The 41,178-nt window shown below is 38.2% G+C and carries 28 protein-coding genes; 20 read left to right on the top strand and 8 right to left on the bottom strand.

Going from position 1 to position 41,178, the window contains the following annotated elements; all coding sequences use genetic code 11:
* Positions 1-428 precede the first annotated feature (428 nt).
* From dpdE to dpdD, 8 genes are all read left to right on the top strand, one after another.
* Positions 429-3,728: a protein DpdE gene (dpdE, locus tag CK510_RS01365; RefSeq protein WP_095719975.1), complete on the top strand. Its 3,300-nt coding sequence runs from the start codon at positions 429-431 to the stop codon at positions 3,726-3,728.
* Between the two features lie 3 nt (positions 3,729-3,731).
* A complete protein-coding gene (gene dpdF, locus CK510_RS01360; RefSeq protein WP_095719974.1) occupies positions 3,732-6,254 on the top strand; it encodes a protein DpdF in 2,523 nt (840 codons plus the stop codon).
* Entirely contained in the window at positions 6,251-7,153 is a 903-nt protein-coding gene (dpdG, locus tag CK510_RS01355) for a protein DpdG (protein WP_095719973.1), read from the top strand. Before dpdF ends, dpdG begins: the two co-directional genes overlap by 4 nt.
* Positions 7,150-10,257: a protein DpdH gene (gene dpdH, locus CK510_RS01350; RefSeq protein ID WP_095719972.1), complete on the top strand. Its 3,108-nt coding sequence runs from the start codon at positions 7,150-7,152 to the stop codon at positions 10,255-10,257. The genes dpdG and dpdH overlap by 4 nt, the downstream gene beginning before the upstream one ends.
* On the top strand, positions 10,251-10,967 hold the full coding sequence (locus CK510_RS01345; protein ID WP_095719971.1) for a hypothetical protein: 717 nt from the start codon (positions 10,251-10,253) through the stop codon (positions 10,965-10,967). The genes dpdH and CK510_RS01345 overlap by 7 nt, the downstream gene beginning before the upstream one ends.
* Positions 10,968-11,118: 151 nt before the next feature.
* Complete coding sequence (gene dpdJ / locus CK510_RS01340; protein ID WP_095719970.1) at positions 11,119-15,606, top strand: protein DpdJ; 4,488 nt, start codon at positions 11,119-11,121, stop codon at positions 15,604-15,606.
* 110 nt (positions 15,607-15,716) lie between these two features.
* Positions 15,717-16,229, top strand: coding sequence for a phospholipase D-like domain-containing protein DpdK (gene dpdK / locus CK510_RS01335; protein ID WP_095719969.1), 513 nt, complete (start codon positions 15,717-15,719; stop codon positions 16,227-16,229).
* A complete protein-coding gene (gene dpdD, locus CK510_RS01330) occupies positions 16,226-18,496 on the top strand; it encodes a protein DpdD (protein WP_143289182.1) in 2,271 nt (756 codons plus the stop codon). The genes dpdK and dpdD overlap by 4 nt, the downstream gene beginning before the upstream one ends.
* Positions 18,497-18,504: 8 nt before the next feature.
* Here the strand turns inward: dpdD and CK510_RS01325 are convergent, their stop codons facing one another.
* A complete protein-coding gene (locus CK510_RS01325; RefSeq protein WP_095719967.1) occupies positions 18,505-18,798 on the bottom strand; it encodes a hypothetical protein in 294 nt (97 codons plus the stop codon).
* Between CK510_RS01325 and CK510_RS01320 the strand changes: the two genes are divergently transcribed.
* Positions 18,797-19,981, top strand: coding sequence for a SprT-like family protein (locus tag CK510_RS01320; protein ID WP_095719966.1), 1,185 nt, complete (start codon positions 18,797-18,799; stop codon positions 19,979-19,981). The genes CK510_RS01325 and CK510_RS01320 overlap by 2 nt on opposite strands.
* Before the next feature lie 141 nt (positions 19,982-20,122).
* Here CK510_RS01320 and CK510_RS01315 read toward each other — a convergent pair whose 3' ends face one another.
* The gene (locus tag CK510_RS01315) at positions 20,123-20,587 is read right to left on the bottom strand and encodes a hypothetical protein (RefSeq protein ID WP_095719977.1); all 465 of its coding nucleotides are present in this window, start codon (positions 20,585-20,587) and stop codon (positions 20,123-20,125) included.
* A 319-nt stretch (positions 20,588-20,906) separates the two neighbouring features.
* The gene (locus CK510_RS01310; RefSeq protein ID WP_095719965.1) at positions 20,907-21,983 is read right to left on the bottom strand and encodes a PIN/TRAM domain-containing protein; all 1,077 of its coding nucleotides are present in this window, start codon (positions 21,981-21,983) and stop codon (positions 20,907-20,909) included.
* 342 nt (positions 21,984-22,325) lie between these two features.
* Here CK510_RS01310 and hemW point away from each other — a divergent pair, with 342 nt between their 5' ends.
* From hemW to CK510_RS01280, 6 genes are all read left to right on the top strand, one after another.
* Positions 22,326-23,525 (top strand): radical SAM family heme chaperone HemW, encoded by a 1,200-nt coding sequence (gene hemW, locus CK510_RS01305; protein ID WP_095719964.1) that lies wholly within the window; start codon positions 22,326-22,328, stop codon positions 23,523-23,525.
* Between the two features lie 318 nt (positions 23,526-23,843).
* Positions 23,844-24,641: a ParA family protein gene (locus CK510_RS01300; protein WP_095719963.1), complete on the top strand. Its 798-nt coding sequence runs from the start codon at positions 23,844-23,846 to the stop codon at positions 24,639-24,641.
* Positions 24,642-25,808: a ParB/RepB/Spo0J family partition protein gene (locus CK510_RS01295; RefSeq protein ID WP_095719962.1), complete on the top strand. Its 1,167-nt coding sequence runs from the start codon at positions 24,642-24,644 to the stop codon at positions 25,806-25,808.
* A 163-nt stretch (positions 25,809-25,971) separates the two neighbouring features.
* Positions 25,972-27,108: a DNA-processing protein DprA gene (dprA, locus tag CK510_RS01290; protein ID WP_095719961.1), complete on the top strand. Its 1,137-nt coding sequence runs from the start codon at positions 25,972-25,974 to the stop codon at positions 27,106-27,108.
* Between the two features lie 822 nt (positions 27,109-27,930).
* Positions 27,931-29,394 carry a RecQ family ATP-dependent DNA helicase gene (locus CK510_RS01285; RefSeq protein ID WP_095719960.1) on the top strand — a complete coding sequence of 488 codons (1,464 nt, stop codon included), beginning with the start codon at positions 27,931-27,933 and terminating at the stop codon, positions 29,392-29,394.
* 64 nt (positions 29,395-29,458) lie between these two features.
* Positions 29,459-29,806: a Dethiobiotin synthetase gene (locus CK510_RS01280; RefSeq protein WP_095719959.1), complete on the top strand. Its 348-nt coding sequence runs from the start codon at positions 29,459-29,461 to the stop codon at positions 29,804-29,806.
* A 70-nt stretch (positions 29,807-29,876) separates the two neighbouring features.
* Here the strand turns inward: CK510_RS01280 and CK510_RS01275 are convergent, their stop codons facing one another.
* A complete protein-coding gene (locus CK510_RS01275) occupies positions 29,877-30,461 on the bottom strand; it encodes a hypothetical protein (RefSeq protein WP_095719958.1) in 585 nt (194 codons plus the stop codon).
* Positions 30,462-30,840: 379 nt separating this feature from the next.
* On the opposite strand from CK510_RS01275, the gene CK510_RS01270 reads away from it, so the two are divergent.
* The 4 genes from CK510_RS01270 to CK510_RS01255 all read left to right on the top strand — a co-directional run bounded on the left by CK510_RS01270 (position 30,841) and on the right by CK510_RS01255 (position 34,952).
* Entirely contained in the window at positions 30,841-31,263 is a 423-nt protein-coding gene (locus tag CK510_RS01270) for a hypothetical protein (RefSeq protein WP_095719957.1), read from the top strand.
* Positions 31,264-31,456: 193 nt separating this feature from the next.
* Positions 31,457-33,160 carry a hypothetical protein gene (locus tag CK510_RS01265; protein WP_095719956.1) on the top strand — a complete coding sequence of 568 codons (1,704 nt, stop codon included), beginning with the start codon at positions 31,457-31,459 and terminating at the stop codon, positions 33,158-33,160.
* A 15-nt stretch (positions 33,161-33,175) separates the two neighbouring features.
* On the top strand, positions 33,176-34,159 hold the full coding sequence (locus tag CK510_RS01260) for a hypothetical protein (RefSeq protein WP_095719955.1): 984 nt from the start codon (positions 33,176-33,178) through the stop codon (positions 34,157-34,159).
* 10 nt (positions 34,160-34,169) lie between these two features.
* Positions 34,170-34,952: a hypothetical protein gene (locus CK510_RS01255; RefSeq protein WP_211293058.1), complete on the top strand. Its 783-nt coding sequence runs from the start codon at positions 34,170-34,172 to the stop codon at positions 34,950-34,952.
* Positions 34,953-35,292: 340 nt separating this feature from the next.
* On the opposite strand, the gene CK510_RS01250 is transcribed toward CK510_RS01255, so the two are convergent.
* From CK510_RS01250 to CK510_RS01235, 4 genes are all read right to left on the bottom strand, one after another.
* A complete protein-coding gene (locus tag CK510_RS01250; RefSeq protein ID WP_095719954.1) occupies positions 35,293-36,360 on the bottom strand; it encodes a J domain-containing protein in 1,068 nt (355 codons plus the stop codon).
* Between the two features lie 385 nt (positions 36,361-36,745).
* Complete coding sequence (locus CK510_RS01245; protein ID WP_095719953.1) at positions 36,746-37,774, bottom strand: zinc-dependent alcohol dehydrogenase; 1,029 nt, start codon at positions 37,772-37,774, stop codon at positions 36,746-36,748.
* A 505-nt stretch (positions 37,775-38,279) separates the two neighbouring features.
* A complete protein-coding gene (locus CK510_RS01240) occupies positions 38,280-38,468 on the bottom strand; it encodes a hypothetical protein (RefSeq protein ID WP_095719952.1) in 189 nt (62 codons plus the stop codon).
* 132 nt (positions 38,469-38,600) lie between these two features.
* On the bottom strand, positions 38,601-39,668 hold the full coding sequence (locus tag CK510_RS01235; RefSeq protein WP_095719951.1) for a glycosyltransferase family 4 protein: 1,068 nt from the start codon (positions 39,666-39,668) through the stop codon (positions 38,601-38,603).
* A gap of 536 nt (positions 39,669-40,204) precedes the next feature.
* Between CK510_RS01235 and xth the strand changes: the two genes are divergently transcribed.
* Positions 40,205-40,990 (top strand): exodeoxyribonuclease III, encoded by a 786-nt coding sequence (gene xth / locus CK510_RS01230; RefSeq protein WP_095719950.1) that lies wholly within the window; start codon positions 40,205-40,207, stop codon positions 40,988-40,990.
* Positions 40,991-41,178: the final 188 nt, after the last annotated feature.

The following is a 41,178-nucleotide window of genomic DNA, read 5'->3' as shown; positions in this document are numbered from 1 at the left end:
GGTTATTTTATGCCTCTTCATATTAAAATGGTATAACTTTGCCAAAAAGGGCGCAAATTTTCAAGTAAATTTAGTAATTCAGTCGAATATCCTTACGTGTGCTTTGAAATACTTGTTATTTCATTTACTTACAAAAAAATCTATTTACTGATAATTAACATTAAATATAGTATGTAAAAAAAATCACAGATGTTGGCTTTTCTTTTAGAAGGAACCATAATATATGTATACCTATCTACCTCCGGGTGTACTATCGGTAAATTAATTGTGATACAAATTACGTTCTTACACACCAAGCTAAAAAAATTAGTAAATTGGCAAATATATGCTGATAAGTTAGTCTATGAGCCATTTTTGACCAAAGTGGTAGGACAATTAGACTTATGTTATGGCAAAGTAAATGCTAACGTACTGAGTAGGCTTAAATCATGATATTACTCGGTTCATTGGTACGTTCTAAAGATAATAGTTTGGGTATAGGAAAGGTAATTGATATATCAGATACTCAGGTAACTATTGAATATTTTTGCTCAGTAGGTCAACGTATAGAAAAAAGCTTACCGTTAGACTGCTTGTCTCAGTTTAGACTAGAGCGTCAAACTCGATGCTATATTTACCAAGAAAGTTGCGAAACTTGGATTATAGGTAGAATCTATGAGTGGGATGCGGAATTTAGTAAGTATCGGATAGATTTACCCAGTAAGAAAACCATTCTAGTCAGCGAGAAAGAAATTTACGTTCGTTGCAATTTACTCCAAGCAGAACCGATTGAAACTTTGGCAATGAAGGGACAAGAAACGCCCTATTTTTACGATCGCAGATTTGCTCTTATTAAGTCCTTGGTATCGCAACGTGCTGTCAGTCGCGGGATGACGGGCTTAATATCTGCCAACATTAAACTTTTCCCTCATCAAGTCGAAGTTGTCCGACGGGTACTTGAAGACCCAATTCAACGTTATTTATTAGCAGATGAAGTTGGCTTAGGAAAAACTATAGAAGCTGGTGCAATCCTGCGTCAATATCTTTTGGATGAACCTTCTGGATATGCGGTGGTTATAGTACCGCAGTATTTATTATCACAGTGGAAAACTGAATTAGAAAATAAATTTTATATTTCCCATTTTCCCAAACGGGTTGGAATACTTGCAGTTGAGGATATCAAAAAAATTAACCCAAAAGCAAAAATTGGCTTACTAATTTTGGATGAAGCACACCATATTGCCGCAATGGGAAGCTCCAAAGATGCCGCAAAACTCCAGCTTTTCGAGGCTTACAGAAATCTGACACATAAATGCGATCGCTTACTACTACTTTCGGCAACTCCAGTTCTCAACCATGAGGAAGATTTTCTGACAATGCTGCATTTTCTCGATCCGAGTACCTACCAACTTAATGATTTAGCAAGCTTTCGGGATAAGGTAGCAAGACGGCAGGATATTGGTAGGATACTGCTGTCGTTTAAGGAAAATGCAGATTCCTTTGTTCTGAAAAATAGTCTCAAAAGACTTCGTAACCTGTTTCCCGAAGATGGTTATTTATTAGAGTTGATAGATAGCTTAGAGAGTATTCTCGCAGCTAAGGTTGGCGATACGGTGACGATTGTGCGAGCGATTCGTACCCATATTAGCGATACCTACAGACTTCACCGTCGAATGCTTCGCAACCGTCGTGCATCTGTAGAAGATGTTATTTTTGACCGCAAAATTACCCCAAAAGCTGAGTATGACTTGGATGAACGAAGTTATGACATCCATGAAATACTTGAGGGATGGCGTAATGCAGCACCGGATAAACAAGAATATCATCAGATTTTTCTATTGTTATTTCGTGCTGCTGGGACTTGGTTAGGTATTTTAGAGCAGTTAATTAAAGTACGTTTGGGTATATCCTCTGCGGCATTAATCCAGGAATTTGGTGCAGAATCCGACAAAATTCTGACTCAAACCCCAAAATTTAATAACGAAGAAGAAATTTTAGAAAGTTTACTACAAATCATCCAACAACCTTCGGAAGATGGGGACAGGCTCGAATTACTCAAAATAGTTATACTTCACCATCTCTGCGAACCGTTGAAGCTGCAATCGTTGAAAGCCAACATACCTAAATTATTGACAGAGGTACAAAGACGGTTAAAAAGACCTGTACCGGGTGACAGTTTGCCAAAAATTGTTGTATTTACTAGTTTTGTGCAATCTTGTACCGAAATTGTCCGCGTATTGACAGATTGCTTTGGTAAAGATGCTGTTGCTGCTAATCAATGCGGGCAAACTCGTTCTCAAAGTGAAGAAAACTTAAATCGGTTTAAAAAAGACCCGAATTGCTTTATTTTAGTTTGTGATTTTTCCGGCGAAGAAGGTCTTAATTTACAATTTGTTAATTATACAATTCATTTTGATCTACCTTGGACACCAAATCGTCTCGAACAAAGAATTGGCAGAGTAGATAGAATTGGTCGTTCATTGAAAGTAGAATTTACGGTATTTGCTGGTGTCGATTTACCTGATAGCCTCCACGATGCATGGTTTAGTGTTTTTAAAGAAGGGTTTAATATTTTTCAGCAATCAATTGCTAGTCTTCAGTTTTATGTTGATGAAAAATTGCCCATATTGGCAGAAGTTTTATTTAGAAGAGGAGCAGAAGGACTATTAGAAAATATTCAAGTAGTTAAGGAAGAAATTAGCCAAGAGCAGGTCAAAATTAGCGAACAAAATGCCCTTGATGAAATTGATGCTCTTGATGATAGTTCTAGCGAATATTTCCAAAAATTAGATGATTATGACGCTTGCCATCAAGATATGGAGCGATTCACCGAAGATTGGGTTTGCGATGCATTACAATTTAAGGATATTAATGACCCCAATATATCAAAGGCAAAGCGATATCGAGCTACCGAACGTACATTAATTCCAGCCGATGATTTAAGAAACAATTTTGCAAATACCTTAGATGGGTTTGGTACATTTAATCGTAGCGTAGCAAATCAGCAACTAGGATTAAAACTTTACCGCATTGGTGAAAAGTTTGTAGAATCACTGTCATCTTATCTAAATTGGGATGATAGGGGTAAAACATATGCAATGTGGCGATTTGAGGAAAATTGGGATTCGAGTGAGGGTGAGGAATGGTATGGTTTTAGATTTAATTATGTTGTGGAAACAGACATAGTTAATTATCAAAAAAATATCGCCAATCCTAAAGTTTTACAAAGACGTGTAGATGGCTTATTTGCTCCATTTGTAAAAAGTATATTCATTGATGCCAGATATGAACCAATGACTATTGTTGAAGATGAAAATATTTTAAAGATTCTAGAATGTCCTTATCAATATAAAGGAAGTAAATTACGGGATTACAACTTAGCAAAAAATCGTTTGTATATTCTTGATAATTTTATTGAGTCTAGTAAGTGGCAGAAAATATGCGATCGCGCTCGGCAAACATCTTTAGATTTGCTGGTTCAACAGCCAGATTTTAGTAAGTTGTGTGATAAAAGTAGCACCTATGCCGAACAAAATTTAGGTAGGAGATTGGAACAATTACGTTTGCGTCTTAATCGGCTTAATGAACAGGGACAAGTTTCTAATGTGAAACTCCAACAAGAACTTGATAATGAAAGAGAATTAAGCCAAGTCATTATCGAAGGAATTCGCAAACCTTTAATTCGTCTCGATTCTGTTGGTTTTATTATCATTTCTGGACGACATCTACCTCCAGTTGAAGGAGAATAATCGATGAGTGACTCATTTTCAGCACTGCGAGAAATTCTTAAAACTGGTAACATCGCCGAAGATATTAGCTATATTTCGGAACCTTGCCACCAGCGTTTATTAGATGCATTACGTAACTCACCGGGTTCTGGAGATGTTGTTAGTCTGGTGCGGCATATTTTGCGACGGGAAGATGAAAAGCAGGGTCGAAGTTCTCCAAGTTACCTGCAAATACCTCGAAAAGCACCTTTTCTGAAAATTAATTGGGAACAAGCCAGTATACAAACATTTAACGAGCGTAAAGATTATTATCTAATTAGTGCTTCTGCTTGGCAACCCCAATGGCTTGATGATTCTCAGGAATATCCCCCAGATAAACCACTATTTGATGAGAAAAAGTGCCGTAATTATGAACCCGTTACTGGCGACCTTTTTTTACAACTAGTGAATCGTGAAACCTACCTCAGTATCGGACAACGAGATGCAATTCGTGGCATATTAACAGCACCAGAAAATAGCACTTTAGTAATTAATTTACCTACAGGTGCGGGAAAAAGTCTTTGCGCTCAATTACCAGCTTTATTAAATTCTCGAAACAATAACGGGGTGAGTGTGGTAGTTGTCCCCACTACAGCATTAGCGATTGACCAAGAACGGGCATTAAAACCTTTAATAGAGCATCCTACAGCTTATTATAGTGATGATTCGGTTGAAGGAAAAGAGAAGAACAAGGGAATACGCGATCGCATTCGCAACGGAACCCAAAGAATTGTTTTTACCTCTCCGGAAAGTTTAATGAATTCTCTCGCTTCTTCGCTCTATGAAGCCTCAAAATCGGGCATGTTGAAGTATTTTATCATTGATGAAGCCCATATGGTTGAGCAATGGGGCGATGATTTTCGTCCTGCGTTTCAAGAAATTCCGGGTTTGCGAAAAGATTTATTACGTCTTAATTCTTTCACGACATTATTACTAACAGCAACCTTAACAGAATCTTGTTTAGATACTTTAGAATCATTATTTGGTCAGGATTTAAAAGTCATATCCGCCGTCCAGTTGCGTCCAGAACCTGCTTATTGGTTTAAATGGTGTCAAAGTTCTGAAATTAGGAAACAGAGGTTAATAGAAGCCATATCTCACCTGCCTCGTCCATTAATTATCTATACTACAAAAGTTGAAGATGTAGAATACTGGAAAAAAGAATTAAACCGGGCTGGATTTAAAAGACATGACACTATGACAGGAAAATCAACTACTAGGCAGAGGGAAAAACTAATTAAAAAATGGCAAGAGAAAAAGATTGATATAGTGATTGCAACTTCTGCTTTTGGATTGGGTATAGATCAAGCTGACGTGAGGGCAGTAATTCACGTTTGTATACCCGAAACCATCGATCGTTTCTATCAAGAAGTTGGACGAGGAGGAAGAGATGGTAAAGCATGTATGTCGCTGACATTATATACAGACGAAGACTTTAATATTGCTCTTGGTTTACAGAAAGATGCGGCAATTACTGTCGAGAGGGGATTGGAGCGCTGGCAAAGTATGTTTATAAAAAAAGAGAATTTACAAGATGGACGATATCGGATACCTATTAATAATCCTCCCTCTTTATCTGAAAAAGATATTGATATGCAAAATGAACAAAATAGAGCTTGGAATATCCGCACTTTAACGCTGATGAACCGAGCAAATCTAATTGAAATAGACTCGGAGGAACCTCCGTTGAAGAAAAACTTTGAGTCAGAATCTGATGAAGTTTATCAAAAAGCCTGGGATTTGTACCGAAATTGTCGCATTATTCGCATTCGCAATGAATCTCACGATAAAAAACTAACTTGGGAAGATGACATTGAACCAGTTCGCAAGCAAAGGCAAAATTGGAGTGATAAAAATCTTCGACTTATGAAAGAAGCTTTAAAAACTAAACGTTGTATTTCAGAAATATTTGCAGAAGCTTATAACATTTCTGCACGTTCAATGGGAAATAGGAGTTCGGTAATAGTTTCTAAAGCTTGTGGAGGTTGTCCAGTTTGTCGAAAAAATGGAGTTACAGCTTTTGCCGGAATAATGCCAGCATCAAGAGCAGTATGGCAAAATCCAAATTTTTATCTCGGTGGAGAATTACAAAGGCTAATTGCAGGTGAAAAAATATTGCTTATTTTCTATGATTCTGTGGAAGAATTAAAAAAATTTCAAAGAGGAAGAAAAATATTTAAGTGGTTAATTGAGCAGGGTATGAGAAATATCATAATTTCTCCAGAATATAGAGAATTTATCAAAGAAAATTCTAAAATAAATAATTCATTTACTTTTCTATTTGATAACTACGAACCTTACTTAATACCACGCATTCCTACTTTAATTTTCCATCCTCCGGGGAACCCGTTATCTCCAAACTATTTATCGAATACATCAGATATAATGCGAGTTATCCTACTTTCTAAAAATACACCCGATCCAGATAGAGAAGACAGGCTATTAATTAATATTTTTCCCGGCAAATATTTTAAATTCGATATATTTTGTACTGAGGTTAGTATATGAGTGTTTTAAAAACAGGTTTAGCAAATCCTAGTAGAATGCGGGGAATATTTAGATACTTACTTCATGTTCAAGGACAAAGTGAGAAGAGAGACGTATTAGAAAGAATATTGTCTCCTGATAAATTAGTGGAACATTTAGCGAGCGAAGAAAAATCAAAAGATAAAAAAAGCTCCCATCCCATGTTCAATGACGCAATTAGAGAAAGCATAAAATGCAATCTTTTAATCGAAGAAGACGAAGAAGTTAGAATTAACCAAAATTTACCAAAAGACGCAATAAATCCTCAAACTGGTGACAAGCTATTACCCGATACTTTCAATCACTTGTTTTTTACATCTGAGAATGAAGATGAAGAAGATTTTGGTCGGGTTTGTGCTTGGTATTTAGCGCAAGATATCTACGATGCTCCTGGAACTTGGGAAGAAGTGGAAAAGCTGATTAGCGAACAAAAAGTTGGTGATTTAAAAATGACGAGTAACCGCTTCTTTAGTCAAATGGATGATTGGATGCGTTACATGGGTTTTGCATGGGGTCATACTTTAGCAGGAAAAACAGTCACAGTTCCCGACCCAACAGCTTATATTAAACGTAATCTTCAGTGTTTATTTAATGGGGAAGAAGAAATTAAGATAAAGGATTTTATTAATAGATTGACAACACAATGTCCTTTGTTTGAAACCGGTAAATTTCGGGAAGAAATCGAAGCGCAAATTGGTCAACGTCAAACTAATTATCTTTCCACAACTACAGCTTTTGCTTTATTTCGACTTCAAGATGAGGGTGATATTGAATTAAAAAGACAATCTGATACAGATTTAATGATTTTACCAAAAGCAAATAATCAAGTTGATGACGATGGACGAATTTCTCACATTATTTGCAAAGGGGACAAATCATGACCTTTAAAAATTATGTTTGCTGGAACCTAGATATGATTCGTCAAGTGATGAATGTGGAAGCAACCCAAACCTCCAATCATTTATTTTTGGCTACACATCATCCTATTTCCATGTATCGTCAGGATTCAATTAAAGCATCATCACAGAATGAATATAACGAAGCGCAGTTTCTTCAGGATTTTCTAGCTGAAAAAGATTTTGCCTTTGTACCTGTTTTGGGTGAGACAGGTACAGGGAAATCCCATTTGATTCGTTGGTTGTCGGCTAATATAGAATCAACTGATAAACGTAAGGTTCTACTGATTCCCAGAATTGGCACAAATTTAAAAGATATTCTGGAAAAAATTCTCAATATTGCAGGATTTGAAGAAGATAAATTAAATCAGTATCGCAAACGGTTAAATCAAACAACTCGGACTTTAACAGATAAAGGTGCAAGAGAACAGCTATTAAACAATTTAGCTTTTCAAATTGGGATAAACGGACAACATTTAAAGGCTAAACTTGCTGATGAAGAAACTCAAGAACATCTGATTAAAAATTTACCAGCTTTGCTATATGATGATTTTTTTAGAGAAAATTTATTACAAGATGAAAAAATTATTCATCGCTTAGTAGTTCATACACTTGGATACAAAGATAAAATTGAAGATATCAACGAGCGTCGTGAGTTTTCTGCTGAAGATTTACCACTGAATATTTTAGATATTCAAAAAGCTGGACAAAAAGCAAGGGACTTTTATTCTTTCTTAATCAATGATGAGAATATCCAACAACAAACTGTAACTTGGTTAAACTCTCACTTAGATGATGCAATTAGCCAAGTTTTGAATTTGGGTCGGGAAGATTTACAAAAATTGATGCGTGAAGTCCGCGAAACTTTGGCAGAAAAGAATATTGAATTGGTACTGTTAATTGAAGATTTTGCTAAGTTACAAGGTATTGATCGGGAAGTATTAGAAGCTGTTTTAGCACGACCTCAACAAGGTGAAAATAAGCCATTGTGTGCGATTCGGACAGCATTAGCTTGTACCACAGGCTATTTTAAAAATTTAGTTGATACAGTTCAACAGCGTATTACTTTTAGTGTCAATCTGAATATTGACAAAATTGGTGACAAATCTTTAATTACCCAAAATGATGTTCAGATATTTGTTGCCAGATATCTCAATGCTGTTCGCTTAAAAGAAACAGAAATTATTGATTGGGCAAGTTCTCAAAATCGGGATAAGATAGCAAGTGCTTGTGAAGATTGCGAATACTCTCAAGCTTGCCATGCAGGGTTTGGAGATATTGAAGGAATGGGACTTTATCCTTTCAACTCCAAAGCTTTACAGCAGATGTTTAGTAGAGTTAATCCAGATGAATTTAACCCCAGAATTTTGATTAGAGATGTCCTGAAATACACTTTAGAAAATTCTGTTGATGATATTAAGAATGCGAATTTTCCCTCAGTTAGCTTAGGAAAACACTTTGGGAAAATGCGATTGAGTGCTGAAATTAAATTAGATATTCAGAAGAAAGATTCGCAAAATTCCAAGCGTCGTGAGATATTTTTAGACTTGTGGGATAATAGTAATGAGCTTTGTAATTTATCTCCAGAGGTTCATACAGCCTTTAATTTACCTCTTCTTGATGTCAAAACTAAACCAACGGAAATAAAGCAGCTTATACCGCAATCTAAACTTAATTCCAAGACAACAATTTTTGTAGAATCTCCGCAAGAAGATAAAATTGATACTTTAGTCGAAGAGATTCCAGAAACGTTGAAAAGCAAGCTAGAAATCCTCGACAGTTGGAATAATGAGGCAATTTTACCAGATGCGATCGCAAAAGATATTCGGGAGTTACTTTTTCCTGCAATTATGGAAAAAATCGAATGGGATACTGAAATGCTTCTTAAGGGTAGCTTTGTCGGTAGTGGTGGTAAATTACTTCAACAGCGAAATTTAATTTTCCATAACCCTAAAGTCAAAAGAGGGACTTATTCAGGGGTTGTTTTCTCACTTCCCCTTAACCCAGATAACAAGAATGAATTTACGGAAACAGCATACGTTTTTCAAGGTATTTTAAAATACAATCACTATAAACACTGGAAATTTCCGAATGGCGATCGCTATTTTCGCATGTATGCAAAGTATTTGTCATGTTGGAGTCAGCATGTCGTCGAAAAAATTCGTCTTTATCCCCGTGAATCTGGGGAACCTTGGAATCCTGTACCTGCTGCGGTGGAATTACTGGCAATTAGTGCCACAATGGCAGGACATCCAACGAATACGCTGACAGATTTGATTAATTCGTTGTTTGTAGATATAGATAGCAATGATGATACAACTCGTGCGTCAAGTTGGAAAACGTTATTTGATACTTTTAAGAAAACTAAAAATCGAGAAGCATTATTAGATATTGTCAAAAGTCGAATTGCTTGTACCAAAGGTAGCACTTCACCGTTTCAAATTATTGATGCAGTTCAAATTATTGAACCTTTAGAAAAAGTGCGTAAATCTTGGCAACCTCAATGTGAAATTCCCGAAGATGTTCGAGATGGGTTTCCAGAATTACAAAAAGTACGCCAACAGGTAGATGAATTGTTAGAAAAAGCGATTCAAGAAGAGTATGAACGGCAATTTAATATTTATCAATCTTTAGTATCTGAGTTGGGAGAGGATATTAATAAAAACAAAGTTATTGATGCTCTAGAAATGGCAATGAGTTCAGCCAGAGATGAGGGTATATTTCGTGGTAGAAAAGATTTTGATGGCATGAAAGATATGTTAAATAAATTTCGACGCACTGCAATTACCAAGTATCAAGATTTAATGAAACGCATCCAAGATGAGAAGGAAAATTCAGAAAATAATACTGGTAAGTTACTAGCATATTTAAGCGAAGATTATCAAAAAGTAATTACTGATTCTAAGGATTTTCTCAATGATGCTGATAGTTTTCTAAGTCTCTCGCTTTTGGAAGTGAAGAATGGCATTGCAGTGTTAGAACAATCAGGTGAAATATCACTAGAATCTAGCCGTAAAGAAATTAACGATGGATTGGCTAATTTACGAAATATGATGAATGAAATTAAAGGAGATACAACAACATGCTAGTAGAAAAATCACAGGAACTAATTGAGCTATCAAAACAAAAAAAAGACCTACAAAAGTTTGCGAATAATCTAAAAACTTTCCAAACTAGACAAAAGCAAATTAATGATGCAGTTGCAGTTATTCAACTCCCTGTGGAAGCATTAGTAACGTTTCGTCAAAGGAATATCATAGATATAGTTTTAACCCAAAATTTAACCAAAAAAGCAGATGCACTGCTGAATTTTATTATTACTGCTGAAGAAAATTTCAAAAATGACCCTGATTGGATTCTCGATAATACAAAGTTTGATGGTAATGTTTTCAAACAAAATGTAGATGGCTTAAAAGCATCAATAGATAAGCTACTAACTGAAGCTTGGAGAAGCTACTTGGGACAACAAATGCCTAGTACGAATAGTGAAATACTAAGTGTATTATCTAAAGTTGAAAACTTTAAATATCCAGTGCAACAAATTCGCAATCTCGATGCAGAAATAAAAAAGATTGCTTACCCTATAAATAATTCTCAGTTCGCAATATATGAGCAAAAAATCGCACAATTAAGACAGTCTTGGGATACTCTTAAGTCTGATGATTTTCCAGATGCTGTATTAGATTTTATCCGAGTTACAGCAAATCAAGGAACTTCTTTAAAGCTTTTAACTCCAGAGGTACAAAGTTGGATTAATCAACATGAGATTGCTGATAATTTTAAAATTAGTCTGATTTAGGGGATTTCCAGAAAATAAAATATCCCAATTTATAGATTTACCTATCACTCATAAATAAGGGATAATTTATTTCTTGGTGTTCCCTAGTCGCAATTCTATTTAACTTCTGTGGTTTATTCTCTTAAATAATTTGTTCTTTAAAAATATTAATATGACTCTCAACTTAAATGAATTAATTAGAGATTTTTTAGATATCTTAGAACGTCAAGAAGTTCAACTTCTTACTTGGGGTATCGTTGATGGTGGATTTTCTGAAGATGAAATTATTGAATTTGTCGAAGTTTTTTTAAATATTTCCGATGCTGATATAGATATTTGGGATTTTATCAACGAAGTAATTGAGCGAAAATTACTCTTTGAATTTAACATTAAATGTACTCGTATTTTCCGTACCAGAATGGCAGAATCGGTCAGATTATTTGCCCGTCTTCGTCAACTTTTTCATAACAATACCTGGCAAATTTCCCCCACTTTGGTGGCTGATTATCGCTTGCAAATTCGTCCAAGAATTTATCCAAAAAGAGATATCACTTTAAATATAGTAATTGAAACGCTAGAAGCGGATAAACTACTAACTCCCCTGAAAAAAAAAGCAATTATCTCGATATTAAACTCTCATAACCGTGGTGAAGTTCTACTTGCCGATTTTCAGCTACGTGCGACAAGTCGAATGCTGCGGGATTTAAATAATACCAAAAGTCGCGGAATGATTGTTTGTGCTGGTACTGGTACAGGAAAAACTTTAGCATTTTATTTACCAGCATTAGCACATATTGCAGGTTTGGTAAAAAACAATGAATATTGGAGTAAGGGATTAGCAATTTATCCCCGTAATGAACTTCTCAAAGACCAATTTTCTGAAACCTATCAAGAAGCACGTCGTCTTGATGCTGTTTTGAAAGCTGAAGGAAAGCGTCAAATTATGATCGGGGCATTTTTTGGCTTGACTCCCAAAAGTGCAACCATCGAAAGTATCCAACAGAAATGGGAACCTGAAGATGGTGGGTTTACTTGTCCTTACTTACGTTGTCCTGAATGTGAGGGAATATTATCCTGGAAACGCGCAGATATCGAAGCTGGTAGAGAAAAACTTACTTGTATAAAACCATCATGCGGTACTATTATCCTAGATTCGGAGATAATTCTCACGCGCGATCGCATGATGAAATCTCCCCCTGATTTGGTTTTTACCAGTACGGAAATGCTAAATCGATCGATGGGTGATTCTTATTACGGTCATATATTCGGGATTGGAGCTACGAAAAAACCTCAGTTAGTTTTACTGGATGAGGTACATACTTATACAGGTATCCACGGGGCACAGGTGGCTTACTTGTTGCGACGTTGGCAGAAAATAATTGCCAAAAAAGTTCAATTTACAGGACTTTCGGCAACTCTCGAAAATGCAGCAGAGTTTTTTAGCCAACTTACAGGCTTAAATCCCGGTTCTATTGAGGAAGTTTCCCCCAGCGAGAACCAAGTTGCGGAAGGTACGGAATATCAATTAGTTCTCAGGGGCGACCCCGTATCGGGAACGAGTTTACTGTCTACAACAATACAAGTTGCAATGCTGCTGAGACGAGTCCTTGACCCCTCACAAGACCCTCCCAGTCAAGGGTTTTATGGTTCCCGTGTTTTTGCTTTTACTGACGATTTAGATGTTACCAATCGCTTATTTCATAACCTTTTAGATGCCGAAGGATGTGACAGTTGGGGTCGTCCTTTGCGGGGAAGACTGCCATTTGCAACATTACGATCGCACAATGCATCCGAGAGTAGCGATCGCTTGGTAGCTGGGCAATCGTGGCTTTTATGTGAAGAAATTGGTCATGGGTTGGAATTACCTTTGAGTATCGGTCGTACTAGTTCCCAAGATACCGGAGTTACCCCGAATACGGATGTAACTGTTGCTACTGCATCCTTGGAAGTCGGATTCAATGACCCAGAGGTTGGCGGTGTAATTCAGCACAAGTCACCACGGGATATGGCTTCATTTCTGCAAAGAAAAGGACGTGCGGGACGAAGACGAATTATGCGACCTTGGACAGTGGTGGTACTATCCGACTACGGACGCGATCGCATTGCCTATCAAGGTTATGATTTGCTTTTTAACCCAGTATTACAATCGCGATCGCTCCCCATCCAAAACCGCTATGTTATCCGCATTCAGGCTGTTTTCGCTTTTATGGATTGGGTGGGACAGCAGTTAGCAATCAAGGGAAGTGTGTGGTATGATTTTGCCAGAGCTTCTGAATACGACAGAACACGTCAGCAATTAGAAATAGAATTAATTGAAAAGATTCTCGAAACCGAACCAGGACAACTCGAATTAGCTGTATATCTCCAATCAGCCTTGAATTTAAGTAAAGATGAAGTCGAAGCGATTTTCTGGGAACCCCCAAGGTCATTGATGATGGTGGTACTTCCCACTTTGCTGCGACGTTTAAAGTCAAATTGGTCTCGCATCCCCTTACATCCCAACGAATCAAACCAAGATTATCAAACCAACTACCCCTTACCCGATTTCGTTCCCCCCAGTTTATTTAGCGACTTACTATTACCAGAAGTAATAATTACGACTCCTCCCCAATTACGTAGTAGCCAGTCCGATATTAACCTCATGCCCATTGTTCAAGCCCTGGAAACCTTTACTCCGGGCAGAGCTAGTCGTAGATTTGGAATACAACACATCCATGCAACTCACTGGATTGCTCCCCCCAATTGGCAAGAAAGAGAACAAAATTTACCAATAGAAGACTACTGTACTGAATTTGAATCAGCCGGAATTTTTCAACATTGGCAAAATGGGAAAATTGCAGATATTCGTTGCATTCGTCCTTGGGCAATCAATCCTACCCAAGTACCTGCCAGCGTTTCCATTCGTTCCAATGCCCAATTAGAATGGTGCAGTCAAATAATTCCACCCGACTTTGGTATTAAACTCGAATTACCCCAAGGTTCCCCCTGGTGTAAAATTATTACAGAAATTTGCTGCTTTACCCACACCCAACAGTCACCAGTGGAAGCACGACGGTTTGCGATCGCATCCCATGCCAATATCCGCTTCAAAAAAGGTTACGAACTCGATACTACTATTCACTTTACCCAGCAGGATGGAACCCCTTTCGCAGTTGGATTTGCTCAATCTGTTGATGGTTTGGTGTTTCGCTTTCAACTTCCCCCAAGCATTGAAGTCAAGTCACGGGATACTACCTATTTTCAACATCGGGTATTGACAGATGAAATATTATGTGAATTAACAAATTCTCTACAACGGGAGTGGCTGTATCAAATATATCTATCAATGCTTACAGCCCGCGCCCTAGCAAATAATATATCATTGTCAGAAGCCTTGAATCTGCTTTTGGGTGAAAATATCGGCGAGGAAATGGCAAGAGTTCTCGATAATATCTTCCAAACCTTGAATGTTGAAGAAACCCTATTGGAAGAAGGGGAAGAAGCATCATCACAAAATGTAGTTAGGCAAAAGGTACATGACAAATTACGGCTACTTTGCAACGCAGATATCATTCAAACTAGATTAAACGAATTAGCAAAGGTGCTTTGGTCAGAACCCGATGAACAATGGCACAGTTGGACAGCCTTACGCTTCAAAGCTACCGTGGGAGGGGCACTATTAGAAGCTTGCAGCCAGTTGTGTCCCCATTTTGACCTGGGAGAACTAATTTTAGATATCGAACCTGGTCCCCGTCCAGCCGATGTACCTAGCATACCAGAAGGGTACGAAGAAATTTGGATAACCGAATCTAGTATCGGTGGAGGTGGGGTAATTGAGGAAATCTTGCGACGCTACGCAACCGATCCGGCGAATTTTTTCCGCTTGGCTGAAAGTGCTTTGGAACCTTCAGATTTTGAGATTGTGGACTCGGAATTAACGCGGTTACTGGAATTAACGGAAACCAGTGCAGATATCATTGACGCGATGGCAGATGTGCGATTAGCTCAAGGATATGGGGAATTAAAACAGGCTTCTACCCAACTGCGAAAAGTCCTATCTTCCCAGGGAATTTTAGTAACCCATCCCGTGATGACGGCGATAAATACAAGAATTTTGCGTCCTGGAAGTACCCCAGACACCGATAAACTATTATTAGATTTGATTCGTCTATGGCACCAACAAGAAGAAAGATTGGGTATTGAAATTGATGCGCGGGTTTTTGCCTATGTAGCCAGCAACTCGGATAAGCTAGATAAAGCATTATTACATCTGGGTTTAGTCCAACCTAATCCCTACTGGCGGTTTCAAGTAATTTATGGGTTGTTGTGGGCAAGGGGAAATATAATTCGTTCCCGTGCTTTATCGATTTATAACCCCTTTGCCAGCTTTGTCGATGCCGATCGAGAAACATTACTTGGTTTATTGCAGGCAAGCAACACCATAGTATATTTAGACCAACCTGATTGGCGCAAACAGGTAGAGGAAGCATTTACACAAGGTACATCAGTTTTGCTGATAGCTAATTGCGATCGTAAGGAAGATTTGAAATCAGCAATTTTGGATTTAGTTGTCAAACCGATGGAATTAGGATTTTTGCAGGTTTATCCATTGGTTGAAGGAGTGCAACGGCATTCGCATGGGTTTGGGGTGAGATTGCGAGTCAGGGAAGCAGTGCAATAGCTTTAGTTTATTTTCCCTAAGCTCAGTGACCAAGCGCTTGCCTGTGAGAATAAATTTATAAATGGAATTGAAAATAAATGGAATTGAAAAATTGCTGTAAATCAAACTAAATGCCCTCTCGCTATATCCACTCTCGCCTAAGTTCTCGCCAAGTTCCCGACTTGTTGCAAACAATTTTTATCTCCGAACTCATCAACCCCAGTCAATGCTTGTGGCTGATTTCCCCCTGGATATCCGATATATCTATTATCGATAACACCGCAAATACTTTCTTATGTTTAGAACCCTTGTGGTGCCGTTCCCGTATTCGCCTTTCCCAAGTCCTCACCACCCTAGCATCCAGGGGAACCACTATCCATATTGCCACCCGTCCCGATACCCACAACCGCAGTTTTATTGAAGCACTTCAGGTAAAAAATGATGCTATGAATTACCACATTCACATTACCGAAGAACTTCATATCAAAGGCATTCTCGGAGACGGTTATTATTTTGCGGGTTCGATGAACTTCACTTATAACGGTATTACAATCAACGAAGAAGGAGTAACATATGAAACATCTACAGAAGCGATCGCAGAACAAAAGTTGATTTTTACTAACCGATGGGGAGGGGCGAGATGATGAAAAATCCCAACAACGCACATGTTCGCCAATTCCTAGAACGATTTTTTGGTGCAAGTAATAAATTTAACTTGAGGGAAATTGAAGGCGATGAAGCAAAACATGCAAAAATCCTTCCTTGGCTAGAATTATTGACCCAAGTCGAACCCCAATCAACTGTTTTACCCTACTGGCACGGTGGCATTGTCGATTGGTACGCCATCCCGACTCAAGACCAGAATGCATCTTCAGAACGCCAATTATGCCGCTTGAGTGAGGAATTAATGGGGTTTGTTGGTTGCACATATTCGACATTTCGCGGAGAAAGGGCGCAATTAAATCTGGTAGACCCCGTGGAGTTGGCAGTTTACGAATTTACCGAGGGTGCTACCATTAAAATATCTGGAAAAGCTACAGATATTTGGGAAGCTTTAGAACAAATGCGGCGAGTCGGTGAAAGACGAGTTAAGCGGATTGCAGATATCCCCCAGCCTACAGGTAGGGTATTGCGCGACTTTTATATGGCATTACAAGCAAGCGATCGCATTGCTGCCGAAAGTTCTCTCCAATACCTCGTAGACCAGCATCGTTTAGATACATTGAATCTTCTGTTTCTACGGGTACAACTTTTAGCGGAATTGGGGCAGTGGAACGAGTTGCTTGCTCTAAAAGAATTTGCGAATCTATTGCAGGTTCGCCGTCCTTTTGCTGTCACCCAGGCTTTACAATTGGCTGTATATCGCACCCAATTACAGCATTTTGAAGACAATAACGCCCCTGAAAGTGCGATCGCTTATTTTCAAGAGGTAGTTTTTCCCCAATACAGCAATCTTTTTACTGCTCGTGCTGGGAGTACAATCCCGGAAGTGCTGAAATTATTTATGTTGCTAGCGGTAGCAGAAGAACCAACAAATCCAGCTTTACGTGACGAACTTCTGACAATCCCACAAATTGAGTCAAGCGATCGCATTTACTTAGAAAAATTAGCCGCATTTTTGGCTGACATGACTCCGGAGTTGGGGAATGTTAGGGAACTGCAACAAGCCGAACTATTATGTAAAAGCGGAGATTTCGACCGTGGGTTTTTATTGCTGGGAAATGCTCCATCATCCTTAGAAAAAGTTCGCTTGCTCCTCGAATGCGCGTATGAATTGCAAATTTTGGCGGCTGAAAAAGCAGCATTACAAGCCTTTGATGAGTTGACTGTTGAAGAACAAAGAGTATTTTTAAAGGTTCGGTGGAACCAAAATTTTCTTACCCAACTGCAAGGAATTCAAGCCTTCTCAATTCCAGTAAATTGGTTTGAATGGCTATCTGAGTTAGAAAAACAACCAACTTGGGAAAGAGCGATACAGATAGCCCGTCAGGGAGCTACCGAGTGGGATATTAATAGTCTGCTGATACAAGCAAACGCCAGAAGTATCACCGAATTCAATGATTTATTAAATAAAGTTGCTTCAACATCTGAATTGATTCTTCATGAATCTCTACCATACTTGTTGCAATTTTTCCAAAAAGATGAGCAATTTCCCCGAAGTGAATTTTTCACCCTTTATTATTCGCTGCTAGAACTGCTAGTTATTAGTACACAAGGTAGCGATGTCGATTTAGTTTTATTCAATGATTTAGCTCAAGCGCTTTTGACTACTGATATAGATACAGCCACATATACTGAAATTCTCAACCATGCCTTAGAACTTTGGAGCCGATTTTTCTCACCTAAAAAGGTTGATTGGGCGATCGATTTAATTGATATACTTGTATGGTATCCAAGTCCCATCCCCGAAAAGCGTCAACAATTCCTATTTGCTGTAGCTGAAACTATGCGTCGTTTTCAAGAACGTATTGATGAAGCACAATGGGAACTCTTTCGCAATTTAGTTAAAGATTTACAATTAACAGCGTCGCTTCCAGATTTACTTGGCGAAAAAGCAACTTTAATCGAGTCGAGTATTCAGGTTGAAGCAAATATTTTCCACAAACTCAAAGGCAAATCGATCCTAATTTATACCCTCACAGAAACCGCAGCAATTAGAGTCAAAGGTATTCTGGAAACAGCTTGTCAAGAAGTTACAGTTCACCTCAGCCATGACAAGGGAGGTAATGACAGGTTGCGTCAGTGGGTGAGAAATTCTGATATTGTTGTGATGGTGACGGCTAGTGCCAAACATGCAGCCACAGGTTTTATTGAAGCACATCGTTCATCTCAACTTGCACCTATTTTGTTGGTTAATAGTAAAGGTAGTGCAGGAATGCTGCGGGTAATAAGGGAATATTTAGCTGGTTAATAATTCCTTCAGCAAACTATACGCGATCGCGCTTTATCACCTCGATAAAAACGGTCGAATAAATTCTCGCGATCGCAGTCGAGAATATCCTGAGAAGCGTTACTCACACAAATAAAAGCTGTTTGACTCTGTTGGTAGGCTTGAATTTTGATCCAACCGTTGGGTAAATTATACTTAATGGCATTAACAATCAGATTTTGCAGGTCTAATGAAATACTGACAAAACTAAATTTATAATTGTTGCCTCCTTCCCCTTCCCGCTTGACTTTGGTACAATTCATCCAGCAAATGATAAAAACCATGCTACAAATTCGCGGGTTAGTCAAGGCTGCTCAGAAAGCGCAGGAACAATTAAAGATAGGAGTTGCATCTGCGGAAGTGCCCGCTTTCCAGAAATTTGTTCTCACTTCAGTCGAGACTGTGGAAAGCTTGTGTGCTGATGCTAAGATGACACCTCACCAATTGCCAGTGCGATCGCGTCAGGCATATTATTTTTTGAAGAATATTGATTTACATAACCTACCTTCGTCTGTGAGTCATGTCATACGTACTCAGGTGCAAACACTAGGTATTAAAAACATTAAGACTCGCCAAAAGTCAATATTATGGGAAATTTTGCGGCTAGCATCGTCTTTCAGGTTGGAAGATATTGATACTTACGAATTGAATAAAACACTGAGTGGAGTTGTGGCAGCGATTGAAGAGATATGCCATGAGCAAAATTTAACCCCAGTAAATCTGACAAGTTCTTCTCGACAAGTCTACGCTTGGATGAAGTTTTTGGCTGTGGAAGCTAATTTAAAGCTACATTTAGAGACTACACAGCGTCTGAAGTTAATTGCTCAGAATTTATGCGGTTATTACGGTCATGAAACTGTGAATCATGTGGTTGAATTAACTAATCTTTCTGGCTTATACCGCAGTCGTTGGCTGGGAAATAATATTAATCTCATCGTTAGCGAGGGTTTTATTAATGCTAATGAGGACGTATTAACAGCATTAGTTAAAATTTCTCTACAAGGAAAAAGTCAAGAAGATACAAGAATTATCCGTGAATATGCGAGTTCGGATGAATACAGCGACATTTTATTGGAATTAGATTTGATTACGGAAACAGCGACTGAAGATGGCAAGGGAAAGTATTACAATTTGGATCAATTATTTGACAAAATCAACTGTGAATATTTTGCGGCTAAATTAACCAAACCCCGTTTAATGTGGAGTCAATTTCAGACTTATCGTAAGTTTGGGCATTATGAACCTGCTAGGAATAGAATCGTTATTAGTTTAACTTTGGATGAAATCGCAATTCCTGAGTTCGTTGTCGAGTTTGTTTTATATCATGAATTGCTACATAAGTATCATGGTGAAAAGTGGGTAAATGGTAGAAGAATGGTTCACACACCAGATTTTCGCCACGATGAGAGTAAATTTAAGTTTTATGATGAAGCCGAAGCATGGTTAAGCAAATTAGCTTCACGATAGGAAAATATTAATCGCAAATCGTAGGGGTGGGGTATTTCCCACCCTTACTGACTAATGATACGAGCGATAAATCTATGGTTGGGATATTTGCTTTTATTTCATGAAATGCAAAAACTTCCTTTTCCCACTCCAAAATAAACTTCAATTACTGTCCACAATACTTCTATTCAGTTCTTTGCACTTAGCTTCAGCAGCTTGGTAAGCGTCAAGATATGGTTTATCTCCCAACATGACATCACCATAATACTCATATGGAGCATTGCCATATATAGGCAAAGGATCATCTTCAGGGTAATCTTCCTGTGATTCTTCGATAATTGCTTTTAATTTTTTCCTAGTGAAACTTTGTGCAGAAAAATACATCAATTCTTCAGCATTTTTTTTAATATGTGGTAGATTTGGGTCGATTACCTTATCATCTACTTCAATCCATGCATGTTCTAGAGGTCGAAATGGTTTACCAATGGCAACCAAAAAACCCTGAACATAATTTGCACTTTCCGTTGCTAATGCGGCTTTGTAGGCATTCTCAAACGGCTTTTTCGATTTACTTTTGATTGTTTGTGCGACTTCGAGAGATAGTGCTTTGTCTAATTGTTTACTCATCCAAAACCATAGTTGGAGCACCATATATTATAGTACCATATAACTCTCAACTTTTTAGACATCTCCGAAAATGGATGTATAGACGTAGCAATGGGGAGGCACGACAAGGGTTTCAGGTAACGAATAATTAAATATGGTAGTGCGATCGCAATTCTTCTTTTTCGACTTTCAAGACGGTTTTCAATTTGAACGGGTTTAGACAAATCAATAAATAAACCGACACATTATGAACTGCATCGGTTAGAAAAATTTGATTAATTTAGAACTAGACTGAGAACGGTTAGGGACTTCCAAACAAAAAAATCTCTTGATAGAAAACTTAAGCAAAAGCAGATGCTTGAGGTTTAGCAAAAATCATCCTACCTGCGGAAGTCTGTAAAGCACTGGTGACAACAACTCGAACCTCACCACCAACGTAACTACTACCTTCTTCTACAACAACCATAGTACCATCATCAAGATAACCTATCCCTTGACTTGGTTCTTTACCCTCTTTTAGCACCTTAATATCGATGTTATCACCAGGTAAGTAACTTGGACGAACAGCATTAACCAAGTCATTAATATTCAATACTGGCACTTTTTGAACACTGGCAACTTTGCATAAATTGTAATCATTTGTTAACAATGTGGCATTAATTTCCTGAGTAAATCTCACCAATTTTGCATCAACAGTTGCAATATCGTCATAATCGGATTGATTAATGAGAATCCGTTCAGGGTAATTTTCTCGGATGCGGTTGAGGATTTCCAATCCACGTCTTCCCCGCACTCGTTTTTGATCCTTACTTGCATCTGCAACTTGCTGTAACTCCTGCAAAACAAATTGGGGAACAATAATTTGTCCTTCCAAAAACCCAGTTTCTAGCAGTGTTTCAATCCGTCCATCAATAATGCAACTAGTATCCAAAACTTTCGTACTAGCAGGTTTGAGAGTTCCCTCAACAACCAGCGATTCGACAGTGCTAGGATTAATAAAACGCATCAACCCGCGTCCATGAGTATCAGCTAAGTTCATGCCAGTGTATGCCAGCACAATACAACCAACAACTGCCACCAAGGGCTTAATAAAGGTAAAGTCGGAGGGGATGGGCAGCAAAAATAGAGGTGCAAGCATTAAGTTTGCAAGTAGCAACCCAATGATTAGCCCGATCGCACGAGTTACAATTACTTCAAGTGGCATTTCCCTAACTTGAGCTTCCAGTCGTCGATATCCCGTTTGAATCCGCAATCCTACCGCACCACCAATAATGGCAGCAAATACGGCAAAAACAAAGCGTAAAGCTTCCAGATTTGAAACTCGACTCAGTGTCCCTTCGGGGAGTAAATCGGTACTGAAGAACCCTACTCCCGCAGCTGCCAGGATGAATGAGAAAATAATAATGGCATCTAGCATGGTATCTATTGGTTTCCTGCAACCGTAACTTATCAATAATATTGAGTATCTTTTATATCATTCAGCACATTAGATTCGTAAATGATTCATAAAAATTAGTTTAGTTTAGTTTAGTTTAGTTTTATTGGGGGACAATAGCTGGGAGCAAAAGTGATTGAGACAATGAATCTGGGAATGGTCATATATATAAGCACCTCTATGGGGACTGTATTTACTTACTAGCCGTTTAATATGGTTGTATCTGCAAACATTATAACTAAAGAGCTATGTTCTTTATCTTCTTTAGCTTTTCATTATTTTGAACATAAATAATTGTGAACTTAATCTTTATTTATCATCCTCATGACTAATACTCCGACTAGTGCTTACGTGCATATTCCATTTTGCCGAAGACGGTGCTTTTATTGTGATTTTCCCATTTCGGTTGTAGGCGATCGCAAACGTGGTGAAAATAATAGCGCTATCTCCCATTATGTTGAGGTGGTATGCCAAGAAATTCTCATGACATCTACTATTACATCTACCATTCGTGAACCATTCACGACTATTTTCTTTGGTGGTGGAACTCCTTCGCTTCTATCCACGGAACAGTTACAAAGTATAATTTCAGCCCTAGAAAGGGGGTTCGGTATCTTGCCTAATGCAGAAATTTCGATGGAAATGGACCCTGGTACATTTAATTTAGAACATATCCAAGGCTATCATCATGCTGGTGTCACCAGGGTTAGTTTCGGAGTCCAGGCATTTCAGGAAGAATTATTGCAAATATGTGGTCGTTCTCATAATGTTGCAGATATTTACACAGCAGCAAATTTGATTCGTGAAGTCAATATACCCGAATTTAGCCTCGATTTAATTTCGGGTTTGCCGAAGCAAAGTTTACAAATGTGGCAGGAATCTCTCGAAAAAGCGATCGCATTAGCACCTACCCATATATCTATATATGACTTGACAATCGAACCAGGAACTGCTTTTGGACGCTACTATAAACCGGGAGATAAACCTTTACCTACCGATGAAACTACGGTAGATATGTATCGGATGGCTCAACAAATCTTAACTAGGGCTGGGTACGAACATTACGAAATTTCTAATTATGCGCGATCGCATCATCAATGCCGACATAATCGAGTTTATTGGGAAAATCGACCTTATTACGCTTTTGGGATGGGTGCTGCAAGTTATGTTGATGGTAAGCGTTTTAATCGTCCCCGTAAAACCAAAGATTATTATGCATGGGTTGAAGCTGGTGCGGTGGTGGATTGTGATATAACACCAGAAAACGAGGTATTATTAGATACTTTGATGTTGGGATTGCGGTTAGCGGAGGGGATTAGCTTGGAGATGATAAAACGGGTATTTGGAGAAGAGAAGCAAAGAGAGATATTAAGGATTTTGCAACCATATTTTCTGCAAGGTTGGGTAAAAGTTGTAGATCAAACTTTAGATAATCAAATTTTAGATCGAAGATTGCGACTTACCGACCCAGAAGGGTTCTTATTTTCTAATGTTGTTTTAGCAAAGTTATTTACAGATTTGTAGAGATGGAATTAAAATAATTTGGTTTTTCTCTCTTTTCTTCTTGATGTCTTCTTATTATTAATAGACATGACCGAATTTAATTATGCGTTACCCAGAACCTTTGTAGAGACTGCGAAGTTGCCGCGAAACTTTGCCACGGGGATACTCCCCGTGGCAAGATTTCGAGAATATTCTGTCCCGGCACATTCGCGTAGCAATGCTACGTCTCTACGTCTTTTCCGGAGATGTCTAATGTAACAGATAATAAAAATGTCATATTTTGAAATCCGACATAAAAATCCTATATATTATTACCTGTAGCAGCAATTTGAAGGTCCTATGGCACAGGTAGTTATCGCAATCTTGGCAAATGCCGGAGGGGTGGGTAAAAGCACCTTAGCCACACACATCGCTTATGAGTTAGGTGAACGTAAATATAAAGTAGCAATGCTCGACCTTGACCCGCAGCGTTCTTTGGACGTATTCTGCGGGTTAGAAGCGGGTGATGTAGCTTCGACAATGGCAAACGTATTATCGAAGGATTTTAAAGGTGATTGGATATTTGCCCCAGCTTGGAGTGAATTTAAGGTAGAAGTGTGTCAGGGACATCCGCAACTTGCAGAAGTAGCCAATGATTTAGTGATTAGGAAGCGGGGCGAATACGTACTTGCCGATAGGTTGAAAAAATATCCCCTATCGCATGATGCAGTCATATTAGATTGTCCGGCAACATTGGGGATGCTTAATGTGAATGCACTGGCGGCTGCAAGCCACTTATTAGTACCGATACAATTGGAAATGAAAGCGATCGCAGGTTCGGCGGAATTGGTGGAATGGTCGATTACAACCAGTGATGAGTTGCAGTTAGAACCACGTCCGCTAATACTCGGATTTGTGCCGAGTATGTACGATGATAGAATTGCCATGCACAGGCAGTATCTGAAGCAGTTGCCGGAAATAGCTGAACAATTAGGGATTAAACTGTATCCAGAGATACGTGCCTCAAACGAATTTAAAAATGCCAGTGCCCACGGTTTACCATTACATAAATATCGTCCCCGACATCCGGGATGTAAGCAATTTAAGAAAATAGTTGATGATTTAGTGAAGTTAATTAAGGCGAATAGGGATAAGTAGATGGCAAAAGCATTACCGACAATTTCGACAAAGTTTAAAGGTGCAGTACAAAAAAGCGACCAAGAAAAGAAAATTTCCGAACTTCAGATAGAAATCGAGCAATTACGCTCCGCATCTGCACCCGAACTCGAAGCAGAAATCGAGAAACTGCGATCGCAACTTGAAGCTACATCGGGGGAAGTGGAAATTGATGTTGTATTAATTGATCCTAACCCTAACCAACCACGTCAGACCATCACAAATGCCTCGATTCAAGCCAAAGCCAGAAGTCTCAAAAAATATGGGCAGATTGCACCAGTTATTTTAGTACAGCAAGAGAATGGTCGCTACACCCTACTTGATGGTCAATTACGTTGGGAAGGTGCCAAGGTTTTAGGTTGGGAGAAGCTCCGTGCAGTTGTTGTCCCTGCCCCCCAAGATTTAGACCAGTCATCCCTATTAACTTTCTTGGGGTTTGAAGATTTAAACCCCCTCGATAAAGCTGAAGCTATTATTAAGGAGATTACTAAAATCACCGGATTTGAGGTAGAGGAAATTTCTACAATCTTAGCGACGGTATTAAAACGTATTGAACGCGATGGTAAAATAAAGGAATTAACTAAACTAGTAACTGTGAGTGCTGAAGAACAAAAAAACGGATTAGAAGCATTCTCTGTTACAAATAATGAACAAGATATACTTTTGACTTTGTTGGAATTGGGTTTAAATCCGGCTTCAGTAAAGGCTAACTTGATGCCAATGTTGTTTTTACCCCAGGATTTAAAGGATGCAATTCGCATTGGGTTAGCCTGCCCAGAGGAGTTAAATAGTAATCACTCCTTACGGGAATATCACACTTTAAAAGGAGCGCACGCACTGGCACTATCTGTTTTATCCGCCAAAGTTTTGGGTATAGAAGATAAAGTTGCGGCACAAGAGCGGATTAAAGCAACCGATGAAGTATTGAAGAATAATTTAACCGTACCCGAAACCCGCGCTCTGATCAATCAAATTAAGGCAAAGTATTTAACTGAGACAAAAACAGAATCTAAGGAAATTAAATTCGCGATCGCAAAAATTAGTACTTTAAGTGATGCATCTTTAGCTGAAGCTAGTAATGAACAATTGGCGCAATTAAAGGAATTATTAACTACAAAGTTGGCAGATATTGAGAAATTTATACATTAAAATTATCTGCTTTTCAAGTTTCTGTTGGAGAATACCGTAGGGGCAAACGGTTGTTTGCCCAAATTTATGGGTTATTTGCCCGAATTGATTGGTTGTTTGCTTAAATTCCCAATTTCCCATCCCAATTTGGGAACAATAAAGATAATGAAATGAGGATGGGGAATTGTCAGAGGAACGTGCATACTGGTTAGCATGGTCACAGATATCGGGGATTGGTCCAGTATTGCTGCAACGGTTACATCAACATTTTGGTTCGTTGCAAACTGCGTGGGAAGCCAATTATCAGCAGTTTGGAGCGGTTGAGGGTTTTGGTTTCCAAACTATTCAAAAAGTAGCAACCCAACGAATTAATTTCCAGAAAAATCATATTCATCCAGAACAATTCCTGTCACAGCACCTCATTCAAAACCCAAATTTTTGGACTCCCGCAGATAAGGAATACCCGCGTTTACTATTAGAAACAGCCAGTCCTCCCACGGTTTTGTATTATCGTGGTGAAGTGGATCTGCAAGAAAACTTTGGACAAACACCCCTTGTGGGGATTGTGGGAACCCGTCAACCCAGCGAATACGGAATTAAATGGACGAGACAAATTAGTACGGTGTTGGCGAAAAATGGGTTTACGGTTGTTTCCGGTTTAGCAGAAGGAATCGACACTGAAAGTCACGCAGCAACCCTAAAAGCTGGTGGACGTACCATTGCAGCTTTGGGAACGGGAGTTGATGTGATTTACCCAGCCAAAAATCAAAAGCTGTACCAAGAAATTCTCACGCAAGGGTTAGTAGTTAGCGAATATTCCAGCAAAACACCACCAGATCGCACCCATTTTCCCCGTCGCAATCGGATTATTGCAGGTTTGTGTCGAGCGGTATTAGTCATGGAAGCACCTGCAAAATCCGGTGCATTAATTACAGCAGACTTTGCCAACGAATTTGGACGTGATGTTTATACATTACCTGCGAGAATAGATGATGTGCGATCGCAAGGTTGTTTAAAGCTAATTACCCAAGGTGCAATACCAATTCTCAAAGAACTTGATGAATTATTAAAGATGCTAGGTGCAATTCCTCAGTTGGATTTTGTAGCACCTGAAATAGAACCAACACATCAACAAATCCCCACAGATTTAGCTCCAGAACTGGAAAAAGTTATCAAAATACTTTCATCGGAACTATTGTCTTTGGATGCGATCGTTCTCCAAACAGAAATGCAACCAGGATTAGTTTCCAGTGCATTATTACAACTAGAACTGATGGGATTAGTCTCGCAACAACCAGGAATGCGATATCAGCGTATTTAAAATATCGCAATCAAAAAAACTCAAGAAATTGGGTTTCTCCCTCACGGGAAATCTCTAATCGTTGGAATAAACCCAGAAACCCAATTTCTCCTCCGACGCGAAAACCTGGATAACCTGACTTCATCAAGCATGATTATGATGGCAGAAACCTGGTTTCCAGAGATAATGATTGAATAAACCATATCTCAAGAAGTCGGGTTTTTCCCCCACGAAAAATCTCCATTTAGTATGATTTTCTCAGAAACCCGATTTCTCCCCCAACTCAAAAACCGCAAATGCCGGATTTCTCACCACGTTTCTCAAAGCCTTATAAAACCTAGATTTGTGCGTTTCGCACTATTTCAAAATCTTACCTGACAAAAACGCCCGAAATTTAGGCTGGGTAAAGATTACGGTGAATGCGATCGCTTCATCAAGTATTAGGTAAAGGTAGAAACCTGATTTTTGATTGGTGTTGTAGCAAAGATAGTTGTACTGAGTTCAAGAGAAACCCGGTTTCTTCGGCATATCACAATCACTTTTTTTATCTGGAATTTTTTGTATTTTCTCTGCTTACACATAAATAATTTGAGATTACACTTAGGAATAGATTTAAAAAATTAAAAAAAAGCTAATTATAAAGCTGTATGTGAAGTAACAAAGAACATACTTTACGAATCAAACGATATTTCTACGGGTATCCAGGCACATTGGTAATTGCCGAAATTCACTTGAAACAGGAACAGAACCAATAAATTTACTGAAGCATTTAACAAATGTAAACAGTTATATTAATACTCAAGTCAAACTAATCCGTGCAAGGAGAAGGGAGCATCTACCAAAATGAATCGATTATCCTCTCCATCTTGGCATGAAGTCCGTGCCACATTTCAAAATATCTGGGGTTATGAAGATTTTCGCTTCCCACAAAGTGAAATAATTCATACTTTACTAGCACGAAAAGATGCATTGATTGTAATGCCAACTGGTGGGGGAAAATCGATTTGTTTTCAACTACCAGCGTTACTTCAAACAGGGTTAACGCTGGTAATTTCTCCATTAGTCGCTTTAATGGAAAATCAAGTCCAAGAATTGCGCGAAAAAAAATTACCTGCGGCATTATTACACAGCGAATTGTCATCACTTCAAAGAAGACAAACATTACAATTACTAGAAAATCAGCAATTACGCTTATTGTATCTTTCCCCAGAAACTTTATTAAGTCCTCCCGTATGGGAAAGACTTTGCAAACCAGAACTAAATATCACAGCAATTATACTAGATGAAGCCCATTGTCTCGTCCAATGGGGTGATACATTTCGTCCTGCATATCGAAGATTGGGAGCAGTGAGAAGGACATTATTAAAGACAAAACCAATAGGTACAAAAATCAGTATCGCCGCATTTACTGCCACTGCTAACCCTGACGCTCAAAAAACAATTCAAAAAGTCTTAGAATTACAACAACCAGAAACTTTTTGCCTCAATCCCTACCGTTCAAATCTCAATCCCAGTGTTCGCATTGCTTGGACACCAAATAGTCGAAAAAATCAATTATTAAAGTTTATAAAAAATCGACCTCAGCAAGCAGGTTTAGTTTATGTTCGTACCCGTCGTGATAGCGAAGATTTAGCTGTATGGTTAGAAGAATTAGGCTATAAAACCGCAGCATACCATGCCGGATTAGGTGGAGAAGAACGGCGTGAAATTGAAACAAGTTGGATAAATGACAAAATTCAATTTGTGGTTTGTACAAGTGCATTTGGGATGGGAATAAACAAATCAAATGTCCGTTGGGTAGTTCATTTTCATGCACCATTATTATTATCCGAATATGTGCAAGAAATTGGACGTGCGGGAAGGGATGGAGAACCCAGCGATGCACTTACTTTAGTTAGTGAACCCACAGGATGGTTAGATAACGAAGACAAGCAAAGACAGCAGTTTTTTGAGAATAAAATTCGTGAACAGCAACAAACTGCACAGCAACTTGTGAAAAAACTACCCAAACGAGGGCAAATAGATGCGATCGCACAAAAATTTCCCCACAGCACAATAGCTCTGTCACTGCTCCATAGCAACAATCAATTAAAATGGTTAGACCCATTTAATTATATAATTCATCCAAATACACCATACTCCTCTAAAGCGCGATCGCAATCTAACCCCCAATTAAACGCAACCAAGCAAATGCACCAATATTTGTATACCAAACAATGTCGCTGGCAGTTTCTGTTAAACGGGTTTGGCTTTAGTCAAAATGCTGATAATTGGCACTGTGGACATTGTGATAATTGTCGAACCTAGAGACACGATGTATTGCCTCTCTCCAGATATACAGTAATTACCCATTCCCTGGTAATCTAGAAAGATGAATTACGATACTGCACGCAAAATACTTTTAGACCAAGCGATCGCAACGGAAGAACACCCAGATACTCTGTTGTTACGAATGCAGCAGGGAAAACCAGCCGTACCCGGTCAAATAACTTCGATTTTACTTGCTCTAAAGGTAGTGTTTGAAGGGCTAAAAGAAGCAAACACAATAGATCGTCAACTTGCTCATGCTTTATACTTACTAACAATTAAGACACAGCAATTATTCACAATCGGACGTAAAAATGGGATTGACTGGCCCCCTCTTTTCAAGGAAGATTTATTAAGAATTGGGACAGCCTGTGAAAGTATTTTTTCTGGTGTTTGGCAAAATGTCAATTAGAGAATGGGGAATAGAGAATAGTATAAAAAAACATTTATAATTTAAATTACCTAATCCCCAATCCTCAAATTTACCTATTTCGTAATTCCGCTTCTAATTTATTCAAATCGCTTTTCAGGAATACGGTCATTTGACCTGTATAAGCTTTACCACCTTTCCCCTTAGCAACTTCCATCCAATAGCCATAGCGATCGCCTAATCTTAACTGTCCCCGTAATGCTTCACGGATAGGAGTTTTCGCTAATCTCGCAGAATTAATTGCACTTTGGTTGGGATACTCGTAAATTAACTGAGCATTCTGAAAGTCTTGGTATACATCGAGACTATAGATTCTTCGTAGTGATTCCTGCAAACGGTCAAAACTCATCCCATTAATCGAATCATACATCGCCAACCGTTCAGTACGTATATTACTACGGTCTTTGGTAAACCCAACAGCACCGGGAGGTAATACCGACGCTTGGAAAGTGAAGCGTTGTGCTGCTGTGTCGCTTTTCTGAATGTAGAAGCGTTCCCCACTGTTCGGTTTCAGTGTAGGATGGGTTTTAATCCAAGAACCCACTTCCTCTGTCGATTGTCCTGGAAGTGCGTCAGCTTGGCTTGGGAAAAAGAGAAAAGCAAAAGGTAAAAGCAACAGTAAAGATTTTTTTAGCATTTTCCTGGTTATGACTTATACAGTGATACCCCAAATGGGGGTAATCTTAGTTTTCCCTTTTTTAGGGAAATTCACTGCATCTAACGGGTAAAAATGCAAAATTTTATATATCGCTAAGAATGTAATGCAAAAGACAAAATTCTAGTGGAGAGCATAAACCTGTATGTTCTTCAATCGTGTAACATCATGCACCTCTATATTTTTAGGTTAATCTCTTCTTCTGCTGTTATTTACTCGCAATTTTTGGGAAATATATAAAGAGAAATGTAAATATTCATATTTTGATGAATTATTTAACAGTAATTTTACTGAGTTGTTTTTGTTTTCAAATTGTTGAAAACAAACAAATATAAATTTCGCTAGCTAGACTAATTTTCCTATGTATACAGCCATAAGTCGTGCAGAAAAAATTACCAGCATTATTGAAAAACGTCGTCCACTTGCAGAAAAAATCACAGGTGTTGAAAGCAACTTGCAAGCACTGAAATCGGCACTTAAAACACTTGAAGAAAACCGCGATCGCATTATTAATCAAGTAGATGATGCAGAAACCGTCGGAAGGTTGCGAGAAATTGATTTAGCAACACTTCAGTACAAAATTACTGAGGAGTCGAAAAAATTAACAGTTTTGAGAGAGCGTTTTTCTCGTCAGACTCTCAATATTGGTGTAGTTGGTTTGATGGGACAAGGTAAAAGCACTTTACTTAAGAGTCTGAGTGGGCTGACAGATAATGAGATACCAGCGTTAGAAGGTAGTGCTTGTACCGCAGTTCGTAGCACAATAGTTAAACCTCGTCCATGATGAAACCCGGAGTTTTTTTTAAGATTCAAATCCGTCATTGCGACGTAAGGTAGACACAAAGTGGCTACCCGCAGGGTAGCAATCTCAAGGTCTTTGTGGAAAACTACAGTTCTCAAAGTAGACGAGGTTTAACCATCCAGGTGAAACTTTTGCTGAGGTTATTCTACATTCAGAAGATTCATTTTTAGAAGAAGTGATTTATCCTTATTATGAAAAATTAGGTTTTCTTCACAAGCCATTAAGTTTAAATGATTTTGCTACCTCATCATTTCCACAAATCCAAACGGGAGGTGCAAGTAATGAACAAATGTATAATCATTTGCATGATGATTATTATGTAAATTTAAGCCAATATCGAGATTTATTAAAACCTGGAAACCCTAGAAATATATCAATTCATTGCGACCAAATTTCGGAATATGTCATGCAACGTCGTGATACACAAGGTAAATTAAAAACTTTTAAACATCTTGCTGTTAGAGAAGTAAAAGTGTTTTGTAAATTTAAAAATCCTGATGTTGGTAACATTGCACTTGTAGATATTCCTGGGTTGGGAGATTCTAAACTCGGTGATGAAGATTTAATGCTGAATACTTTAGGGAAAGAAGTTGATATTGTATTATTTATTCGTAGACCAGACCCCCAACGCTATCAATGGAAGCCAGAAGATACAAATCTATATGATACTGCGGCAAAAGCATTAAATAATTTATCAAATCGGGCATTTATTATTTTAAATAATAGCCAGAGAATTGATAATTTAAAAGCTTGCCAGGAAATGCAAGCGAGTTTAGGTACTATTAAAGTTATTAAATGTGAAGTAGTAGATTGTTCTAATTCTTCAGAATCAAATCAGATGTTTGATTTGATTCTCGATTATTTAGCAAAAAATATTGAGAATTTAGATAGAAAACATGCATTTGAATGTCAAGAAGTTTTGTTAGATTTACAAAAGCAAATAAGTACGGATTTAACAAAAGCACAAAATGCATTAGGTAAAGTAATGCACTCAGAAAAGTGGTTTCCACTTTTTTTAAAGCTATTTGATGAGCTTTGGGAAAATCTCAGTAATGGTTTAGAAAACCAGTTAAGCGAATTGCGATCGCAACGTAACGAACAAGATATAGATTTTAAACAGGAAGTGAATACTGCTGTTCAAGCTTGCCTAAAGAATACAGGTATTCCTGATATTGAGCAAATAGAGAAACGGCGAAATGAGGTTGGTGGATACCCCAACGCATACTACCAGTATTTGAACGAAGTTCGTACTTATTTGTCAAAACAGTTTTTATCATTGGATGAGGGATTAAAAAAATCTCTCTTGCGTGTTAAATCACAAATTGTAAGCATATTAATTGAACAAGGACGTTTGGGAGAGTTAATAGAAACATCCAGCGATAGATTTTGGAATCAGATTAGTAACCTAATTCCCGATACTCTTGAAGAAATTAAGTATGGTTTTCAAATTATCGCAGAATTTGATATTTCTTATCGTGGACTTGTTCAACACCGCATTCGTAAACATTTAGATGGATTAACTCCAGATGAAACTTTACTAAAGCTTTCTAATAGTCCTTCTGCTCAAGAAATTTTAACCAATCTCAAAACCCTCCACGGAGAAGCTTTATATAGGTGCGAAACAGCACTTGAAGATTTGATGTGTGAACCAAGTCAAGCTGCATTTGCAATAGTTGAAGAATTTGTTGACAGGATACTACGTGCAGAAAAGGCAAAAAGTGAATGGTACATTTTCTTTGAAGAATTTCGTTCGGAAATTTGGAAAAATGAATTTGTACAGTTAGAAGGAAGTTCCAAACTTCGACGAAACTGGTTAGAAGCACTTGAAAAAGTAATTAGTGTTAATAATTGCGAGTCAATACAATTTTTAAATTCATAAATTAGGGACACTAAAATGCACGAACTAAAAATAACAATGCTTGGTCCAAGTGGCGTTGGTAAAACAACTTTATTGACTGCAATGTATGAGCAGTTTGAAAGTAATATTGGTAAAACGAACCTTCAACTTACACCAGATGAAGAAAGTTCAGCAATTTTGCAAGAGAAATTAATAGAATTAAAAACTTTAATGGATACTTTTGAAGCAACAGGAGGAATTCAAGGAACAGAAGGGGAACCGGATGCATTACGCTCATTTATTTTTGGACTTGGAAAAAAAGGTCATAAACCTTCACTACAATTAAACTTTCAAGACTATCCTGGTGGTTATCATGCGGCAAAAACCTCCCCAGAAAGAAAAAAGTTTGTAAGTAAACTTCTCAAAGAGTGTGTTGCAGTTTTGATAGCAGTTGACGCACCTGCTTTGATGGAACAAAAAGGCAAATGGCATGACATGATTAATAGACCAACACAAATAACAAACTTATTTAGAAATGCATACCAAGAGCTAGATTCACCAAAACTAGTTATATTCGCACCTGTTAAATGTGAAAAATATTTACAGAATGAAGCATCAGCCAAAGAACTTTTACTGCGTCTTAAAGATGGATATGCAAATCTAATCGACTTACTTAATTCAGAAAGTTTGCAAAGTAAAATAGCAACAGTTGTAACTCCTATACAAACCGTTGGTAGTGTTGTGTTTTCTAGAATTGACATGAATGGGAATAATACCCCGCATTTTCGTTTTCATAAAACAAGTCATGATGCGGAGTATAGCCCTAAAGATAGCGAACAACCACTAAGATATTTATTACGATTTATTCTAAAACTTCATTTTGAAAAGGAGTCTAATAGTTTTGGAATATTTAGTTTTTTACGCTCTGTATTTGGTCTAGATTCACATTTAAAGGAAGCTGCAACTGAATTTGTAAGTGGTTGTAAAAACACTAATGGTTTTGCGGTTCTTCAAGGTGAGAATTTGTTAAAAATTAACTAAAAAGGAATTTATGGAAATTTACGTACAAAGTAGAGGCTCTTCTCAGGATTTTGACTATCGCTGGCAAGGAGAAACACCAAATCTAGCAGCACCTAATATATTGAGAGAAAGTAATGTTTATAATTTAATTCAAGGTGAATCTCCTTCTATCGTTTTAGGTCGTCATAGTGAAAAATTATTTTTACTTGTAACCGGTCTTAAATCAAAAGAAAGAAGAGATTTTAGAGGTAGAGTAATTCGTAATTCGGTACTATGGATATGTGAAGAATCTGAGGAGAATGAGCAATCTTTACGAGCTTTAACAGTTAATATCTTACGTGATATACTACAGAATGATATTGATAAAGCTATAACATTCAGTGAAAATGAAAATGAATTTAAAACAGATTTCGATGCTATTAGAAAATTAGGAGTAGAAGTAGGCAAAGTTGAAAAGTTTCCTGTTAAATCTGAAAGGAAAATTGGCAATAATAATCAAGCTTTGAGGGAAGATTTAGCATTTGAGCTTGAAGAACGCTGCTTACCAAAGTTTGAAAACCAACTATTAATAGTAGTTACTGGTATTAAGCCAGAAGCAACTCTGAAAGAATTTGGTGTATGGAGAGGTTTGTCCAATTTAGTGAAAGGGGAGGATTGGGAAGATTACAACTTTCCCGTTGACCCAGGTGAGGATAGTCCCACGGATAATAATCTAATATTATTAATTGGATTTATAAGTCTGTTAGTTATTATTTCATTTACATTATTTTGGTTAAAACCAAACATATTGTTATGGCTAAAACCTAAATCTTAACGGGAGCATCCACTTTTTTTTGCGGATAGGCTTTTATAGACACACCATATAGTAAGGTTTATGATGTCAAATAATTATGTTTCTTACAAAAGTGGATGCTCCCAATCTTAACCAGGACTAAATATAATCCTGTTTTTAACCTATAAATGTACGATGCGGAGTATAGCACTGCAATTACTCCTACTCAACAAGATGCGATGATCATAGGGCAAACCCTTCTCGAAGAGTAGACCACTCCTGCGGAGTATCGCATCTTCATATCCCTGACTCAAATCAACAATATCAGGCTCCGCTTATCGCGGAGCTACTCAATAGTGGGTATGAGAATTTTGTGCTGCGATTAAAACCTAATTACACCACCCAAATCTTCCAACATCTCTTCCAATAACTCCTCCATCATATCCCGTTGCGAACTACGCAATACTTCTGGTCCTTCCAAAAACTCTTTAATTGTCAACTTTTGCTCTTGAAAATCCTTGACATAATCTCTTATCTCAGAAATAACTTCGATTTGCGATTCTAATTGACCCAAGATTTCATCAACTGGATTAACTCCCTGCTTTTTAGCTTTCTTACAATCAGAAAGCATCTCACCTTCAGGAGTCTTTTTAACTTCTCGAAGTTCCTTTTTCAAGCTTTCATATTGAGTCTTCAATATTTTGTTATTCTGCTCTAATCTAGAACACTTGCGACTCAAATCATCTTCACTATTACTATCAATCTCTTCCCCGACTTCATACTGTTGTTCAATTTCCAAAAGTCTCGCCAAATCACCCTCTTGATAAGCCTTATTAATCTCCTGCATTATCTCAGTGTGACGCTTCTGAGTCTCACTATCCTTGGCTTTATCGGGATGAAATATCTCCGCTAATCGAAGAAATATATGGCGGATTTTTTTAGAAGATTCACTCCTTGTTGCTGAAGGAGATTCGGCTTCAGAATCTGGACGATGATAGTAATTACTCTGCTGCGATCGCGTTGAATCAAACTCGTCTTCTAAATCCCTTTCTAAGTCTTCAAAATCATCTTCTAAATCTTCATCTTCAAATATATCAAAGGGTTTCCGACTAATAATTCCAGCATATTGTAGACTGCGATAAATCTCCTCTATTTTCTTTTTACTCTGCTTTCCTAGCTTCTTCTTCTCCAAAATTTCCTTAAACAAAGTATGAATTTCTTGATCGAGAAGGGCTATCTTTTGGTAATTTGGTGTCGCACGTCCAAATATTTCTGTAGCAGTTACACGCATTTGTTCGATAAAATTATTTAATTCATTGCGCTTTTTCTTAATTTGTTTGAGGAGCTTTTCGTGTTCGACTGCAAGTCCTTCTATACGCAAATGTAGCTCGGAAGGTGCTAGAGTTGTTGCGGTAGTGCGTTTGGATGGTGGGGTTTTTGTACGAGGCATAAATTTAATATTTTTGCGAGTACCTATCTTTACAGGGTTAAGTGGAAATTACTTAGTATTTTTTTTACAAAAAGAGGATAGAAAATTAAGAATTTATTAAGTAATCATTTCGGCATAATTAAATACCTAAATTAAATACCTAAAAACCCAATTAATTTATAAGACAACAAAGTTTCAGTTAAGCATTTTTCTTTCTTTTCCTTAGGGTACTCCGCGTCTATGGCGGTTAAAAAAGTTGAATAGTCAAGCTTTAACTGAATCGTCTTGATTTATGAGGTTAATTTTTTAATTTAATGAGTAAAGACTAGAATGCCAGAAAACCGTACAAAAGTTACAGTTTCACATCAAAACTTAATATATTTTCCTATCTTCTGTTTATCTCTTCTCACGGATTAATTGCAACTTTAATAACTTGACGTTCCCGCATATCTACGAATACTTTTTCTAAATCGGTTAAGGGACGATGTTCGCTAATCAATAATTCAAAAGCAATCTGGCGACTGGCAATAAGTTGTAGTGCTTGACGGACAAAATATGGTGTGTTGTGAAAAACACCTTTTAAAGTCAGTTCGCTGTAATGCAATAGCTCAGTATTTAGATTAATTGTCGTATTTTTGGGACAGCCACCAAATAAATTTACTGTAGCACCTGGACGAACGCAATTAATCGCAGTTTCCCAAACGCTAGGTATACCAGTTGCTTCAATCGCAATATCCGCACCTAATCCATCGGTTAATTCCTTGACTACACTGGGGATATCTGGAATTTGCCGATAGTTAAAAGTCTGACTAGCACCAAGTTTCTTCGCTATTTCCAACCTTCGATCGCTACCACCAAAAACCAATACTTCCACATTGCGATCGCGTGCTAACTTAGCCACAAACATCAACCCAATCGCACCATCACCCAACAAAACCACCCTATCCCCAGGTTTGACACCAGAACGCGCTACCCCATGCAACACACAAGCCAAAGGTTCGGTCATTGCCGCTAATTCGTAAGCTAAATCATCGGCAAGCAACAATAAATTATGCTCAACAATCGGTGCGGGAATCCTCAAATACTCTGCAAAAGTACCATTATTCCAAGTTAAATTTGGGCAAAGCGAATATTCTTCCCGTTGACAAAAATAACATTTCATGCATGGTGCAGAATTATTTGCCACAACGCGATCGCCTATTTTCCAATTAGTTACACCTTCTCCAACAGCAACAATTTCTCCAGCAGCCTCATGTCCAAATAAAGTTGGGGGTTTAAGCATTTTCGCATGTCCTCCCCGTCGCCATACCTTTAAATCAGTTCCACAAGTCGTAGCTGCACCAACTTTAATTACGACTTCACCTACTGCTGGAGTCGGATCGGCAACTTGTTCGAGAGATAAATTTTCGCGATCGTAAAGTACAGCTGCCAGCAAATCAGAAACCTCTAGTATATTAATGGAAGTTAGGAGTTAGGAATTAGGAATTAGGAATTAGGAATTATTAATATACAATTATTTGTAGCGACTGTCTTGAGAGTCAAGCTTATTGCAGTCAGAAAAACTCAGGAAATTGGGTTTCTCCCCCGTGCGAAATCTTTAGTCATTGGGATAAACCCAGAAACCCCGGCAGTTGCTACAACGAGGGGAACCCTCGCAAAGCACTGCCTCACTTTCTCACCCTACGCGACAACCTCAAGCATTCGATAATTGGAGAAACCCGGTTCAATCCGCCAAGCTAGTAGGGGCGAACGGCCGTTCGCCCTTACAATATCAGGGATAAGTGTAATACCAATCCCCAATCCCCAACCCAAACATATATAAATTAGCTCCACATGATTTTATCAGGCAGAGCAACGGAACTTTTTAAATTTAGATTAGTCTAGGGTTTTTATAAGTCGGGAACTCATAGCAGAGCTTCAGTAAGCGGGTTAGATGAGATTTAAGCTTTAACTGCTGGTTGAGGAATCGTACCTGTATTTATCGCTCCTACTCCAGCAACCCGATTGACACTTAACAACGAAACTTCTTGACGGCAGGATTGACAAAACCAATAAATCTGATCGTGACGAACGTGACGCAATAGCTCAGAACTACCGCAACAAGGGCAACTACTGGCTCTCATACTCATACCATTGTACTATTGTGTGTGTGTTTCTGTTTCCAATCAATGCATTTCCCCCTGTAAAAGGAAATCAAAGATTTACCAATTTCTAAATATGCGTCAATTCAATGTGCTGAAAGCCATTAATTCACCTAATTACTAAAACGTGATTTTAGCAGCATGAAGATGACCATTCTGACTAATTCGCTGTTGAATCATTTTCTGGTAAACTTGCTCGTACCCATTTACCATCTGGGCAACGCTAAAATTATTTTCTACATGCTGGCGACATTGACGACGGTTAAGTTCCAATGCACGAGGAATCATCTCAGCCATTTCCTCATAACTTTGACAGACAAAACCTGTTTCACCGTGGGCAATAACCTCTGGAACAGCACCCATACTCATCGCGATTACTGGTGTGCCAGCTGCCATTGCTTCAATCATTACCAAACCGAATGGTTCTCGCCAAGTAATTGGAAAAAGTGCGATCGCAGCATTTCCTAAAAGTTCCGCTTTCTGCACATTATCGATTTCACCAAGAAACTCGATTTGCTTGCCGTCTATGTGGGGTGCTATTTCCCGTTCAAAGAACTCTGCATCAACAACATCAACTTTCCCTGCCATTTTCAATCGCCAACCTGTTTTTTTCGCGATCGCGATCGCATGGTGGGGTCCTTTTTCTGGCGAGAATCTACCTAAAAATGCCAAATAAGCTGGCTCTTGAGGTTTAGCAAAAAATTGGTAACTACCGGGGTCAATACCGTTGTAAACTGTATCAACATAGTTCAGGTCTACCTGACGTTGGGCATTGCTAATACTAATAAAAGACTGCTTGTGATGGTGGCTGTAAACATTCTTGTTTTCGTTGTTGAAGCTACCGTGCAGAGTATGTACCGTTGGTGTTGGTACAAAGTTAGCCAAAGCTAATGCCGTTACCCCTACATGGGAGTGAATAATATCGAATTCCGCAGCGCGTTGGTACACTTGGCTAAGTTCGAGGGTTTCGTACACCGAATATTCCCGAAAATTAGGGTCTAAACGCAATGCACGGGGACAAACAGCTTCCAACTTTGCCAGTGTTTGCGAATCTCCTGACGCGAACAAAGTAACATCGTGACCACGACGTACTAATTCATCGGCTAGGTGACTCACCACCAGTTCGATTCCTCCATAAGTTGGGGGTGGAACTCGTTCCCATAAGGGGGCGACTTGAGCGATTTTCATAACTTGTTTTTTGGTTCAGCAGGTAAAAAGCCCTGTATCTTCCGATTTACATCAGAATTAAACAGAATTTAGTTGATAGAGTAAATATACTCATCTATCCGAAGTTTACATCAATCAGGTCGGTTATCGAAATAAGGATATTCTTGTTAACCGTACTTGACAAATTGACAGCAACTAAAATTAGCTAACCAGTATTTGTCATTGGGTAACAACATCCATTAAGATACACCCAACTATGATGTAGCTTCATCTATCCTTGGGATCATAGGAAACTACTTTTATTTTGTAGTGAAAGATATTAAATTTGATTCTTTAGATAATAATTTCTTAATGTTTCTAGGGCAAAAGATGAGACTAAGACATATCGCATCACACAAAAAACGGCTTACCGGAGCTATTGGATTGAATTGTGTGTTGAATTTAGATATTTGGTGGTTTCAATAATTGACGTTTTCCCGATATCATGTTTTGGGTCAATCAAAGTTGCGATAAGGGAAGCTTAACGCACTAAAAACCACCAACCACAAACCAAATAAATGAAAATAGCTTCTTGGAATGTAAACTCAGTGCGATCGCGCTTGGAGCATGTGACAAATTGGTTGCAACAGAATCCTGTGGATGTGCTTTGCTTGCAGGAAACTAAGGTAGTTGATGCAGATTTTCCCCACACTGGCTTGGAAGCGTTAGGCTATAACATCTACATATATGGTCAAAAATCCTATAATGGGGTTGCTTTGCTTAGTAAAAAACCACTCGAACAAGTAACTACGGGTTTCGCGAGTATATTACCTGACATTGAACCGGGATGGGATGAGCAAAAGCGGATAATTACGGGTATCATCGATGGCGTAAGAATCCTGAATCTCTACGTACCGAATGGTTCTGAGATTGATAGTGAGAAGTATAAATATAAACTTGGTTGGCTAAACCTGCTACACAAATATCTCCAAACTTTATTGTCAACAACACCGAATATTTGCATGTGTGGTGACTTTAATATTGCCCTTGAAGACAGAGATATTCATGAAAAAGTCAGCAGTATCAAAAATCATATAATGTCTTCCGATGCCGAGCGTCAGGCACTCAAGGAATTGCTGGAATTAGGATTTGCCGATGCATTCCGCAAATTTACAGAGGAAGGGGAGCATTTTAGCTGGTGGGATTATCGGACAATGGCATTTTCTCGAAATCGAGGTTGGCGCATCGATCATCATTATTTAACACCTGAATTGTACAAAAAGGCAATCAGTTGCGTTATTGATATCGAACCCAGAAAATTAGAAAAACCCAGCGATCACACACCAGTAATTGTCGAATTTTAATTATTTAATTTATTATTTAACAAAACAAAAACCGACAACGCTAACTTACTTAGGGCTTGCTGAATAAAGCTATAACCTTTGCCAAATATGAGTTTTAACCATTTTGAAGGTAAACAAGTGCAAGGTTATGGGATTTAAAGGCTCAAAATCCATGCACTTTGGCGGAAAATCGCGGGGTGAATTTTGGA

It is taken from the genome of Brunnivagina elsteri CCALA 953 (assembly GCF_002289455.1).
GTDB lineage: Bacteria > Cyanobacteriota > Cyanobacteriia > Cyanobacteriales > Nostocaceae > Brunnivagina > Brunnivagina elsteri.
The sequence above is the reverse complement of the archived record's forward strand: the minus strand, read 5'-3'. Positions and strand labels throughout refer to the sequence as shown.

Excerpts from the sequence above, each read along its gene's own strand:
- CK510_RS01345 (WP_095719971.1), top strand. The coding sequence starts at position 10,251 with ATGCTAGTAGAAAAATCACAGGAACTAATTGAGCTATCAAAACAAAAA.
- dpdH (WP_095719972.1), top strand. The coding sequence starts at position 7,150 with ATGACCTTTAAAAATTATGTTTGCTGGAACCTAGATATGATTCGTCAA.
- CK510_RS01285 (WP_095719960.1), top strand. The coding sequence starts at position 27,931 with ATGAATCGATTATCCTCTCCATCTTGGCATGAAGTCCGTGCCACATTT.
- xth (WP_095719950.1), top strand. The coding sequence starts at position 40,205 with ATGAAAATAGCTTCTTGGAATGTAAACTCAGTGCGATCGCGCTTGGAG.
- CK510_RS01300 (WP_095719963.1), top strand. The coding sequence starts at position 23,844 with ATGGCACAGGTAGTTATCGCAATCTTGGCAAATGCCGGAGGGGTGGGT.
- dpdE (WP_095719975.1), top strand. The coding sequence starts at position 429 with ATGATATTACTCGGTTCATTGGTACGTTCTAAAGATAATAGTTTGGGT.
- CK510_RS01320 (WP_095719966.1), top strand. The coding sequence starts at position 18,797 with ATGCTACAAATTCGCGGGTTAGTCAAGGCTGCTCAGAAAGCGCAGGAA.
- dpdD (WP_143289182.1), top strand. The coding sequence starts at position 16,226 with ATGATGAAAAATCCCAACAACGCACATGTTCGCCAATTCCTAGAACGA.
- CK510_RS01240 (WP_095719952.1), bottom strand. The coding sequence starts at position 38,468 with ATGAGTATGAGAGCCAGTAGTTGCCCTTGTTGCGGTAGTTCTGAGCTA.
- CK510_RS01260 (WP_095719955.1), top strand. The coding sequence starts at position 33,176 with ATGCACGAACTAAAAATAACAATGCTTGGTCCAAGTGGCGTTGGTAAA.
- CK510_RS01250 (WP_095719954.1), bottom strand. The coding sequence starts at position 36,360 with ATGCCTCGTACAAAAACCCCACCATCCAAACGCACTACCGCAACAACT.
- CK510_RS01310 (WP_095719965.1), bottom strand. The coding sequence starts at position 21,983 with ATGCTAGATGCCATTATTATTTTCTCATTCATCCTGGCAGCTGCGGGA.
- dpdG (WP_095719973.1), top strand. The coding sequence starts at position 6,251 with ATGAGTGTTTTAAAAACAGGTTTAGCAAATCCTAGTAGAATGCGGGGA.
- CK510_RS01280 (WP_095719959.1), top strand. The coding sequence starts at position 29,459 with ATGAATTACGATACTGCACGCAAAATACTTTTAGACCAAGCGATCGCA.
- hemW (WP_095719964.1), top strand. The coding sequence starts at position 22,326 with ATGACTAATACTCCGACTAGTGCTTACGTGCATATTCCATTTTGCCGA.
- CK510_RS01270 (WP_095719957.1), top strand. The coding sequence starts at position 30,841 with ATGTATACAGCCATAAGTCGTGCAGAAAAAATTACCAGCATTATTGAA.
- CK510_RS01315 (WP_095719977.1), bottom strand. The coding sequence starts at position 20,587 with ATGAGTAAACAATTAGACAAAGCACTATCTCTCGAAGTCGCACAAACA.
- CK510_RS01235 (WP_095719951.1), bottom strand. The coding sequence starts at position 39,668 with ATGAAAATCGCTCAAGTCGCCCCCTTATGGGAACGAGTTCCACCCCCA.
- CK510_RS01295 (WP_095719962.1), top strand. The coding sequence starts at position 24,642 with ATGGCAAAAGCATTACCGACAATTTCGACAAAGTTTAAAGGTGCAGTA.
- CK510_RS01255 (WP_211293058.1), top strand. The coding sequence starts at position 34,170 with ATGGAAATTTACGTACAAAGTAGAGGCTCTTCTCAGGATTTTGACTAT.
- dpdK (WP_095719969.1), top strand. The coding sequence starts at position 15,717 with ATGCCCTCTCGCTATATCCACTCTCGCCTAAGTTCTCGCCAAGTTCCC.
- CK510_RS01275 (WP_095719958.1), bottom strand. The coding sequence starts at position 30,461 with ATGCTAAAAAAATCTTTACTGTTGCTTTTACCTTTTGCTTTTCTCTTT.
- dpdF (WP_095719974.1), top strand. The coding sequence starts at position 3,732 with ATGAGTGACTCATTTTCAGCACTGCGAGAAATTCTTAAAACTGGTAAC.
- CK510_RS01325 (WP_095719967.1), bottom strand. The coding sequence starts at position 18,798 with ATGGTTTTTATCATTTGCTGGATGAATTGTACCAAAGTCAAGCGGGAA.
- dpdJ (WP_095719970.1), top strand. The coding sequence starts at position 11,119 with ATGACTCTCAACTTAAATGAATTAATTAGAGATTTTTTAGATATCTTA.